Annotated in this window: 50 protein-coding genes (2 of these 50 running past the window's edge); 31 read left to right on the forward strand and 19 right to left on the reverse strand. The window is 63.5% G+C overall.

The window, feature by feature from the left end; genetic code table 11:
• On the forward strand, positions 1–752 hold the 3' portion of the coding sequence (locus CRO06_RS04290) for a GGDEF domain-containing protein (protein WP_022995750.1). It extends 352 nt beyond the left edge of the window; the window shows 752 of its 1,104 coding nt (coding positions 353–1,104); the start codon falls outside the window, past its left edge; its stop codon occupies positions 750–752.
• Between the two features lie 343 nt (positions 753–1,095).
• On the opposite strand, the gene CRO06_RS04295 is transcribed toward CRO06_RS04290, so the two are convergent.
• Genes CRO06_RS04295 through CRO06_RS04305 form a run of 3 tightly spaced genes read right to left on the reverse strand, consistent with a single transcriptional unit; the run spans position 1,096 to position 4,252 of the window.
• Complete coding sequence (locus CRO06_RS04295) at positions 1,096–2,151, reverse strand: ABC transporter ATP-binding protein (protein WP_055098879.1); 1,056 nt, start codon at positions 2,149–2,151, stop codon at positions 1,096–1,098.
• A gap of 14 nt (positions 2,152–2,165) precedes the next feature.
• Entirely contained in the window at positions 2,166–3,074 is a 909-nt protein-coding gene (gene argF, locus CRO06_RS04300; RefSeq protein ID WP_022995752.1) for an ornithine carbamoyltransferase, read from the reverse strand.
• Complete coding sequence (locus CRO06_RS04305) at positions 3,071–4,252, reverse strand: acetylornithine transaminase (RefSeq protein ID WP_022995753.1); 1,182 nt, start codon at positions 4,250–4,252, stop codon at positions 3,071–3,073. The genes argF and CRO06_RS04305 overlap by 4 nt, the downstream gene beginning before the upstream one ends.
• Positions 4,253–4,405: 153 nt before the next feature.
• Here CRO06_RS04305 and CRO06_RS04310 point away from each other — a divergent pair, with 153 nt between their 5' ends.
• From CRO06_RS04310 to CRO06_RS04325, 4 genes are all read left to right on the forward strand, one after another.
• A complete protein-coding gene (locus tag CRO06_RS04310) occupies positions 4,406–5,974 on the forward strand; it encodes a hydantoinase B/oxoprolinase family protein (protein ID WP_097057805.1) in 1,569 nt (522 codons plus the stop codon).
• A 103-nt stretch (positions 5,975–6,077) separates the two neighbouring features.
• Entirely contained in the window at positions 6,078–8,258 is a 2,181-nt protein-coding gene (locus tag CRO06_RS04315) for a TonB-dependent receptor family protein (RefSeq protein WP_097057806.1), read from the forward strand.
• A gap of 116 nt (positions 8,259–8,374) precedes the next feature.
• Positions 8,375–8,707 (forward strand): Grx4 family monothiol glutaredoxin, encoded by a 333-nt coding sequence (grxD, locus tag CRO06_RS04320; protein ID WP_097057807.1) that lies wholly within the window; start codon positions 8,375–8,377, stop codon positions 8,705–8,707.
• A gap of 83 nt (positions 8,708–8,790) precedes the next feature.
• Positions 8,791–9,393, forward strand: a complete 603-nt coding sequence (locus CRO06_RS04325) for a peroxiredoxin (RefSeq protein ID WP_022995757.1) — start codon at positions 8,791–8,793, stop codon at positions 9,391–9,393.
• 121 nt (positions 9,394–9,514) lie between these two features.
• On the opposite strand, the gene rnt is transcribed toward CRO06_RS04325, so the two are convergent.
• Entirely contained in the window at positions 9,515–10,183 is a 669-nt protein-coding gene (rnt, locus tag CRO06_RS04330; protein WP_022995760.1) for a ribonuclease T, read from the reverse strand.
• Positions 10,184–10,408: 225 nt separating this feature from the next.
• On the opposite strand from rnt, the gene CRO06_RS04335 reads away from it, so the two are divergent.
• The 7 genes from CRO06_RS04335 to CRO06_RS04365 all read left to right on the forward strand — a co-directional run bounded on the left by CRO06_RS04335 (position 10,409) and on the right by CRO06_RS04365 (position 18,491).
• Positions 10,409–11,632 carry an argininosuccinate synthase gene (locus CRO06_RS04335; protein WP_022995761.1) on the forward strand — a complete coding sequence of 408 codons (1,224 nt, stop codon included), beginning with the start codon at positions 10,409–10,411 and terminating at the stop codon, positions 11,630–11,632.
• Between the two features lie 165 nt (positions 11,633–11,797).
• Positions 11,798–12,232: an ATP-dependent zinc protease family protein gene (locus CRO06_RS04340; protein WP_022995681.1), complete on the forward strand. Its 435-nt coding sequence runs from the start codon at positions 11,798–11,800 to the stop codon at positions 12,230–12,232.
• On the forward strand, positions 12,229–13,137 hold the full coding sequence (gene rimK, locus CRO06_RS04345; RefSeq protein ID WP_022995682.1) for a 30S ribosomal protein S6--L-glutamate ligase: 909 nt from the start codon (positions 12,229–12,231) through the stop codon (positions 13,135–13,137). Before CRO06_RS04340 ends, rimK begins: the two co-directional genes overlap by 4 nt.
• Before the next feature lie 89 nt (positions 13,138–13,226).
• A complete protein-coding gene (locus CRO06_RS04350) occupies positions 13,227–14,300 on the forward strand; it encodes a succinylglutamate desuccinylase/aspartoacylase family protein (protein ID WP_022995683.1) in 1,074 nt (357 codons plus the stop codon).
• Positions 14,301–14,351: 51 nt separating this feature from the next.
• Complete coding sequence (locus tag CRO06_RS04355) at positions 14,352–15,473, forward strand: App1 family protein phosphatidate phosphatase (RefSeq protein ID WP_022995684.1); 1,122 nt, start codon at positions 14,352–14,354, stop codon at positions 15,471–15,473.
• A 343-nt stretch (positions 15,474–15,816) separates the two neighbouring features.
• Positions 15,817–17,718: an extracellular catalytic domain type 1 short-chain-length polyhydroxyalkanoate depolymerase gene (locus CRO06_RS04360; protein ID WP_244902768.1), complete on the forward strand. Its 1,902-nt coding sequence runs from the start codon at positions 15,817–15,819 to the stop codon at positions 17,716–17,718.
• Between the two features lie 116 nt (positions 17,719–17,834).
• Entirely contained in the window at positions 17,835–18,491 is a 657-nt protein-coding gene (locus tag CRO06_RS04365) for a TetR/AcrR family transcriptional regulator (RefSeq protein WP_097057809.1), read from the forward strand.
• Positions 18,492–18,513: 22 nt separating this feature from the next.
• Here the strand turns inward: CRO06_RS04365 and CRO06_RS04370 are convergent, their stop codons facing one another.
• The 7 genes from CRO06_RS04370 to recQ form a co-directional block, all read right to left on the reverse strand.
• Positions 18,514–18,909: a rhodanese-like domain-containing protein gene (locus CRO06_RS04370; protein WP_022995687.1), complete on the reverse strand. Its 396-nt coding sequence runs from the start codon at positions 18,907–18,909 to the stop codon at positions 18,514–18,516.
• A 30-nt stretch (positions 18,910–18,939) separates the two neighbouring features.
• Positions 18,940–20,847, reverse strand: coding sequence for an AMP-binding protein (locus CRO06_RS04375; protein WP_097057810.1), 1,908 nt, complete (start codon positions 20,845–20,847; stop codon positions 18,940–18,942).
• A 342-nt stretch (positions 20,848–21,189) separates the two neighbouring features.
• Complete coding sequence (locus tag CRO06_RS04380) at positions 21,190–21,930, reverse strand: SDR family oxidoreductase (protein ID WP_097057811.1); 741 nt, start codon at positions 21,928–21,930, stop codon at positions 21,190–21,192.
• Positions 21,931–22,113: 183 nt separating this feature from the next.
• A complete protein-coding gene (locus tag CRO06_RS04385; RefSeq protein ID WP_097057812.1) occupies positions 22,114–23,484 on the reverse strand; it encodes a DEAD/DEAH box helicase in 1,371 nt (456 codons plus the stop codon).
• A 141-nt stretch (positions 23,485–23,625) separates the two neighbouring features.
• The gene (locus CRO06_RS04390) at positions 23,626–24,249 is read right to left on the reverse strand and encodes a class I SAM-dependent methyltransferase (protein ID WP_022995691.1); all 624 of its coding nucleotides are present in this window, start codon (positions 24,247–24,249) and stop codon (positions 23,626–23,628) included.
• A gap of 217 nt (positions 24,250–24,466) precedes the next feature.
• The gene (locus CRO06_RS04395) at positions 24,467–26,434 is read right to left on the reverse strand and encodes a metallophosphoesterase family protein (protein WP_097057813.1); all 1,968 of its coding nucleotides are present in this window, start codon (positions 26,432–26,434) and stop codon (positions 24,467–24,469) included.
• Positions 26,435–26,851: 417 nt separating this feature from the next.
• A complete protein-coding gene (gene recQ, locus CRO06_RS04400) occupies positions 26,852–28,651 on the reverse strand; it encodes a DNA helicase RecQ (RefSeq protein ID WP_022995693.1) in 1,800 nt (599 codons plus the stop codon).
• A gap of 105 nt (positions 28,652–28,756) precedes the next feature.
• Here recQ and chrA point away from each other — a divergent pair, with 105 nt between their 5' ends.
• The 3 genes from chrA (at position 28,757) to CRO06_RS04415 (ending at position 32,457) form a co-directional block, all read left to right on the forward strand.
• Positions 28,757–29,884, forward strand: a complete 1,128-nt coding sequence (gene chrA, locus CRO06_RS04405; RefSeq protein ID WP_097057814.1) for a chromate efflux transporter — start codon at positions 28,757–28,759, stop codon at positions 29,882–29,884.
• A 222-nt stretch (positions 29,885–30,106) separates the two neighbouring features.
• Entirely contained in the window at positions 30,107–30,769 is a 663-nt protein-coding gene (locus tag CRO06_RS04410) for a TetR/AcrR family transcriptional regulator (RefSeq protein ID WP_022995695.1), read from the forward strand.
• Entirely contained in the window at positions 30,766–32,457 is a 1,692-nt protein-coding gene (locus CRO06_RS04415) for an acyl-CoA dehydrogenase family protein (RefSeq protein WP_097057815.1), read from the forward strand. Before CRO06_RS04410 ends, CRO06_RS04415 begins: the two co-directional genes overlap by 4 nt.
• 189 nt (positions 32,458–32,646) lie before the next feature.
• On the opposite strand, the gene CRO06_RS04420 is transcribed toward CRO06_RS04415, so the two are convergent.
• Positions 32,647–33,387, reverse strand: a complete 741-nt coding sequence (locus CRO06_RS04420) for a ParA family protein (RefSeq protein ID WP_097057816.1) — start codon at positions 33,385–33,387, stop codon at positions 32,647–32,649.
• Positions 33,388–33,719: 332 nt separating this feature from the next.
• On the opposite strand from CRO06_RS04420, the gene CRO06_RS04425 reads away from it, so the two are divergent.
• Positions 33,720–34,724: a DUF4062 domain-containing protein gene (locus CRO06_RS04425; protein WP_179746466.1), complete on the forward strand. Its 1,005-nt coding sequence runs from the start codon at positions 33,720–33,722 to the stop codon at positions 34,722–34,724.
• Positions 34,725–34,856: 132 nt separating this feature from the next.
• On the opposite strand, the gene CRO06_RS04430 is transcribed toward CRO06_RS04425, so the two are convergent.
• Positions 34,857–36,572: a proline--tRNA ligase gene (locus CRO06_RS04430; protein ID WP_097057818.1), complete on the reverse strand. Its 1,716-nt coding sequence runs from the start codon at positions 36,570–36,572 to the stop codon at positions 34,857–34,859.
• Positions 36,573–36,736: 164 nt separating this feature from the next.
• On the opposite strand from CRO06_RS04430, the gene CRO06_RS04435 reads away from it, so the two are divergent.
• On the forward strand, positions 36,737–37,150 hold the full coding sequence (locus CRO06_RS04435) for a PaaI family thioesterase (protein ID WP_022996157.1): 414 nt from the start codon (positions 36,737–36,739) through the stop codon (positions 37,148–37,150).
• Here the strand turns inward: CRO06_RS04435 and CRO06_RS04440 are convergent.
• The 6 genes from CRO06_RS04440 to CRO06_RS04465 all read right to left on the reverse strand — a co-directional run bounded on the left by CRO06_RS04440 (position 37,143) and on the right by CRO06_RS04465 (position 45,564).
• Complete coding sequence (locus CRO06_RS04440) at positions 37,143–40,592, reverse strand: translocation/assembly module TamB domain-containing protein (protein WP_143247714.1); 3,450 nt, start codon at positions 40,590–40,592, stop codon at positions 37,143–37,145. The genes CRO06_RS04435 and CRO06_RS04440 overlap by 8 nt on opposite strands.
• A 14-nt stretch (positions 40,593–40,606) precedes the next feature.
• A complete protein-coding gene (locus CRO06_RS04445) occupies positions 40,607–42,382 on the reverse strand; it encodes an autotransporter assembly complex protein TamA (RefSeq protein ID WP_022996155.1) in 1,776 nt (591 codons plus the stop codon).
• A 356-nt stretch (positions 42,383–42,738) separates the two neighbouring features.
• A complete protein-coding gene (locus tag CRO06_RS04450; RefSeq protein WP_022996154.1) occupies positions 42,739–43,293 on the reverse strand; it encodes a response regulator transcription factor in 555 nt (184 codons plus the stop codon).
• Entirely contained in the window at positions 43,283–44,476 is a 1,194-nt protein-coding gene (locus CRO06_RS04455) for a sensor histidine kinase (RefSeq protein ID WP_097057820.1), read from the reverse strand. Before CRO06_RS04455 ends, CRO06_RS04450 begins: the two co-directional genes overlap by 11 nt.
• Before the next feature lie 275 nt (positions 44,477–44,751).
• A complete protein-coding gene (locus CRO06_RS04460) occupies positions 44,752–45,045 on the reverse strand; it encodes a PA4642 family protein (protein ID WP_022996152.1) in 294 nt (97 codons plus the stop codon).
• Between the two features lie 141 nt (positions 45,046–45,186).
• Entirely contained in the window at positions 45,187–45,564 is a 378-nt protein-coding gene (locus CRO06_RS04465) for an HU family DNA-binding protein (RefSeq protein WP_022996151.1), read from the reverse strand.
• 399 nt (positions 45,565–45,963) lie between these two features.
• Here CRO06_RS04465 and aspS point away from each other — a divergent pair, with 399 nt between their 5' ends.
• The 14 genes from aspS to queC all read left to right on the forward strand — a co-directional run.
• Entirely contained in the window at positions 45,964–47,727 is a 1,764-nt protein-coding gene (gene aspS / locus CRO06_RS04470) for an aspartate--tRNA ligase (protein ID WP_097057821.1), read from the forward strand.
• Between the two features lie 37 nt (positions 47,728–47,764).
• Positions 47,765–48,499: a YebC/PmpR family DNA-binding transcriptional regulator gene (locus tag CRO06_RS04475; protein ID WP_022996149.1), complete on the forward strand. Its 735-nt coding sequence runs from the start codon at positions 47,765–47,767 to the stop codon at positions 48,497–48,499.
• 135 nt (positions 48,500–48,634) lie between these two features.
• Positions 48,635–49,153 (forward strand): crossover junction endodeoxyribonuclease RuvC, encoded by a 519-nt coding sequence (gene ruvC / locus CRO06_RS04480; RefSeq protein ID WP_026949694.1) that lies wholly within the window; start codon positions 48,635–48,637, stop codon positions 49,151–49,153.
• On the forward strand, positions 49,150–49,752 hold the full coding sequence (gene ruvA / locus CRO06_RS04485; RefSeq protein WP_063140254.1) for a Holliday junction branch migration protein RuvA: 603 nt from the start codon (positions 49,150–49,152) through the stop codon (positions 49,750–49,752). Before ruvC ends, ruvA begins: the two co-directional genes overlap by 4 nt.
• Positions 49,753–49,835: 83 nt before the next feature.
• Positions 49,836–50,864, forward strand: coding sequence for a Holliday junction branch migration DNA helicase RuvB (ruvB, locus tag CRO06_RS04490; protein ID WP_022996146.1), 1,029 nt, complete (start codon positions 49,836–49,838; stop codon positions 50,862–50,864).
• Positions 50,857–51,300, forward strand: coding sequence for a tol-pal system-associated acyl-CoA thioesterase (ybgC, locus tag CRO06_RS04495; RefSeq protein WP_097057822.1), 444 nt, complete (start codon positions 50,857–50,859; stop codon positions 51,298–51,300). The genes ruvB and ybgC overlap by 8 nt, the downstream gene beginning before the upstream one ends.
• Positions 51,293–51,979, forward strand: coding sequence for a protein TolQ (tolQ, locus tag CRO06_RS04500; protein WP_097057823.1), 687 nt, complete (start codon positions 51,293–51,295; stop codon positions 51,977–51,979). Before ybgC ends, tolQ begins: the two co-directional genes overlap by 8 nt.
• 30 nt (positions 51,980–52,009) lie before the next feature.
• Positions 52,010–52,435, forward strand: coding sequence for a protein TolR (tolR, locus tag CRO06_RS04505; RefSeq protein WP_022996144.1), 426 nt, complete (start codon positions 52,010–52,012; stop codon positions 52,433–52,435).
• A complete protein-coding gene (locus tag CRO06_RS04510; RefSeq protein WP_097057824.1) occupies positions 52,432–53,235 on the forward strand; it encodes a TonB family protein in 804 nt (267 codons plus the stop codon). Before tolR ends, CRO06_RS04510 begins: the two co-directional genes overlap by 4 nt.
• The gene (gene tolB / locus CRO06_RS04515; protein WP_022996142.1) at positions 53,232–54,509 is read left to right on the forward strand and encodes a Tol-Pal system beta propeller repeat protein TolB; all 1,278 of its coding nucleotides are present in this window, start codon (positions 53,232–53,234) and stop codon (positions 54,507–54,509) included. Before CRO06_RS04510 ends, tolB begins: the two co-directional genes overlap by 4 nt.
• A gap of 143 nt (positions 54,510–54,652) precedes the next feature.
• On the forward strand, positions 54,653–55,225 hold the full coding sequence (pal, locus tag CRO06_RS04520) for a peptidoglycan-associated lipoprotein Pal (RefSeq protein WP_022996141.1): 573 nt from the start codon (positions 54,653–54,655) through the stop codon (positions 55,223–55,225).
• A gap of 72 nt (positions 55,226–55,297) precedes the next feature.
• Positions 55,298–56,023: a tol-pal system protein YbgF gene (ybgF, locus tag CRO06_RS04525; RefSeq protein WP_231504739.1), complete on the forward strand. Its 726-nt coding sequence runs from the start codon at positions 55,298–55,300 to the stop codon at positions 56,021–56,023.
• 180 nt (positions 56,024–56,203) lie between these two features.
• Positions 56,204–56,845, forward strand: coding sequence for a 7-carboxy-7-deazaguanine synthase QueE (queE, locus tag CRO06_RS04530; RefSeq protein WP_097057825.1), 642 nt, complete (start codon positions 56,204–56,206; stop codon positions 56,843–56,845).
• 32 nt (positions 56,846–56,877) lie between these two features.
• On the forward strand, positions 56,878–57,130 hold the 5' portion of the coding sequence (gene queC, locus CRO06_RS04535; protein WP_022996138.1) for a 7-cyano-7-deazaguanine synthase QueC. The gene runs 434 nt beyond the window's last position; the window shows 253 of its 687 coding nt (coding positions 1–253); its start codon is at positions 56,878–56,880; its stop codon lies off the right edge, out of view.

The raw sequence follows: 57,130 nt of genomic DNA on the forward strand, positions 1-57,130 counted from the left end.
TGTTGCTGCTGTCGTTCCGGTTGGAGCCAAGAGCTCTGGGTTTGTTGTCGGTGGTGGTCAGCGCGGCTTACGGGTTGGCGTTGCTCGGCCTGTATCAGCACCGGGATGCGCAACTGGAGCTGGCGTCGGCGCTGCTGCAGTGGCTGGCTTTCGTGGCGGTGAGCGCTTGCTTCACCATTACCGGGGGCGGCGTCAACGCGTTGCGCCGGACCCTTGGCCGGCACAACCGGGAGCTAGCCAGAATGGTGCGGCAAAGCCGGGAGCTGGCGATCCGCGACGATCTGACCGGGCTGTTCAACCGCCGTCATATCGTGGAGGTGCTGGACTATCAGAAGAGTCTGGCGGACCGCCATCATTATCCGTTCGCCGTGTGTTACCTGGACATGGACCACTTCAAGGCGATCAACGACCGTTACGGCCATCAATGGGGCGACCAGGTGCTGCGCGCCTTTGCCGACCACGCCGCCGCTCTATTACGCGAAGGCGATTACCTGGCGCGGCTCGGCGGCGAGGAGTTCCTGATGGTGCTGCCGCAAAGTAACGAGGCCGGTGCCTTGCGCGTGGTGGAACGCCTGCGCCAGCAGTGGGCCAACGCCGGTTTCGACCATATGGGCGGGCCGGCCACGGTGACACTGTCCGCCGGGGTCGCCGGTTATCAGCCGGGGGAAACCGTGGAAGCCTTGCTGGCCCGCGCCGATCACGGGCTTTACCTGGCCAAGAGCCATGGCCGCAATCAGGTGCGGACGGGGTAGGCGCGGCGTGCAACATGCTTACGCCAACACGCTAATCGTGGCCATGGCCTTGCTATGAGGCCGCAGTCGAGTTGACAGTTAATAGTGGACAGTTAACAGCGAAACAAAGCAGTCGTGGTTCTTTAGCCGCTGTGGGAGCCAGCCTGCTGGCGAATACGGCCTCCGGTATTGGGCATTCGCTTGCGGGCAAGCTCCCACAGCGGCTTCGGCGCCCTCTCTGAATTCGTGTTCCCGGCACCTGCCGATAGGGCATTGCGGGAATTCACAAGCCAGAGCGTCGGACTCTCCTGCAATTATGGGACAGCCGTGGTTCACGGACCGCGATCTTCCTGGGCGTCCAGTGCTAGTCTTCGTCCTGAAGCGGGAAGGCCACCAGGGTGGTGGGCGCCATGGTCACCGACAGGGTTTCGCCGGGGCGTGCTGGTGGTTCCCGGCCGCTGGTCTGACACAACAAGGTGCCGCCGTCCGGCAGACGTAACCGGTGCAGAACCGTGGGACCGGTGAACAGGCTCTTCTCCACGGTCAGGGGCGTGCCCTGGGGATCCGGCAACAGGTCATCCGGCCGCAATAATACATCCACCTCGGTGCCGGCCGGCCAGGGCAGGGGGCCGTCACGCAGTTCCCCCAGCACGGTGCCAACCGCGCCCGCGGCGGTGACGGTGCCGCGCAGGAAGGTGCCGTAGCCGGCGAACTCCGCCACGAAACGGCTGCTCGGCGCGTGATAGATGCGATGGGGACTGTCCCACTGGGCCAGGGTCCCGGCCCGCATGACGCCGACCTGGTCGGCGAGCAGAAACGCCTCTTCCTGATCGTGAGTGACCATCAGTGCCGCCACCTGCTCCTGACGCAGAATATCACCCATCTCCTCGGCCAGGGCCCGGCGCAAATCCAGGTCGAGGCTGGCGAAGGGTTCATCCAGTAACAGTAAGCGCGGGCGCGGCGCCAGGGAGCGGGCAAGGGCCACCCGCTGTTGCTGGCCGCCGGACAATTCGTGGGGATAGCGCTGATCCAGCCCTTCCAGACGTACCCGGCGCAGGCACTGGGCGACCCGTTCGCGGCGTTGCTCCGCTGTCTCCCGGCGCAGTGCGAAAGCCACGTTCTCGGCCACGGTCAAATGGGGGAACAGGGCGTGTTCCTGAAACACCATACCGAGCCGCCGGCGTTCCGGCGCCAGTTGATAGCCGGGGCGGGCCACTTCCTCGCCGCCGATATGGATGTGGCCGGCCTGGATCGGTTCCAGCCCGGCCACCGCTCTCAGGGTGGTGGTCTTGCCGCAGCCGCTGGGCCCCAGCAGACAGGCGATCCGCCCTTCCTCCAGGGTGAAACTGACGCCGTTCACGGCGCGGTAGTCACCGTACTGGCAGGCCAGATCGGTAACGGTCAGCAGAGGCTGGGACATGGGCCGCGATATTGTCAGTGCTGGCCGTGGAGCAGGAATTCCAACAGCGCCTTCTGCGCGTGCAGGCGGTTTTCCGCTTCGTCCCAGACCACGGAGCGCGGGTCGTCGAGCATGTCGTGGCTGATTTCCTCGCCACGGTGGGCGGGCAGGCAATGCATGAACAGCGCCTGCTCGTCGGCCAGGTCCATCAGCGCCGGGGTTACCTGATAAGGGGCGAAATGCCGGGCCCGCTCCTGCTGTTCCTGCTCCTGACCCATGGAGGCCCAGACATCGGTGGTGACCAGATGAGCGCCGGCCACCGCTTCGCGCGGGTCGCGCACCACCGACACCCGCCCGGCGTTGTCCGCCATCAGGGCGGCGTCGGGTTCAAAGCCTTCCGGGCAGGCCACCACCAGTTGGAAATCGAACTGGCGGGCGGCATTGATGTAGCTGTTACACATGTTGTTGCCGTCGCCGACCCAGACCACCTTGCGGCCCTTGATCTCGCCCCGATGCTCCACGTAGGTCTGCATGTCGGCCAGCAACTGGCAGGGGTGAAAATCGTCGGTGAGGGCATTGATCACCGGTACCCGGGAATGTTGCGCGAAGGTTTCCACGGTGCGGTGATCAAAAGTACGGATCATCACCGCGTCCACCATGCGCGAGAGCACCCGGGCGGAATCCTCCACCGGCTCGCCACGGCCCAACTGGGTGTCGCGGGAAGACAGGAAAATACTGGCGCCGCCGAACTGGGTCATGGCCACTTCGAAGGACACCCGGGTACGGGTGGACGACTTTTCAAAGATCATGCCCAGGGTTTTGCCGCGCATCGGCTCATGGAACTGGCCGGTGCGCTGCATGGTTTTCAACTCCACCGCCCGTTGGATCAGGTAGCCCAGTTCTTCCGGGGTCAGGTCCAGCAAAGTCAGAAAGTGGCGGGTCATGAGGCCTCCTGCTCATCGGCATAGCGGTGGATCACAGTGCTCAGGGTGTGGACCAGTTGATCGCGCTCCGCGTCGCTGATAATCAACGGCGGCAGCAGCCGGATCACCGAGCCGGCGGTGACATTGATCAACAGCCCGGCTTCGCGGGCCCGATCCACCAGTTCGCCGCAGGGACGATCCAGTTGAATGCCCACCATCATGCCCCGGCCGCGGACCTCCTGGACCAGGGACACACCGGACAGCGCCTCGCGCAGTTGCGCGCGCAGAGCCTCGCCCTTGTCGGCGACCTGCTCCAGCACGCCGTCCTGCAGCGTATCGATGACCGCCAGCGCCACCGCGCAGCCCAGTGGGTTGCCGCCGAAAGTGCTGCCGTGATTGCCGGGTCCGAACAGATCGCTGGCCGCGCCACTGACCAGGCAGGCGCCAATCGGGAAGCCGTTGCCCAGTCCCTTGGCGGTGGTCAGCACGTCGGGGCGGACCTGCTCCGCCTGGCAGGCGAAGTAGGTGCCGGTGCGGCCGTTGCCGGTCTGAATCTCGTCCAGCATCAACAGCCAGCCGCGCTGATCGCAGAGTTCGCGCAGCTTTTGCAGATAGCCGGGGCTGGCCGCGTTGACGCCGCCTTCGCCCTGGACCGGTTCCACCAGCACCGCCACGACATTGTCATCGGCGGCTTGGTGGACCGCATCGAGGTTGTCGTAAGGCAAACGGCGGAAGCCTTCCAGCAGCGGTCCAAAGCCTTCCTGGACTTTCTGGTTGGCGGTGGCGGACAGCGTCGCCATGGTGCGGCCATGGAAACTGCCTTCCATCACCAGTACCACCGGCTTTTCCACGCCGCGGCGGCGGCCATGCAGCCGCGCCAGCTTGATCGCGGCCTCGTTGGCCTCGGCGCCGGAATTGCCGAAGAACACCTTGTCCATGCCGGACAGCTGGCACAGTCGCTCGGCCAGTCGTTCCTGAACGGGAATACGATACAGGTTGGAGGTGTGCATCAGGCGTTCGCTCTGCTCACGAAGCGCCTGGACCACCGCCGGATGGCAGTGACCGAGATTACACACGGCGACACCGGACACCGCGTCCAGATACGCCTTGCCTTGTTCATCGTACAACCATACCCCCTGGCCGCGAACGAAAGCGATGGGCTGCCGCGCGTAGGTGGGGATCAGGAACTGCTCGCTCATGATATTAGGGTCCGTGAAAATAAAAACGGCAGCCGAGGCTGCCAGTGGACCAACGATAATACTCACGCTTGAAGGGCGGCGCAACGCGCGGGCCCTGGGGCGCTCGGCCTATGGCATACTGCCTGTTCACTCTCCGCCGACCCGACAATGTCCATGAACCCCGTACAATTGAGTATCTTCGCCAACCGCCTGTCCGGCATCTGTGACGAGATGGGGGCGCTGCTGCGGGCCAGCGCGCTGTCACCGAACATCAAGGATCGCCTGGATCTGTCCTGCGCGCTGTTCGACGCCGCCGGCCAGCTCTGCGCCCAGGCCGCCCATATACCAGTGCATCTGGGTTCCATGGCCTACGCCATGGCCGATCTGGTGGGGCAGCGGGACTGGGCCGCCGGCGACCTGCTGGTGGTCAACGACCCTTACCTGGGCGGCACCCATTTGCCGGACGTCACCGTGGTGGCGCCGGTGCTGGTGGCCGGTGAACTCATCGGTTTCGCCGTTACCCGTGCTCATCACGCCAACATCGGCGCCCACTCGCCGGGATCCATGCCGGTGTCCCGGACGCTGGAAGAAGAAGGTCTGGTGATCGCGCCGCAGTGGCTGAAGCGGCGCGGTGAATGGCAGGTGCCGCTATGCCGGCGACTGGCCGGGCTGGACGGTCCGGGGCCGCTGCCAGTGGATGTGCCCCGGTTCGCCGACTTCGCCGCCCAGGCCAGCAGCTGTCTGGCCGGCGCCCATCGTTTGGCGGAACTGACCGGGGAGCGGGGCGCGGAGTGGGTGGCGGCGGCGATGGGCGCGCTGAACCGCTATGGCGAGCGGCGTATGCGTCAGCGCCTGGCGGCGCTGCGTGACGGCGCTTATCGCTTCCGCGACTGGATGGATGACGATGGCCAGGGCCATCGCGATATCGCCATTGCCGTGACGTTGACGGTGGACGGCGAGCGGGCCCATCTGGACTTCAGTGACAGCGCCGGCCAGGTCGACGGCAACATCAATTGCCCGCTGTCGGTGGCGGCGGCCGCGGCTTATTACTGTTTCCGCTGCCTGTTGCCTGACGACGCGCCGTCCTGCGCCGGGCTGTTCCGTCCGATCACCCTGGAAGCGCCCGAGGGCAGTCTGGTCAACGCCCGCCGCCCCGGCGCGGTGGCCGCCGGCAATGTGGAAACCAGCTCCCGTATCGTTGACGTGGTGCTGGGGGCGCTGGCCCAGGCGGAGCCTGAAGCAATCCCCGCAGCCAGCCAGGGCACCATGAACAACCTGGCCATGGGCGAGGGCGGCGAACGGCCCTGGGATTATTACGAGACCATGGCCGGCGGCACCGGCGGTCATGCCTTGGGGCCGGGGCTGTCGGCGGTGCACAGCCATATGACCAATACCCTGAATACGCCCATCGAAAGCCTGGAAGAGCACTATCCGCTGCGCGTCTGGCGGTACCGGCTGCGCCGCGGCAGCGGTGGCGAAGGCCATCACCCTGGCGGCGATGGCATCGAGCGGGAACTGGAATTCCTGGCACCGGCCCGTTTCACCCTGCTCACTGAACGCCGCCACCATCGGCCCTGGGGGCTGGCCGGTGGCGGCGCCGGGGCGGCAGGGGAGAACCGGCTCAACGGCGAGTTGCTGCCGACCAAGGTCAGCGCTCACGCCAAATCCGGAGACCGGCTGTTGCTGGCCTCTCCCGGCGGCGGTGGCTATGGCCCGGAGAAAGGTCACCAGGGACGGCGGTAACAAGAGAGTCACAAAAGGTAAAGTGACTTCGCTGTAAATACGAATTGTTTTCATTAATCTTCCTGCTTCTTTACAAAGCTGACAAAGTTGCGGGAACGATAATATGCAAATTCGTACTCTTTTCTGGGGCGCGGCGCTAACGCCGGCCCTGGTGCTTGCCGAAACCGAGTCCCACCGGCTGCCGGCGGTGGACATCATCGGCTCCTCCGCCGACGCTTTCAGTCTGTCGGGCTCCGCCTACGTATTGAGCAATGAGGATCTGGAAAAGAAAGAGTACACGGACGTACATCGCATGCTGCAGGATGCGCCCGGCGTTTACCTGCAGGAGGAGGACGGCTACGGCTTGCGCCCGAATATCGGTATTCGCGGGGCCGCCAGCGGCCGTTCCGAACGGGTGTCGCTGATGGAGGATGGTGTGCTGATGGCACCGGCACCCTACGCGGCCCCGGCGGCGTATTATTTTCCCAGTGCCGGCCGCTTTCACGGCATCGAGGTGCTGAAAGGGCCGGACACTCTGCGCTACGGCCCCTTTACCGTCGGCGGGGCGATCAACTTCCTGTCCACGCCGATTCCCGACTCGCCGGCCGGCATGGTGCAACTGGAAACCGGTGAAAACGGTCACCAGCGTGGCCATGCCTGGTATGGCGCCACGCATGGGCAATGGGGCTTCCTGCTGGAAACCCATCAGCAAAGCAGTGACGGGTTCAAGGATGTGGATCGCTCTGATCGCGATACCGGTTTCGACAAGCGCGACTATATCGCCAAGCTGCGCTGGACCAGCCCGGCGGAGGCGTCGCTGCGGCAGGCGCTGGAACTCAAGCTGTCCCATTCCAGTGAAGTCTCCAACGAAACCTACCTGGGCCTCAGCGATGGCGATTTTCACGACGACCCCAACCGGCGCTACGGACTCAGCGCCCTGGATCAGATGGACAACGATCATGATGGCATCGCCCTGCGCCACCATCTGGTGCTCGGCGACCGCACCCAGCTGGAGTCGGTGATTTACCGCAATGAGTTTCAGCGTGACTGGTTCAAGGTCAGTGGTGCCGGTGGCCGCGGCCTGGGCGGTCTGATCGATGACGCCAACGGCGGTGACGCCGATGCCCGGGCGATCCTGGACGGCAGCCAGGACGTCTCCGATGTGACGGTCAAACACAATAACCGGGAATACACCGCCAAGGGGGTCCAGAGCGAGCTGGCCCACGCCTTCACCACCGCCGCTCTGGAGCATGAGATGGTGGTGGGCGCGCGTTTCCATCAGGACGAGGTGGATCGTTATCAGCCGGTGGAGGTGTTCTCGCAGACCAATGGCGTGCTGGTGCCCAGCGGCTACGTGGCGCCCACCGGTGGTGATAACCGGGTGGAGGAGGCCGATGCCTGGTCGGCCTGGCTGGTGGACAAGATTTATATCGGCAAGTTGATTCTGACCGGCTCGCTGCGTTATGAGGATATCCAGTCCAAAGCCCGCCGCTACGGTGATCCGGGGCGCGATACCGTGAGCCGGCGCGACAGCAATGATGTCAGCGAGGTGCTGGCCGGATTGGGTGCCACCTATTTGCTGAGCGATCAGTGGTCCTTGCTGGCCGGCGTGCATCAGGGGTTCGCCCCGGCGGGCGCTTCCGCCACCGATGGCACCGACCCGGAAAAAAGCGTGAACTACGAGGCTGGCGCCCGCTACTGGGGCGAGCGTGTGAACGTGGACGTCATCGGTTTCTACAGCGATTACGAGAACACGCTGCAGAACTGCTCGCTGGCCTATCCTTGCGATCTGGCCGGCGGCGGCAGCCAGGACTCCGGTTCGGTGAGCTTCGGTGAGTCCCGCGTATACGGGCTGGAACTGGCGGCCGGCAGCACGCTCTGGCGGGCGGCCAATGGCCTGACCGTGCCGCTGCGGCTGGCTTACACCTACACCCGCGGCAAGGTCACCCGATCCTCCGAGTCCAGCGATGCCGCGGTGGAAAGCGGAGATCGCTTGCCTTACTTGCCGGAGCACCAGGCCAGTCTGACGGTGGGGTTGGAGCAGCCGGCCCAGTGGGGCGGCTATCTGACCACCCGGTACGTGGAAGGGATGTGCGTCACCGGCGCCTGCGACAGCGGGCTGGAGCGTACCGACGATCTATTGGTGGTGGATCTGACGGCGTCCTACTACCTGACCAGCGCTGTGGAGGTCTACGGCAAGGTGGACAACCTGTTCGATGAGCAGAAAATCGTCGCCCGCAGCCCGGATGGCGCCCGCCCGAACCTGCCGCGTACCGCCGCGCTCGGCATTCGTGCCCATTTCTGAGTGGCCTCGGGGCCGGGCTTGAAAGGGCCCGGTTCCGTCCCCACCCTCTGCCCACGGCGCCGGAAGTGCTACACTGACCGGTAACTTCAATCAGCCATCCAGCCAGGTAGTCTTTTATGGACGACGTGCTTCAGGTCATCAAAGACCAGATAGCCCAAAACCCGGTGCTGCTCTACATGAAAGGCACCCCGCGGTTTCCCCAGTGCGGCTTCTCCGCCCAGGTAGTGGAAGCGATGACCAAGGTGAACAAGCCGTTCGCCTACGTAAACATTCTGGAAGCCCCGGAAATCCGTGAGTCACTCAAGGAATACGCCAACTGGCCGACCTATCCGCAATTATGGGTTAATGGCGAGCTGGTCGGCGGCTGCGACATCATCATGGAAATGTTCCGCTCCGGGCAGCTGCAAACGCTGATCGAGAGCGCCGCGGCGGAAAGCGACGCGGAATAAACTTCCGATGCGACGAGAACGCACCGGTATACCCGCCGTTCACGGCGGGTTTTCCCTTGTGATTTAACTGGAGAGAAAACGAGATGGGCGTATTGGTAGGTAAACCCGCACCCGACTTCACCGTTCCCGCGGTATTGGGCGATGGCAGCATCGTCGACGAGTTCACCCTGTCCGAGGCGATCAAGGGCAAATATGGTCTGGTGTTCTTCTACCCGCTGGACTTCACCTTCGTCTGCCCGTCCGAGCTGATCGCTCTGGATCACCGCATGGACGCGTTCAAGGAGCGCGGCGTGGAAGTGATCGGTGTCTCCATCGACAGCCATTTCACCCACAACGCCTGGCGTAACACTCCGGTGAACGACGGCGGTATTGGCGCGGTGAAATACACCCTGGCCGCCGACATGAATCACCAGATCGCCCAGGCCTACGATGTCGAGTCCGAGGGCGGCATGGCGTTCCGCGGTGCCTTCCTGATCGACAAGAACGGCGTGGTGCGCAGCCAGATCGTCAACGATCTGCCGCTGGGCCGTAACATCGACGAGTTGGTGCGTCTGGTGGACGCCATCCAGTTCCACGAAGAGCACGGCGAAGTGTGTCCCGCCGGCTGGCAGAAAGGCGACGCGGGCATGAAGGACAGCCCGGAAGGCGTGGCCTCCTACCTGTCGGAGAACGCGGACAAGCTGTAAAGCGCGGAAGGCCGGACGCCGGACGCTTCAAACCATCGCGGCCCACGGGCCGCGGTGATTTAAACTGAGTGTTGACATCTTTCCAGGCGCCAAAACACTTTTGTCCGGCGTCTGACTCCCCTCAGTCCAACTCCCGCGCCAGGGTCGGCGGCATCTTGGCGGGCGGTGGCGGCGGCCAGCCGCCCAGATCGCGGAAGCGGTTGACCATGGAACAGAACAGCTCGGCGGTGCGGGTGGCGTCGTACAGGGCCGAATGCGCCTCGCGCTGGCTGAAGCGGATGCCGGCGGCTTCGCAGGCCTTGGCCAGCACCGTCTGGCCATAGACCAGACCGGCCAGGGCGGCGGTATCGAAGCTGGAAAACGGGTGGAACGGGTTGCGTTTGACGTCGTTACGCTCGGAAGCGGCGTTGAGGAACCCCTGGTCGAAGAAACTGTTGTGCCCCACCAGCACCGCCCGATTACAGCCGTTCTGCTTCACCGCCTTGCGTACCGGGTCGAAGATTCCGGTCAGCGCGATGTCCTCGGCCACCGCGCCGCGCAACGGATTGCTCGGGTCGATGCCGGTGAAATCCAGGGCCGCCTGCTCGATATTGGCGCCAGGAAACGGGTCCACGTGGAAGTGGATGCGGGTGGCCGGACGCAGGTAGCCACTGGCGTCCATTTCCAGCAGCACCGCCGCGATTTCCAGCAGGGCGTCGTGGCGCGCGTCGAAGCCGCCGGTCTCCACGTCCACCACGACGGGCAAAAAGCCCCGGAAGCGCAAGGCAAGGGAAGGGTGTTTCTCGCTCATGGGGTCTCCGTACAAAGCGTGCCCATGCTACGGGGCCCGCTATCCCCGCACAAGACCGCCGGCCCTGAGCCGGGCTGAGGCGCCATTCTACACAAAACCGGCGATAAAGCGCGGTCTCGCGTGGACAGGTGACGGCGGCGGATAGGGGCGGGTACAATACGCGGTCTTTCGTTCACTGCCATCGTCGGCCCGTCCGGCGGTGCGAGTCATCGTGTGGAGCTTTGCATGTCCGGCATCAAGAAAGTGGTATTGGCCTATTCCGGTGGCCTGGATACTTCGGTGATCGTCAAATGGTTGCAGGAAACCTACCAGTGCGAGGTGGTGACCTTTACCGCCGATATCGGCCAGGGTGAGGAAGTGGAGCCGGCCCGCGCCAAGGCCCAGGCCATGGGCGTGAAGGAGATCTACATCGAGGATCTGCGCGAGGAGTTCGTGCGTGACTACGTGTTCCCGATGTTCCGCGCCAACACCATCTATGAGGGCGAATATCTGCTGGGCACCTCCATCGCGCGCCCGCTGATCGCCAAACGTCTGGTGGAAATCGCCGAGGAAACCGGCGCCGACGCCATATCCCATGGTGCCACCGGCAAGGGCAATGACCAGGTTCGCTTCGAACTGGGCGCCTACGCGCTCAAGCCCGGCATCCAGGTGATCGCGCCGTGGCGGGAATGGGAACTGAATTCCCGCGAGAAACTGATGGCCTTCTGCGAGGACCACGAGATTCCGGTGGATTTCACCAGCAAGAAGAAGAAATCCCCGTACTCCATGGACGCCAACCTGCTGCACATCTCCTATGAAGGCGGCAATCTGGAAGATCCGTGGTGGGAAGCCGAGGAAGACATGTGGCGCTGGAGCGTGAGCCCGGAAAACGCCCCGGATCAGCCCACCTACGTTACCCTGACCTACGAGAAGGGCGATATCGTCGCCATTGACGGCGAGCGTCTGAGCCCCGCCGAGGTGCTCACCAAACTGAACAAGCTGGGCGGCGACAACGGCATTGGCCGTCTCGACATCGTTGAAAACCGCTATGTTGGCATGAAGTCCCGGGGCTGCTACGAAACCCCCGGCGGCACCATCATGCTGCCGGCTCATCGTGCCATCGAATCCCTGACCCTGGACCGTGAGTCCGCGCATCTGAAGGATTCGGTGATGCCCAAGTACGCCGAGCTGCTCTACAACGGCTACTGGTGGAGCCCGGAACGTCTGGCGCTGCAGAAGCTGATCGACGCCACCCAGGAACACGTCAATGGGGAAGTGCGGGTCAAACTGTATAAGGGCCACGTGGCCGTCGTGGGCCGCCGTTCCGACAACGACAGCCTGTTTGACGCCTCCATCGCCACCTTCGAGGACGATGCCGGCGCTTACAATCAGAAGGACGCCGAGGGCTTCATCAAGCTCAATGCCCTGCGTTTGCGCATCGCCGCCAAGAACGGTCGCAAACTGTCGTAACCGGGCCGTCATCAACGGCCTGTAAAAAGCGGATCGCGGCCCGTGGGCCGCTCCTACACTGGCATCGACCAGCAACTGTAGGAGCGGCCCACGGGCCGCGATCGTTTGAGAAGACGTCGCGCGCGCTTCTGTGTAGTCTGCGCAGAGAAGTGGTGAGGGTTCAGGATGAAGAAATCCATCGTTGGCTGGCGGGAGTGGGCCAGTCTGCCGCAGCTGGGTATTCAGGCGATCAAGGTCAAGGTGGACACCGGCGCGCGCACTTCGGCGCTGCACGCCTTCAGTGTCGAGCACTTTCAGCGCGATGGCGCTGATTGGGTGCGTTTTCTCATTCATCCGTTCCAGCATTCCGACGATGTTCGCGAGTGCGAAGCGCCGGTGTTGGAGTACAGGGTGGTATCGGATTCCGGCGGCCACCGTGAACGGCGCCCGGTGATCGTCACCGAGGTGGTGATGGGTGGGCAACGGTGGCCGATCGAGGTGACCCTCACGGATCGTGACACGATGAAATTTCGCATGTTGCTGGGACGCACCGCCATGAAGCGCATCATGGTGGATCCCCGGTCTTCTTTCTTACTCGGTGGTAATGAGCGTCAGCCATGAAAATCGCCATTCTTTCCCGTAACAAGCATTTGTATTCCACGCACCGTCTGTTGGAGGCGGGCAGGCAAGCCGGTCATGAGATGCACGTCATCGATACGCTGCGCTGTTATATGAGCATGGTCTCGCACAAGCCGGAGATTCATTTCAAAGGTGAAGTGCTGGAAGGCTTTGACGCCGTGATCCCCCGGATCGGTGCCTCCATCACCCAGTACGGTACCGCGGTGCTGCGCCAGTTCGAGATGATGGGCGTGTTCCCGGTGAACGAATCGGTGGCCATTTCCCGCTCCCGGGACAAGCTGCGCTCCCTGCAGTTGTTGTCACGCAAGGGCGTGGGGCTGCCGGTGACCGGGTTTGCCCACTCTCCGGATGATATTCCCGACCTGATCAGCATGGTCGGCGGCGCGCCGTTGGTGATAAAAATGCTGGAAGGCACCCAAGGGATCGGCGTGGTGCTGGCGGAGACGGTGAAGGCGGCGGAATCGGTGATCGAGGCCTTCATGGGGCTGAACGTTTCGGTGATGGTGCAGGAGTACATCAAGGAAGCCGGCGGTGCCGATATTCGCTGTTTCGTGGTTGGTGGCAAGGTGATCGCGGCGATGAAACGGCAGGCGAAGGCCGGCGAGTTCCGTTCCAATCTCCACCGTGGCGGCACCGCCAGCCTGATCCGCATTACCCCGGAAGAACGGGCCACCGCGGTTCGTGCCGCCCGCATCATGGGATTGAACGTGGCCGGCGTGGACATCCTGCGTTCCAATCATGGCCCGCTGGTGATGGAAGTGAACTCCTCGCCGGGCCTGGAAGGGATTGAATCGGCCACCGGCAAGGATGTGGCGGGCATGGTGATCCGCTTCCTGGAAAAGGATGCGCGGCCTTTCCGCACCCAGACCAAGGGGGCGAAGGGATGAAAGAGAGTTAACAGTTAATAGTGAATAGTGAACAGCGAAAGGCAAAAACCAAGGGCGAAGACCACTGGCTGATCCGGTGCGGGTAATTGATGAAAAACAGCAACCCCAAAAACCCTAAAGAACCAAAAGCGGCGCCGTTTCAGTTGAACGGTATCACCGTGGCGCCGGGGACTCGCGCCAAGGTGGAGTTGCCGCTGGCGCAGCTTTACACACAGACGCCGTTGAACGTGCCGATCCATGTCATTCACGGCCGTCACCCCGGGCCGGTGCTGATGGTGAGCGCGGCGATTCACGGTGATGAACTCAACGGCGTGGAAATCATCCGCCGTCTGCTGCGCCATTCCTCCTTGCGCCGTCTTAATGGCACCTTGCTGGCGGTGCCGGTGGTCAATGTGTTCGGGTTCATTCACAAAACCCGTTATTTGCCCGACCGCCGGGACCTCAATCGCTGTTTTCCCGGTTCGGAGACCGGCAGCCTGGGAGCCCGCATGGCCTGGCAGTTCAAGACCCAGGTGCTGGATCGCGCCACCCACGCGGTGGATCTGCATACCGGCGCCATCCATCGCGCCAATTTGCCGCAGATCCGCGCCGACCTGTCCAATCACGCCACCGCCGAGATGGCCAGCGCGTTCGGTGTGCCAGTAGTGATCAACTCGGTGCTGGGTGAGGGCACTCTGCGGGAAGTGGCGGAGGCTCAGGGCATCCCGGTGATCACCTACGAAGCCGGCGAGGCGTTGCGTTTCGAGGAAGGCTGTATCCGCGCCGGGGTGCGGGGCGTGCTCAATGTCATGCACCATCTGGGCATGACCGGCCCGCGCAAGACCCGGGCGCCGCTGGAACCTCATATCGCCCGCTCCTCCAGTTGGGTTCGCGCGGATCGGGACGGTGTGTTCCTGCCGCTGGTGGCGCTCGGCGCCTGGCTGAAGAAAGGCCAACTGATCGGCCGCATTTCCAGCCCGTTCGGCGGCGAGGATGTGTCGATCCATTCTCCCTGTGCCGGCATTCTGGTGGGCCGCAACAATCTGCCATTGGTGAACGAGGGCGAGGCGCTTTATCACATCGCCCGCTTCGATGAGGTGCAGGAAGTGGCGCAGAATCTGGAGGTGTTTACCTCCGATATCGAACACGGCCCGACCCTGGCGGGGGAGCCGCCCATCGTTTAGCGTTGCCGCTTTCGCTATTCTTTGTCCCACTGATCGTGATTGGGAGACACCATGCCTGTGCCTTCACCCCGGACTTTGTACCGGGGGCTGCGGAACCTGCTGCGTTTTCTTGCCCGCCCGGTGCGCCGCGCCGAGGGGCGGGGTGAGCGGGTAATTCAATGCTACCGGGGTTATGGGTCGCGCCAGGAGCTGTTTCTCATCGGTCGTGTATTTCGCCAGCCAGGCCTGGGGCTGGACCTGGCGGAGGGGCCGCTCAACGATCTGGTCAACGTGGGGCGGCGCACGGTGCGCTGGGGTATCCGTGGAGCCCGGGTGCGAGTGCGTGCTCTGGGCTCCCGGGAGGAAGTGAAAACCGACGGCGACGGCTACTTCACCGTGCGTCTGCCGATTCAGGACACGCTGCCCGCCGAATCGTCCTGGCAGACCGTGCGGCTGACGCTGTTGCCTGAGCGGGACAATGACGAGCCGGCCAACGCGGACGCGAAAGTGTACATTCCGCCCGCGGATGTGGATCTGGCGGTGGTCAGCGATATCGACGATACCGTGATGTTCACCGGCGTCGCCAACAAGCTGTGGATGTTGTACCGGTTGTTCGTGGAAAAGGCCCGTCATCGCACCGCCTTCCCCGGCGTCTCCGCTTTGTACCGCGCTTTGTTTCAGGGCCTCGATGGTGAGCGGCGCCGGCCCATGCTGTATGTGTCCCGGGCGCCCTGGACCATCTATGAAATGCTGTCGGAATTCTTTCACCTCAATCGCATTCCCCATGGCCCGATTCTGTTCCTGCGTGAATGGGGGCTGACGCTGCAGCGGCCCTGGCCGCGCCGCGCCAAGGATCACAAGGCGCTGCTGATCCGGCGCATGATGGCGTTGTATCAGCAACTGCCGTTCGTGCTGATCGGTGACAGCGGCCAGCGCGATCCGGAAGTGTACGCACAGATCGTCGCCGAGCATCCGGGGCGGGTGAAAGCGATCTACATTCGCCATGTCCATCAGAGTCCGTCCCGGGACCGTGAGATTCACCGGCTGGCGCGTCAGGTATCGGCCCAGGGCTGTGAAATGATTCTGGCTCGCAACAGCCTGGAGATGGCCAGCCACGCCCATCGTCTGGGGCTGATCAGCGACGCCGGCCTGCAAGAAGTCCGTGCCGACAGTCAGCGCCGGCAACAGGACTAGGCCGACGGAACCGCGACTGTCCCACAGATTGGACTACGAAGCCGCTGTGGGAGCTTGTCCGGGCGGCGGGCCGCTGCAAGCGAATACCCTAACTCCGAAGCCAATTCGCCAGCAGGCTAGCTCCCACAGCGGCCTTGTAGTCATCCCTTCAGCACTTGCCGATATAGCGCTGCCAGGACGCAGTGGCTGATCGCTCCCACCGTGGTCTTGACTCCGTCGCGCAAATATTCAACGCTTGATGAGTTTTTATTCATCGGATGATGAATAAAGCGGCCGGGCATTGTGTTGCGCGCCGGTCCGCGAACACCACCGAAAAACAACAACGACAATCAGGAGAACAACAATGACGAGTAGACCCATGCGGTCCCTGATGATCGCGTTCCTGAGCTTGACGGCCGCCGCCCCGGCGCTGGCCAGCGCCGGCGCCTGGCAGAACAATCTGCCGCTGGGCGGCTTCAACAAGGTGCATCTCTATACCCCGGACAGCGACTCGCCAGTGGGCAACGGCAAGGCGCTGTTGATCGTGCTGCACGGCTGCACCCAGTCCATCGATGCCTATAAAACCGCCAATCTGGAAGTGGCCGCGGAAGAGTACGGCATGGTGGTGGCGGTACCGGATGCCATGAACAAGGCCGGTTTCAGTTGCTGGTCCTACTGGCAGGGCAGCAAATCCCGTTCCGCCGGTGACTACAAGAACCTGATCAACCTGGCCAATACCCTGTCCGGCGATGCCGCTCGCGGCATTGATCCGAACCAGGTTTACATTGCCGGTTTGTCGTCCGGCGCCAGCTTCGCCAATACCACCGCCTGCCTGGCGCCGGATGTGTTCGCCGGAGTCGGGGTCAGCGCCGGTCCCAGTGTCGGCACCAGTTCCAGCGGCGCCATTGGTGTGTGTGAGCAGGCGGACGTGGAAAGCCGCTGCCGCAATCTCGGTGGCGGTTATCAAAGCGCCTTCGACACTCAGATCGCTTCGATCGCCCATGGTGACGCCGATACCACCGTGGACACCTGCTACAACCGGCAAAACGCGGAAGGCATGGCGGGGCTGTACGGTGTCAGCGAAATTGCTGGCAGCACCGTGGTCAGCGCCGACGGCGGCAGCGCGGAGGAATTCCTGTGGCAGGATGGCCGCGTCTCCATGCTCTGGTTTCACGGCCTGGACCACTCCTGGTCCGGCGGTCAAGGCGCCTCCGGCAGCTATGTCAGCGGCGCCAGCATCAATTACGCCCGTTATCTCGGTGGTTTCTTCGCCGGGCACAATGCGCGGATCGACCGTAACCGGGTGCCAACCCTGGCCCAACTGGAAGTCACCGTCAGCATGGACCGAATCCAGGTCAGCGGGCAGGCCAGTGACGAGGATGGCACGGTCAGTGACGTACTCATCGTCATTGAGGGGGTGAATGGCGGCGGCACCCTTTCCGCCACCACCGACAATGACGGCTATTTCCAGGCCACCAGCGATCCGCTGGCGGACGGCCTGTATACCGTGGCGGTGACCGCCGCCGATGACGACGGTGGTGAAAGCGAACCGGCTATCCGGACCGTGCGGGTAGGGCCGGAACCACCGCCCAGCGCGCCGGTGCTCAGTGACATCGCGGTGAGCGTGGACGGGCAATGCGCCACGATCAGTGGCCAGGTGGTGGACGATAATCAGGATCTGGCCAGCGTGACGGTGGCCTTCGCCAGCGGTGCCCGGGCAGCGGAGGTCGATGGCGTACGCTACAGCGCCCGGGCCTGTGACTTGCCGGGCGGCGCCCAGAACGCCACGGTGACCGCCGAGGACGAAGGCGGACTGAGCAGCAGCGATCAGATCGACTTCGTTATCGACGCCGGCCAGGTGGCGACCCTGGATCAGCACATCAGCGCCGGACGGCTGGACTACACCAATTACGCCGATTGCTATCTGGAATACGGCGCGGAGGCGTTCAAGCTGAGCGAAGCAATGGTCAGTGGCCAATGCCAGTGGCAGGATGACGATGCCAGCTGCGCGGGACCGCTACAGGCTTGTTCCGGATCCGGCGGTGGCGGTGACCCGGAGCCGCAGCCGGGCGACGAGTGCCAGTCCCAGTCCACTTACAACTACTACCACAAGGTGGCGGGGCGGGCTTACAGCACCGGCAATTACTACGCACCGGACTACTTCGCCCAGGGTAGTGATGAACCGATGGCCGGCTCCACCTGGGGCATGACCGCGTTGTACAGTGAGGATGGCGGTAATGTCTGGCGGCTGGGGGCGTGTCCCTGAAGTGAGGTCGAAGCCGGGAAACACCGGCGGTTGTTGAACCCGGGGGGCTTGCGTACTATCCGTCCATGACGACCAAGCCCCCCAAGTCCGCGAAATCCCCGGCCAGGAAGAAAGCCGTGGGCCGCCCCCGTTCCCGCGATGGCGGGGGCAATCGCGACACCTTGATTCTGGACGCCGCCGAGCGTCTGTTCGCCTACCACGGCTATGATGCCGTCACGTTACGGGCGGTGGCCCGCGAAGCCGATGTGGATCTGGCCCTGATCGGCTATTACTTTGGCGCCAAGCAGAAGCTGTTCGATACCGTCTTCCAGCGCCGGGCGCGCATTCTCAACGAGGACCGCCTGGCGGCGCTGGCATCCGCCCGCGCTGAATGCGATCCGATACCACTGGAAAAAATCATCGAGGCTTATCTGCGGCCACTGGAAATGGCCCAGGAGAGCGAGGATCGGGGCTGGCGTAACTACTGCGCGCTGCTGGCCTACGTGAACACCTCTCCGGTATGGGGGCCGGTACTGATGAGCCGCCATTTCGACGGCCCCATGGAAGCGTTCGTGGAAGCGCTGGCGACGGCCCTGCCACGGGCAGAGCGCGCCGATCTGTATTGGTGCTACCACTTCATGTCCGGTGCCATGTCACTGACGTTCGCCAACACCGGCCGTATCAATGCCATGTCCGGCGGCCTGTGCCGCTCCGACGACTTCCAGACCGCCTACGATCGGATGATCCCGTTCGTGGTGGCGGGATTCGAGCGGGTGTGCGGGCCGCTGACGTAAAGCTCGTGAACAGGGCGCTGATTCAGTCCTTCTTGTCCACCGCGCCGCCGGCTTCGCGCCAGGCTTTGAAACCGCCCTCGATGTCACACACCGGGCCAAAGCCCATCTCCACTAGCTGCTGGGTGGCCAGGGCGGAACGATGACCCAGGGCGCAGAACAGGACGAAACGCTGGCCGGTGGCGAAGGCGTCCTTGTGATAGGGGGAATCCGGGTCGACCCAGAACTCCAGCATGCCGCGCGGGCAGTGCAGGGCGCCGGGCACGGTGCCTTCGCGTTGCAGCTCGCGCACGTCGCGCAGATCGACGAAGCGGGTGCCGGGATCGTCAAGCAGGGCGACCGCGTCCTCCGCCGTCAGGGATTCGATGCGGGCCTTGGCCCGCCGTACCAGTTCGTCACTGCTCAGGGTCAGTGTTGTCATCATTCTCTCCCGATCATGGCTTGGTGCGGATCATAGAACCTGCCCGGGTCGCGCGACTTCGCCCTCGCGGATCAGCACATCGCTGATCTCATCGAGAATGGCCGGGTCGTCGATGGTGGGCGGCAGGGGGAAATCCTTGCCGTTGACCATCTTACGCAAAGCAGCGCGCAAGGTCTTGCCGGAACGGGTTTTCGGCAGCCGTGGCACGATCAGCGCACGGCGGAAGCAGGCCACGGCGCCCACCTGGTCGCGGATCAGGGCGATCAGTTCCTGTTCCACCTGTTGCGGCGATTGCGCGACGCCGTCCTTGAGCACCACCAGACCCAGCGGCACTTCCCCGCGCAATTCATCGTGGCGGCCCACCACCGCCGATTCCGCCACCGCCGAATGGGTGGCGATGTGTTCCTCCATGATGCCAGTGGAAAGCCGGTGACCGGCCACGTTGATGACGTCGTCGGTGCGGCCCATGATGTGCACGAACCCGTCTTTGTCCAGGTAACCACCATCGCCAGTGTGGTAGTAGCCGGGATAGGCGCGCAAGTAGCTTTCCAGATAGCGCGGATGATCGTTCCAAAGCGTTTGCGCGCAACCCGGCGGCAGCGGCAGGCGTAACACGATGTCTCCTTCCTGGTTGGGCGGCAGCGGCTGGCCGTCTTCGCCGAGCACTTCCACCAGATAGCCGGGTACCGCCCGATTGGTGGAGCCATTGCGCACTTCCCGTTCGCCGAGGCCGGCGCAGGGGGCGGTCACCGGCCAGCCGGTTTCGGTCTGCCACCAGTGGTCGTACACCGGCCGCCCGGTGAGATCACTGAGCCATTGGTAAGTGGGGGTATCCAGCTTCTCACCGGCGACGAACAGATGTTTGAGCGTGTCGATCCGATAGCGCTGGAACAATCGGCCTTCGGGATCTTCCTTGCGCATGGCGCGGAACGCGGTGGGCGCGGCGAACAGACCATGGATGCCGTACTCTTCCACCAGACGCCAGTAGGCACCGGCGTCCGGTGTTTTCACCGGTTTTCCTTCGAACATTACCGTGGTGCAGCCGCCCAGCAGCGGCGCGTAGACGATGAACGAGTGGCCCACCACCCAGCCCACGTCGGAGCAGCCCCACCAGATTTCCCCGGCTTCCATGCCGTAGATGCTGCGCAAGGCGTACAGCAGAGCGACAGCATGGCCACCGTGGTCGCGGACGATACCCTTGGGCTTACCGGTGGTGCCGGAGGTGTACATGATATAGAGCGGGTGGTTGGCGTTGAGCGGCGTGGGCGGCACCGGATCGCTGCCATCGACGGTGGCCTGCCAGTCGAGAAACCCGTATTGCCGCAGTTCCGCCCTTGCCGTTTCGCGTTGCAGCACCAGGACCTGATCGACGCGATGCTGGCACTGCCGCAGAGCGCCATGAACCAGCGGTGTGTAGGGAATCACACGATCGATCTCGATGCCGCAGGAGGCGGTCAGGATCACCTTGGGCCTGGCGTCGTCGATACGCACCGCCAGCTCGTTGGCGGCGAAACCGCCGAACACCACCGAATGCACCGCGCCAATGCGGGCGCAGGCGAGCATGGCCATGGCCGCTTCCGGCACCATTGGCATATAGATCACCACGCCATCGCCGGCGCCGACTCCGAGACGGGTGAGCGCACCGGCCAGCTCCGCCACCCGCGCCAACAGCTGGTTGTAGGTGAAACGCTGGCGCACGCCGGTGACCGGGGAATCAAAGATCAGCGCATCCTGCTCGCCCCGGCCCTGTTCCACCTGGTGGTCCAGAGCCAGGTAACAGGTGTTCAGGCGGCCATCGCCAAACCAGCGGTGAGTGCCGTCGTCCAGGGTTTCCAGGATGCGCGTGGGCGGCTGGTACCAGGCCACGTTGCGGGCCTGTTCGGCCCAGAAGGCTTCCGGTTGTTGGCGGGCCTGCTGAAAGGCATTCCGATAGCTCATTTCCGATTCCTTGCCGTTTGTTGTTTTGTGGCGCGCGGAGGCGACGTCGGCACGCCGTGCTGTTATCCAAGCACCGGCGCTGTCGGGATGCCAGTAGACGATGGTCGGTTTCGGGCCAGCCCTGGAAAGATGAAATCAGAATGGTGGCGGAGCAGGGGGCTCTTGCCGGGGAGAATCGGCGGTCAGAATTCCAGGACACGCTACAAGCACGTCCATGTGGGCTCGGGTTTGGCCTTCCCTGGCCAAACACGGTCCTGGAATTCTGACCACCGATTCTCTACACGCTCTGAAACCGCCCGCTTCGAATCAACCGTCGGACCATTATGGCCTGGTGTGTCGGATCTAGATCACGCCACCATTGGCGCGTAGAACCTGGCCGTTGACCCAGCCGCCATCGGCGCCCACCAGGAACGCCACGGTGCCGGCGATGTCCTCCGGTGTGCCGAGCCGTTCCATGGGGCTCAGTTTCGCCAGTCGTTCCACCAGTTCCTCCGATTTGCCTTCCAGGAACAGATCGGTGGCGGTGGGGCCCGGGGCCACCGCATTGACGGTGATGTCACGGCCGCGCAGTTCCTTGGCGAGAATGCCGGTCAGGGTTTCCACCGCCGCTTTGGTGGCGGCGTAAACGCCGTAGTTTTCCAGCTTCAGGCCCACCACGCTGGTGGAGAAATTGACGATGCGGCCACCCTCGCGCAGGCGCCGCGCCGCCTGGCGCAACGTATTCAGAGTGCCCTTGAGATTGATGGCGATCTGGCTGTCCACCAGCTCGTCATCACACTCGGCCAGTGACGCCAGCTTGAGGATGCCGGCGTTGTTGATCAGCACGTCGACACCACCGAACGCCGTTTCGGTGGCATCAAACAGGCGCGCCACCGCCTCCGGGTCGCTGACATCGGCCTTGACCGGCAGCGCGGTGCCGCCGGACTGCTCGATTTTCGCCGCCAGGGCTTCCGCCGCCGCGGCACTGGCGGCGTAGTTGATCACCACGGCATGGCCATCGGCGGCCAGACGTTCGGCAATGGCGGCACCGATGCCGCGGGAGGCGCCGGTGACGATGGCGACGTTCTGGTGAGAAGCGGGCATGCAGGTTCTCCTTGATCGGTTTATGCGGGAAACCGGCACACCATACACCCCTGTACAGGGCGAATAATCAGGAGAAATCCGATATCTCTGTTCATGATTTTCGAACAGAAAGGGGATTGAGGCGGGATAGGGGATAGTGAGAAACGCTCGCGGCGGGGCAAGGGGCCGCGAGCGTGGGTTTGATCAGCCGCGGCTGGCGCGATTGCCGCCGTTGCCGCTGCGCTGGCCACCGCCGCCCCCACCGCTACCGCGGCGGCGCCGGCGTGGCGCCGGCTTGCCGTCGGCACCGCGGGGCGCGGAGCGGCGCTGGCCGCTCTTGTTGGGGGAGGCACCGTCGGAACGGGGACCAGAGCGAGAGCCGGAGCGGGAGCCATTGGGACGGGAACGCGGTTCCCTCTCATCAGGGATATCGGCCACCGCCGGCGGCTCGAAGTTGGTCACCTGGCGACGTTCGATGGGCTGTTTGATCAGCCGCTCGATGCCCTTGAGCAGTTTCTGGTCCTCGCCGCTGACCAGGGACACCGCTTCGCCGTCGGCGCCGGCGCGGCCGGTGCGGCCGATCCGGTGTACATAGTCCTCGGCCACGTTGGGCAGGTCGAAGTTCACCACCTGCGGCAACTGGTCGATGTCCAGACCTCGGGCGGCGATATCGGTGGCCACCAGGGCGCGCACTTCACCGCTTTTGAAGCCGGCCAGGGCGCGGGTGCGGGCGTTCTGGCTCTTGTTGCCATGGATCGCGACGGCCTCGATGCCGGCGCTTTCCAATTGCTTGGCCAGGCGGTTGGCACCGTGTTTGGTGCGGGTGAACACCAGCACCTGGAACCATTGCTGCTCGCCGATAAGATGGGTGAGCAGCGCCGCCTTGTGCCGTTTGTCCACGGTCACCACCCATTGACGGACCCGTTCGGCGGTGCTGTTGCGCGGGCTGATGTCGATTTCCTTGGGGCTGCGCACCAGGGTTTTCGCCAGCGTCCGGATCTCATTGGAGAAGGTGGCGGAGAACATCAGCGTTTGCCGCTGCTTCGGCAACAGCCGCAGCACCTTGCGGATGTCGTGGATGAAGCCCATGTCGAGCATCCGGTCCGCTTCATCCAGTACCAGAATCTCCAGTTGATCGAAGGACATCGCCTTTTGCTGATACAGGTCCAGTAGCCGTCCTGGGGTGGCCACCAGCACATCCACACCACCGCGCAGACGGTTGATCTGCGGGTTGATGTTGACGCCGCCGAACACCACGGCGGAGCGCAGAGCCGGCAGATATTGGCCATATTCGGCCACGCTTTCGCCGACCTGGGCGGCCAACTCGCGGGTGGGGGTCAGCACCAGCGCGCGCACCTGGCGGCTGGCGGCCGGCTTGCCCGGCTCCAGCCGTTGCAACAACGGCAGGGTGAAACCGGCGGTCTTGCCGGTGCCCGTCTGGGCGGCGGCCATTACATCACTGCCACCCAGCACCGCGGGAATGGCTTGCGCCTGAATCGGCGAGGGACGGTCGTAACCCTGTTCGGCCACGGCACGCAAAAGGGGATCGATCAATCCGAGGGACTGGAAATCCATAGGGGGTATCTTCGGAGTTAAGGAAGGGAAGCAATAAAGGCGCGAAGGTTACCTGATTGGCGCCCGGGGCACGAGGACTTTATCTGCCGTGATGGCCGCAAACGGCCCGTGAGGAGGGGGTTAGGGGGCAAATGGGGCCATTCAGCCGGGGTATGGCGTGGCGGTGCCTTCCAATACCTGACTGGCGAAGGCGGGGAGACGGGCATGGCGGTAACGGCGGGTATTGGCGAGATCGAAACCGGCATGGTGGAGGATGTCCGGGGTGGGACGGTTGAGATGGCAGCCGCAGGCCAGCTGTTTCCACAACGGCGTCAGCCGGTTCTGCCAGCGTTGCGTGCGGGGGTTGGGACTGGCGATGTGTTCCAGAATCAGTAATTGCCCGTTGTCGGCCAGCACTCGCCGCATTTCCCGGGCGGCCCGTTCCGGTTCGGGAATGGTGCACAGCACCAGACACGCCACCACGGTGTCGAAGTAGCGGTCCGGGTAGGGTAATCGCCGTGCATCACCGGCCAACAGGCGGATGCGTTGAGGGTGGGGGCTGTTGGTGGCTTGCCGGCGGGCCCGGTTGAGTAACGGGATACTGGGTTCCAGGCCGTGAATTTCCGTGGCTTGCTCGCCGTAAAGCGGCAGGTTGGCGCCATTGCCGACGCCGATTTCCAGGACCCGCCCGCGAGCGGCGGCGATCAAACGCTGGCGGTTGCGATAGAACGGACGGGTGGCCAGATCCAACAGCGGAGGAAAGAGGTAATCGCTGTATAACCCCATGAGATGGGCCTGCTTGTTGCTATCGGCCCATCCTTGGCTTGGCGGGACGGGAAGTCAAGCCGGATTCGCGAGCAAGCTCGCTTCCCACGGAGAGGCTACGGAACCGCTGTGGGAGGCTGGCTTGCCAGCGAATCAGTGTGCCACGGTTGCGTGTAAGCGGGATGTCCCACCACTGTAGGACACCAGTGGCTCACGAGCCGCGATTTGTCTCAAAGCATCAGCGGCTGATCAGCGCCAGTTCCGCATCCTGTTGCAGCACGGTCCACCAGCGCCGGCCGTGGTCGGCATCGAAGCCCACCAGGGGCTGGTCGGCGCAGGCGTCCGGACGGTTTGGCGGCGTGCTCAGGAAAGCGCTGTCGAACGGCTGCTCCACCACGCAATCGGTGCCGGCGATGGCTTGCCAGCCGTCGGCGGTGCGCCAGGCCAGAGTGTGGCTGTCGGTATCCACCCCTTCGTCGGCGTCGAAGGTCACGGCATAGGCATCGGACACCGCGGTGGCCAGATCCCAGTTCTTACTGGCGCTGGCCGGCAGGGCATGGGCCTGCTTGGCGGTGCCATCGGGCTGACTGCCGGGCAGACCGGTATCCGTCTCCAGGTCCTTGGCGCCGCCGTAGGCGTTGGAGTAGGTGCCGGTCTGATTCTGGGTGCCGCTGATGATGAGAATGTCGGAGGCGGTGTCGCCGTTGGCGGCCTGCCAGCTCATGGTCACGTCTTCCTTCAGATCGATGGTGGTCTCGGGAATGTCGAGCACGGCCGCGTCGTCGGCGTTTGGTACCACCCGATTCTCCGCGTTCAGATTCGGCGTCCAGGGCTGGTTCATCTGGAACAGGAACTGGTAGGCCAGACGGGCCAGCTCGGTGACGGTGCTGGCGCGGCTGAACCCAGGAGTGACTTCCATGTCGCGGGTGCGGCTTTCCACCCGGTTGAAGGTGTCGTTGGTGCCGCCCACCATGCGTGCCACGCTGCCGTCGGGAGCATAACAGTCGTTGCTGATGTAGCTGCTGTCCAGGTACATCACCGGGCGGGTGCCTTCGGGAATGGAGTTGGGATAAACAATGCGCTCGCAGCGGTTCTTGGTGCGCGAGAAGCGGTCCAGCAGTTTCCATTGCGGAGCGGCCAGTTCTTTCTCGCCGTCTTCATTGGCGCCGATGGTGTGTTCGGTGAACCAGGACTGATAGTCCACGCGGTCGCCCTGGAACGTCAGCACCGAGGCGTTGACGTCGTAGGCGGTGGAGCCGTTCTTCATCGTGTTCATTTTCTGTTGCACGATTCGTTGCACCAGTTCCCGTTCTCCGTAGCGGAATTCGTAGCCTTTATAGGAGGCGTTGCCGGACATGATTTGAGTGTACTGGGGCAGCCGGTAGTTGCCGTCGTCTTCGGTCCAGGAGGTCGGGTCCACCCAGATCGGCGCCTTGATTACCGAGCGCTGATACATGTGCTCGTGGCCTTGCACCCAGATTACATCGTGTTTGGAAAAGAAGGCACGGATGTCATCCCACTTGTTCATCAGGTGGTCGTCGCCGGCGGTGCCTTCCACGATCATTTCCCGGGTTTCGCCGTATTTGGCGCCGATCAGGCCGTCGTGGCTGGCGATCACCAGATGGTCGAATTCACCCTCGTGGGCGGCCACTTCCTGTTTGATCCAGTCAAAAGCGATCGGCAGGTTGTAATACTTGAGCAGGAAGATCATCACGTTGTCGCGGATGACGTAGTAATTGAGATACTGGGCGCCGCTCATGTGCACCGCATCGTCGGGGATGTAGTGCTTCATGTTCTCGATCCATTCCACTGAATAGGCGTAGCTGTCTTCGTGGTTGCCCATCAACGGCAGGAACTCGATGCCGGCGTCGCGGTAGCTTTCCGCCACCGAGGTCCATTGCTCGAACTCTCGGGTGGTGCCGTGGTCGGTGAGATCGCCCACCGGGATCACGATATCCACGCCCAGTTCCTGTTCCTTGTCGAGCACCGCCTTCATTGGATGCATGGAAACGTTATCGCCGCCGCCCTGAGTATCCGGCAGCAGACCGATGCGCAGTGTGGAAACCGGAGTCGGCGTGGGCGTTTCGCCGCCGCTGCCGGGATCGGTGGGTGGCGTGCCGGAATCGGATGAAGACGAAGAACCGCCGCAGGCGGACAACAGGCCGCCGAGCAGCACCGCGTACAACGGTAGTGCCGTGAATCGCATGATGTGAACCCCCAGATTGGTATTGGTATACCCGGGTGCACCCCATCACGCGCCTTCCTTTGCGCTTCTCCGCGACGGCGGAGGCTGGGTATGGAACCCGGGTCGGGAGCGGGCGGGCTCCCTGAGCGCTGCCTATGCTGGATAAAGGATGTGATGATTCGGCGTCATTGAAATGACGGTTTGATGATCTGTGTTGTCTCACGGTTGTGGAACGGCGCTGGATATCGGACGCCAACATAAGGTTCATCGCGGTTTGGAGGGAAACGGTATTACCTTCCATCATGGACAGCCAAGCCGCGTTACGCCTTTGCTTCGAGGTAACCGGCAAGCGCAGGTGTTCTTCTGGCCTTGCAGACATCAATTCGGAGGTTGCTACAACGTCGCTGTGGGAGCTTCACCAGCAGACGAAGCGGATCGTCACGAGGCGTAACGGTGGAACACTTCCAGGAAAGCGTCGCCGTAGGCTTCCAGTTTGCGGTCGCCGACACCGCTGACGCTGGCCATGTCACGCAGTGAGGTTGGATGAATCGCCATCATGTCGAGCAGGGTGGCGTCGTGGAAGATCACGTAGGGTGGCACGCCGGCTTCCTCGGCCAGTTGCTTGCGGCAGGCGCGCAGGGCTTCCCAAAGCGGGCGCTCGGCGTCCGTCACCGGAACCCGCTCGGCGCGGCGGGAGCGGGTCTGGGCACGGGCCACGTCCTTGCGCAGTTGTAGCGACCGCTCACCGCGTAAATAGGGACGGCAGGCCTCGGTGAGTTGCAGGGCGCCATAGCCGGCGGCATCCACGGCGAGCAGGCCCAGCGCCACCAGTTGCCGATAAATGGCCCGCCACTGATTGGCGGAAAGCTCGCCGCCGATGTTCCAGGTGGAGACATGGTCGTGGCCGGCGGAAGCCACCTTGTCGCTGCGATTGCCCGTGAGCACATCAACCAAATGGTTGACGCCGAATCGCTGGCCGGTGCGGTAAACACAGCTGAGCGCCTTGCGCGCCACCTCGGTGGCGTCGAATGTCTGTGGCGGGTTCAGGCAGGTATCGCAGTTGCCGCAGGGTTTTTCCAGGGTTTCGCCAAAATAGTTCAGCAGCGCCTGGCGCCGGCACTGGGTCACTTCACAGAGGCCAAGCATGGCCTCCAGACGCTGATGCTCGTGGCGTTTGAACTGTTCGTTGCCCTCCGATTGCGCCAGCATTTGTTTGTGGCGGATGGCGTCTTCCAGCCCATAGGCCATCCAGGCGGTGGCGGGGGCGCCATCGCGGCCGGCCCGGCCGGTTTCCTGGTAGTAGGCTTCGATACTTTTGGGCAGATCCAGATGGGCGACAAAGCGCACATCCGGTTTATCGATGCCCATGCCGAACGCCACCGTGGCCACCATCACCAGACCATCCTCGCGCAGGAATCGCTGCTGGTGACGGGCGCGCACCTCGCCGCCGAGACCGGCGTGGTAGGGCAGGGCGGGAATGCCTTGCTGGTTGAGCCAGTCGGCGGTCTGGTCCACCTTGTTACGGGACAGGCAATAAACAATGCCGGCGTCGCCGGCGTGTTCGTTGCGGATCAGCCTTAGCAGTTGCTGGCGGGCGCTGTCCTTGCGTTCGATCCGGTACTGGATGTTGGGCCGGTCGAAGCTGGAGATAAAGTGCCGGGCGCCACCCAGATCCAGCCGTTCGGCGATCTCCTGACGAGTACGCGGATCGGCGGTGGCGGTGAGCGCGATGCGTGGCACCTGGGGGAACTCCCGGTGCAGCAGGGACAGTTGCAGATAGTCGCTGCGGAAATCATGGCCCCACTGCGATACGCAATGCGCCTCGTCGATGGCGAATAACGCCAGCGGAGACTGGTGCAACAATTCCAGAGTGCGTGCCTGGGTCAGCCGTTCCGGCGCCACATAGAGCAGGTCGAGAGTACCGTCGCGGACCTGTTGTTCCAATTCCCTGGCGCGGCCGGCGTCCAGAGTGGAGTTGAGGAAACCGGCGCTGACGCCGAGGGCGTTGAGCGCGTCCACCTGATCCTGCATCAGCGCGATCAACGGGCTGACCACCACACCGACGCCTTCCCGCGCCAGGGCCGGGATCTGGTAACAGAGGGATTTGCCGCCGCCGGTGGGCATCAACACCAGGGCATCGCCACCGCTGACCAGGGTGTCGATAATGGCGGCCTGCTGGTTACGGAACTCGTGGTAGCCGAATACGTGCTGGAGAATCGAAAGGGGATCGCGTTGCATGGCGGGAGTATACCTGCCCGTGGGCGCGGTGACATCCGCGTGACATGTGCGCCACGCAGAATCCGGCGCGACTGTGACGAAACCGTGACGGGGAACAAAACGACAATGCAGGCATGGCGGGTTTTTCGTGAATTTTTTCTGTTGGGCTGGATCAGCTTCGGTGGTCCGGCGGCGCATGTGGGGTATTTCCACCGCCGTTTCGTCACCTCCCTGGGCTGGCTGGACGAGGACGAGTTCGCCCGTCTGTTGGCGTTGACCCAGTTTCTGCCCGGCCCGGCGTCGAGTCAGTTGGGGTTCGCCATCGGCCGCCATCGCGCCGGGCTGGCCGGGGCGGTGGCGGCGTTTCTCGGTTTTACCCTGCCGTCGTTCGGGATCATGGTACTGGTGGCCCTGTTCGCTGCCCGGTGGGCCGGAGACGGGTTGGATGGCGTGGTACGGGGACTGAAATGGCTGGCGGTGGTGGTGGTGGCCGACGCGGTCTGGAACATGGGCCGCCGTTTTTGTCCCGATACCCTGACCCGGGGGCTGGCGCTGGCCACGGCGGTGCTGTTGTGGTGGTGGCCGGGCGTCGTCACGCAACTGCTGGCCTTGCTGCTGGCGGCGGCGATTGGCTGCGGATGGCTCAAGCGTACCGTGGAGACCATGCCGGAGGGCGGTGCGATCAGAGGGCGACCGCTGGTGCTGTTCGCCGGACTCTGGCTGTTGTTCGCCCTGGTTGGTGGCTTCTGGCTACTGCGGGACTTTTATAGCGCCGGTGCTTTGGTGTTCGGTGGCGGCCATGTGGTATTGCCGTTGCTGCAGGGCTTCGTTGGTGACCGCATCGGCACCGACGCCTTTCTGACCGGCTACGCCGCCGCCCAGGCGGTACCCGGCCCGATGTTTTCCCTGGCCGCTTATCTGGGCGCGCTGCTGATGCCGGCGGCGCCCTGGTCCGGCGCGGCCCTGGCCACGGTGGCGATCTTCCTGCCCGGCTTCCTGTTGGTATGGGCATTGGCGGACGCCTGGCGCGGCCTGGCCAGCCGCCCGGCCATGGCCGGCGCGATCGCCGGCGTCAACGCCGCCGTGGTGGGATTGCTGCTGGCCGCCCTCTACGATCCGGTTTTTCGCTCGGCGGTGGCTGGTGGAGGGGACTTGGCGATGGTGGTGATGGGCGTCGTGCTGTTGCGCTCCGGCAAGGTGCCGCTGCTGGCGCTGGTGCTGCTGATGGTGGGGGCGGGAGTAGTGATCAGTTAACAGGGAACAGTGAATAGCGCGCGAACCAGGATAGGGGGCTTGTGGTCCGTGCCGGCGTATTTGCGTAAATGCAGAAGATGAATGCTGATTTGCAAACGAAACCTTACTTCCTGGGAAAGCCCGGTCTTTGCCTTTCACTATTCCCTGTAACTGTTTTTCCCGCTTGCTTGAAGCTCGGAACCGTGATTCAATCCTTTGAAAGCAGGAATCAGGATTCCGATCATGGCATACCGGGAAACCGCTCAGGTGCGGGCGCGTAAGGCGGCGCAGCGGGAGAATTTGCTGGGGACCGCTGAGATGTTGGTGCGGGAAGGGGGCTTCGCCGCCATGACCATGCAGGCGGTGGCGGAGCGCGCCGGCGTCGGTGTCGGCACGCTGTATCGCTATTTTGACAACAAGGCGACGCTGGCGGCGGAGGTGTTCCGTGTCGCCACCGAGCGGGAAGTGGAGGCCGTGGCGCGGGCGCTGTCCGGGCCGGGCGGCGCTGGTGCCCGCCTGGAGCAAGCGTTGCGGGTGTTCGCCGGTCGAGCCATGGCGGCGCCCAAGCTGGCCTGGGCGCTGATCGCCGAACCGGTGGAGCCGGAGGTGGATGCCGAACGGCTGCATTACCGGGCCATGTACGCGGCACTCTACCGGGATGTGCTGGATCACGGCGTGGCCAGTGGCGAACTGCCGCCCCAGGCCACCGCCCCCAGCGCCGCGGCGCTGGTAGGGGCGGTGGCCGAAGCTTTGGTGGGGCCACTGGCGGCGCCGCTGGCGGACGCCGCCCTGCCGGATCAGATGGTGGCCTTCTGCCTGCGGGCGGTGGGCGCCACGCCATCGCAATCGAGACAACCACAACAAAACACCACCACAGGCGCCGTTGGCGCTGGAGGTCAATCATGAATGCTCAACACGATGCTTTGAATGTGGAAGCCCTGGCCGACACCCATGAGGTGCTCAACCAGTCCGGCGATCTGCAGGATTACAACGCCTATGACTCCGACAATGCCCTGCGTGAAGCGGTGCGCCGCCACGGTGCGGGCTGGGCGGAACCGGCATTGTCCGCGCACGGTGCCAGGACCGGCAGTGCCGAGGTGATCGAGTGGGGTTTCCTGGCCAACGAAAACAAACCGCAATTCTTCTCTCACGACCGTCACGGTTACCGGGTGGATGAGGTGAAATATCACCCGGCCTATCACAACCTGATGGCGCTGGGGCTGGAGAGCGGCATCCATTCCGCGCCCTGGACCGACCCCAAGCCCGGCGCCCATGTGGCCCGGGCCGCGCGCAGCTACCTGCAGGCCCAGGCGGAAGCGGGCCATGGCTGCCCGCTGACCATGACCTTCGCGGCGGTGCCCTCGATCCGGCTGACCCCATCCCTGGCCGAGGAATGGCTGCCGAAAATCCTCAACAACGGCTATGACCCGCGCAATGTGCCGCACTATGAAAAGCAATCCCTGACCATCGGCATGGGCATGACCGAGAAGCAAGGCGGCTCCGATGTGCGGGCCAATACCACGCGCGCTTATGCGATCGGCGCTGGCGGCCCTGGCGAGGCCTACGAACTGATTGGCCACAAGTGGTTCACCTCCGCGCCCATGTGCGATGCCTTCCTGGTATTGGCGCGGACCGAAAAGGGGCTGAGCTGTTTTCTGGTGCCGCGCTGGCGGCCCGACGGCAGCAAGAATCCGATTCAAGTGCAGCGCCTGAAAAACAAGGTGGGTAACGTCTCCAACGCCTCCTCCGAGATCGAGCTGCGCGGAGCCCTGGGGTGGATGGTCGGCGAGGAAGGGCGTGGTGTGCCGGCGATCATCGAAATGGTGGCGATGACCCGCTTCGATTGCATGATCGGCTCTTCGGCGGGGCAGCGTCAGGCGGTGGCACAGGCGGTCAATCACGCCAGTGGCCGGGCCGCGTTCGGCAAGACACTGATTGACCAGCCGCTGATGCGGAATGTGCTCGCCGACCTGCAATTGGAGGTGGAAGGCTCCCTGGCCATCGCCATGCGCATGGGCGAGGCGTTGGACAACACCGCGTTGGACAGCGGCAACGAATATGAACAACTGCTGTTGCGGTTGGGGCTGCCGGCGGGTAAGTACTGGATCTGCAAGCGCACCCCGTTCCATGCCTACGAGGCCATGGAATGTCTGGGCGGCAACGGCGCCATCGAGGAGTTCATGATGGCGCGTTTGTACCGGGAAGCGCCGATCAACGCGATCTGGGAAGGGTCCGGTAATGTACAGGCGCTGGATATGCTGCGCGCTTTGGCGAAGACGCCGAAAGTGCTGGACGTGTGGTTCACGGAACTGGGTAAGGCAGCCGGCGCCGACAGCCGTCTGGACCAGGCCGTGACCGCGTTGAAAGGTGAGTTCTCCGATATGGCGGATGCGGAATACCGTGCCCGCGACATCGTCGACCGCCTGTCACTGACCATGCAGGCCAGTCAGTTGGTGGCCGCCGGCAACAGCGCTGTGGCGGAGGCTTTCATCGCCTCCCGTCTGGGTGAGCACGGTGATCGCAACTACGGCACCCTGCCGCGCGGTCTGGATCTGGATACGATCCTGCAACGGGCCGACCCCTGGAGCGAATAGGCCGGTTCCACGAACTCCGCAACCCTGTGCTACGAAGCCGCTGTGGGAGACTGCCTAGGCAGCGAATGGTTTTCTCTGCCGTTGGCAATATTCGCTTGCAAGCAAGCTTCCCACAGCGGCTCCGTGACTCTTCTCTGTGGGAAGCTGCGGAACGTGGTGGTGGCCCGCAATGCATTCCGTGTTTCGTGCTCAGAGCTTGATGCGATCCAGCAATTCGAACCACAGCGCCCGGTAGGCGTGGGCCGCCGGCGTGTGTGGGGCGAATTCCGCCACCGGTGCGCGGTGATCGCCCATCTGTTCCACATGGGTGGAGTAGGGGATCCAGGTCTGCAGGCTGTTACGCATGATTGGCGGCCGTTTTACCAGCAAATCCAGATGCAGGGCCCGGCGCCGGTCCACCATGTTGTAGAACGGGATCAGCTCCAGATTCTTGAGCTTCTTGCTGTCCAGCCAATCCCGCACCTGTTCCAGCGCGCGCAGGGAAAGGTGCGTCGGGATCACCGGCACCACCAGGTAATCAGCGGCGGAGAAAATGCTCTCGGCCACCGGGCTCAGGGTGGGCGGGCAATCCAGCAGCATTAACTCGTAGCTTTCGCCGAACGGTGCCACCAGCTGTCGCAGCTGGCCGCGACCGGTCTCCGCCAGTTTCAGGTCGGCATTGCGCAGGCTGATGTCGGAGGGAATGGCTTCCAGCAGCGGCCAGCGGGTTTCCCGCTTCAGGTTGCCCATGGGCTGCTTGCCTTTGAGAACCGCGCCCGCCTTGTAGCCGGTGCCATCGTCGACACCGAGATAGAAACTGGCGGCGCCCTGCGGGTCCAGGTCCCAGAGCAGGGTACGGTGCTTCCAGCGGGCCGCGTGCCAGGCCACATTGATGGCCGTGGTGGTCTTGCCCACCCCTCCTTTCAGATTATAAAAGGCGATGGTTCGCATGATCGGCACTGATAGTGATGGACGGTGTCCGGCAGGCTAGCACGAACCGGCCGGTGTGTCCCGCCATGACGGATGTGGGCCTGCTGTTGTGGAGAGGTTCCTTGTCGGGTATTCGCGCAGGGGCTTTAATCGGTGCTGGGGTCGCCGGTACCAGGAGGTACGGTGGGGGTAAGAGTCGGTGGTCAACGTTCCAGGACACGGAGAAGCACGGTCCTGGAACGTTGACCACCGACTCTCCAAGAACTCCGAAACCGTTGTGGGGTAGTAGAGGTTGAGGGGCGATATTGTCAGGGGGCACAGGGAAAGCGATGGGGTCGCAAGGAAACACGCTGATGGAAAAACGCCATCCGGTTTTTCTCAGCACCGGGTATCCGGATCCACTGGGGGTGCGCCAGAAGGTGCTGGCGCCGCTGTTGAATCAGGCGCTGATGCCTTTGGGGATGGCGGCGTTGGATGACGGCGCCGATCACATGCCGCTGGCGCAGCGTCTGATCGACGACAGCGACTATGTGGTGTTGGTTCTCGGCGGGCTTTACGGCGCTCTGTCGCCGTTAGGGCTGAGCCAGATGCACCGCGAGTTCGTCTATGCCGCCACCAAGCGCAAACCGGTGCTGGCGTTCATTCACGAAGCGCCGTCGCTGCTGCCGGAAGCGGCCCGGGAGGGATCCCGTGAGGGGGCGGTGCGGCGCGACGATTTTGCCCGTCTGCTGCAGGGCAAGACCCGTTGCCATACCTGGCGCGAGCCGGCGGATCTGGTGGAACGGCTGGCGCGGGTGTTGCCGGATTGGTTGCGAGCCCATCCGGCCGCCGGCTGGGTCCGGCCCGGCACCGCCGGCGGCACCGAGGACGCGGTTTTGCGCCGGCGGCTGGCGGCCCTGGAAGCGGAGCGCGAACGCTGGCTGACGGATCAACGGCCCGCGGCGGCGGCGCTGGCCCGTGGTGGCGATCCGGTGGAACTGGAATACAGTTGCGCGGTGTATCAGGGCGGTGCCTGCAAGCTGGCGCGGGGGCGCAGCCGTTGGCAATGGGAGGCGGTGTTCGGTTCGCTGGCACCGAAGATGCTGGAGGGCGCTAGCGAGGCGGTGTTGCGCAAGACGCTGGAGCAGGCGCTGGCGCGGCGCGCATTGGAGGAATTGAAACCCCGTTTTCCGGAGGCTCACGCGGTGCGCAATGTGACGCTGGCGGAGCCGGTGCTGCAGCAGATCAAGGTGCAGTTACGGGCGCTGGGTTTGATCCGTCACGATGAGAGAGGGGCAGGGCCGGGTTGCTGGCGGCTCACCGCCACCGGTGATGCCGCCATGACCCAACTGCTGGCGCGGCGCCGCGAAGGGGGGTAGCGCGGAAGGTACGAAAGGTTAAGCCCAAATCTCGCGGATCCGGATTCAGAGGTGGCTGCGAAGCCGCGGTAGGCTCCCGTAAAGGATTCGCTTGCAGGGCAAGCTCCTACCGCGGCTTTGTCGTCCGGGCGCTTACCGCCCGGCCAGCTTCTCCTTGAGCACTTCCACCACCCGATCCAGCGGCAGCTCCTCATTGTCTTCCGCGCCCCGGCGCTTGTATTCCAGTACTCCGCGGTCCAGTCCTTTTTCCGCCACCAGAATACGGTGGGGAATGCCGAGCAGTTCGGAGTCGCTGAACTTCACGCCCACCCGCTCTTTCTCACGGTCGTCGTAGAGCACCTCGATGCCGGCCTCGGTGAGGGTCTGGTAGAGCTGTTCGGCGGTGTCCTTTTCGCGCGGGCTCTTTTTCGGGTTGAGCGGCATCAATACCACCTGGAACGGGGCAATGGCTTCGGGCCAGATGATGCCGCGCTCGTCGTGATTCTGCTCGATGGCGGCGGCCACGATGCGGCTGACGCCGATGCCGTAGCAGCCCATCGGCATGGTCACCGCCTTGCCGTTTTCGTCCAGCACGGTGGCGTTGAGGGCTTCGGAGTATTTGGTGCCGAGCTGGAAGATGTGGCCCACTTCGATGCCGCGTTTGATCACCAGGGTTCCCTGGCCATCCGGGCTTGGATCGCCGTTCACCACATTACGCAGGTCGGCCACTTCCGGCAGCGCCACATCGCGCTCCCAGTTGATATTGAAATGGTGCTTGCCGTCCTGGTTGGCGCCGGCGGCGAAGTCGCTCATCTTCGCCACGGTGCGGTCGACGATGCAGGGGATGGGCAGGTTCACCGGACCCAGGGAGCCGGGGCCGGCGCCGATGGCGGCGCGGATCTCCGCTTCCTCGGCGAAGGCCAGCGGCGCCGCCACCGCCTCCAGTTTTTCCGCTTTGACATCGTTCAGTTCATGGTCGCCACGGACCAGCAGGGCCACCAGACCACCTTCCGCTCCTTTCACCACCAGGGTCTTCACGGTCTTTTCGATGGGCAGGTCGAACTGCGCCACCAGTTGCTCGATGGTTTTGGCGTCGGGGGTGTCCACCAGCGTCATTTCGGCGCCGGGAGCCGGCCGCTCGCCGGCGGGGGCCAGCGCTTCGGCCAGCTCCACGTTGGCGGCGTAGTCGGAGGTGTCGGAGAACGCGATGTCGTCCTCGCCGGAGGCCGCCAGCACATGGAACTCATGGCTGGCGGCGCCGCCGATGGAGCCGGTGTCCGCTTCCACCGGGCGATAGTCCAGCCCCAGGCGGTCGAAGATCGCGCAGTAGGCGCGATGCATGTCCTGGTAGGTCTCGGCCAGCGATTCCGCGTTCAGGTGGAAGGAATAGGCGTCCTTCATGGTGAACTCCCGCGAGCGCATGACGCCGAAGCGCGGGCGGATCTCGTCGCGGAATTTGGTCTGGATCTGATAGAAGTTGAGCGGCAGTTGCTTGTAGCTGTGGATCTCGTTGCGCGCCAGATCGGTGATCACTTCCTCATGGGTGGGACCCAGACAGAAGCCGTTGTCGTGGCGGTCGGTGATGCGCAGCAATTCGGGGCCGTAGGCGCTGTCACGGCCGGATTCCTGCCACAGCTCGATCGGCTGCACCACCGGCATCAGTACTTCCTGGGCGCCGGCCCGTTCCATTTCCTCGCGCACGATCCGCTCCACCTTGCGCAGCACGCGCAGGCCGCTGGGCAGCCAGGTATAGAGGCCGGATGCCAGCTTGCGGATCATGCCCGCGCGCAGCATCAACTGGTGACTGATGACCACCGCGTCGGCGGGGGTTTCCTTGACGGTGGCAAGCAAATAGCGGGAAGTACGCATAGTTTGTACGAATCCGGATCCAATGAAAGGCGATTGACGGTGCCGAAGCGTTAAGTGGGCTATTCTACATAGTCGGCCCGGCGCTGACACCGGTACGCTTCCCGTCAAAGCGGGCCTCTGGCACCATTTGCCAATCGCCGACTGAAGAAAGAAGGAAAACAACAGTGCTGAGCGCGCAGGAAGTACAGACCATTATGTACAACGGCTTGCCTTCGGCGGCCGATACCGCTTTGCAGGTGGAGTGGGTGGAAGGGAACCGGGCCCGGGTGCGTTATCCGTTTAAGCCGTCCATGATCCGCCCCGGCGGCACCATTTCCGGCCCGACCATGATGGGGTTGGCGGATTCCGCCATGTACGCGGTGATTCTGGGCCGGCTCGGGGCGCTGGAAATGGCGGTGACGCAAAACCTGAATATCAACTTTCTCAGCAAGCCGGCGCCGGTGGACATGATCGCCGACGCCGAGATCATCCGGCTGGGACGGCGCTCGGCGGTACTGGAAGTGCGTCTCTACAGCGTCGACAGCGATGACATGGTGGCCCATGTCACCGGCATCTACGCACTGCCGGCGACTACCTGAACTCCTTTTCCCAGATCAGATCGAGGGCCTGGCTCTTGCTGCTGGACTGGGCTTCCAGGTGCAGTTGCCGGGTCAGGGTGTAACGCAGCATCACCGTGGAGATGGCGTCGAAGATTCCCACGGCGTAGGTCAGGTACAGGCGCTCGGAGATTTGTTTGCCGAGCATCAGCGCGGCGTCCTCGGCGCCACCCCAGTCGCTGCCGATGGTGACTTCATCCAGCCCCAGGGTTTCACTGAGTTTTCTTGTCACGCCGCTACCCTGCAGGCCGTAAATCGCCAGTGCCTGGGCCACCATGGCGGCATCGCTTTGATTGGCGTTGCTGAGCCCGCGGCCGGTGAGCAGGTAGGACATCGCCTCGCTCTCCTCCAGGGTTGGATCGGAGAAGATCAGCGCCTTCGGCTGCTGCAGGGTGCCGCTGATACGCACCCCCACCACCAGGCTTTCACTGGGAATCTTGCGGATGGCGAGGATATCCAGGCCCGGGTTCTCCGGCGGCCCCTGGAACATCAGGCGGCCGTTGTCGATGGCCAGGTTCTGGCCGTAGGCGCGGTAACGGCCTTCCTTGATGGTCAGGTTGCCGTTGAGCTGGGCCGGTTGATCCACCTTCTGACTCACTCGCAGATCGCCGCCCAGGGTGGCGGTGAGACCGAAGCCCTCGAAGCTGACCTTGTCGCCCAGTACCACGTCCACCGACATGGCGAAGGGCAGCGGCGCACGGTCCTCGGTCTCGGCGTCGATAATCACCTGGTCCGCACTCACCGACACAGCGCTTTCCGGTAGTTCGCGGGGCTCAAGGTGAGCCTCGGGCACGGTCAGGGTGCCGTCCAGGGTGAGATCCTGACCGTTGCCCTGAAGCCGCAGGGCCGGGCTGACCCAGACCTTGGCGTCCGGGCGGTTGGCCACCTGCAGGCGCTCGCCATCGATGTTGAGCGTGACCGCCAGCGGCGACACCTCCGGTCGCCACTCGCCGTCCAGGGTCAGGGTGCCTTCGCCGAACCGGGCGCGCCCGTCCAGGCGCAACCCGGCGGCATCGCCGGCGGCGGTAAAGGTGATCTCCTCCATGGCGATCCCCAGTTCCGGCACACTGGCGCGGCCGCCGGTGAGATCGATCTGGCCGCTTAATCGTGGCGCGTCCTGTGTGCCACTGAGGTTCAATTCGCCACGGACGGCGCCGTTCAGCTCGCCGATTTGCGGGATCAGGGCGGCGAAGTCATCGAGTTTGGGAATATCCAGACGCAGCCGGCCGTCAACCGGAGCCGCCGCGCTCAGGCGAGTGTTCAGCTCCGCGTCCAGGGAGCCGTGTCCGGCCACCACCAGGGCCAGTTGGCTGGCCAGACTGCCTTGTTGGAGGGTGCCGTCGAGACGGGCGGTATCCAGGTCGAAGACATGGTCCTGTCCGACATCGCGCACGGTCAGCCGGGTGTGGTCGGCGCTCAGGGTCCATTCTCCGTTGGCGGCGGCCAGGGTGCCGGAGAAGCGGCTGTCCAGGTTGATCTCGCCGGCCAGACTGAGCTGGTCGCCGAGCCAGGGATTCAACAGCGTCAGCGGCAAGCGCGCGAGCCGGGCTTCGGCGTTGAAGCGGCCGCCGTCGCCATGTTCACCGCCGAGGCAGAGACGGCCCTCGCCACTTTGGCGCTGCAGGCACAGTGTTTCCAACTGCTGCCGGGCGGCGCTGACGCTGAACGGCGCCGGCGTATCCAGCGCCCAGTTGCCGGCACGCGGTTCACCGAGCCGCCACTGCTCGACCCGGCCGTGCCAGCGCCAGTCCTGGCTCAGCGCCGCCTGCAGGGCAAGTTCCAGCTCGGCGGCATCCTGGTGGGCGGCGATCGTCACCCTGTGATTCGAGCGGGTGCCCTGAACCGCCAGCGTCACTTGCTCCAGGCGTTGCTCGGCGCCCTGACTCACCGGGCCCAGGGTCACGTTCAGGCTTTGCTGGCCGTTGCCGGGCGTCAGGTTGTTGAAACGGGCATCAAGGCGGGGCAGCTGCCAATCTTCCCAGGCCAGTTGCTGGCCACTCAGTTCACCGCTGAGCAGCGGGTTTTCCAAGGTGCCGGCCAGCCGCCAGCGCAAATCAAGGGCGCCGCGGGCCGGACCTTGCCACGCTGACAAATCCGCCACCGTGGCGGTTCCCGCCAGCGCCAGCCGTTCCCCCACCTTGCCTTCGGCGGTGATCCGGTCCTGGCCCCAGCGGCCATTCAGCGTCAGGCTCAGATCGCCGCCGGCGGGCTGGCTGGCCTTGCCGGTCAGAGAAACCGGTTTCTTTTGCAGGGTGCCGGTGAGGGACAAAGGGTCCACGCTGACGCGCCAATCGTCATCACGCCAGTGTCCTTTGCTTTGGGCGCGCAGGGTCAGATTGCCGGGCCAGTCCGGTGCCACCAGCGCCGGGTCGAGGGCGTCGCCATTGACGTTGAGGTCCCAGGCCAGACCCTTCTCATAGGACAGACTGCCGGTGGCATTGAGACGTTGGCCGGCGCCTTCCAGATGCAATTGCTTCAAGGCCATGGACCGGGTGCTGGCGGTGGCGTCCAGATTCAGCTTGAGCGGGTGGCCGTCCGCTTCCAGGTCGGCTTGGCCCTGGATTTGGAGGGCATCGAGGGGGCCCACGGTGGTCAGTTTGCCGGCGCCCAGCTGCACCGGCACGGGAGTGTCCACCGGCAGTGCCTGGGCCGGCCATTCATGGATCAGATCCAGATTCAGGGTGTGATCCCGCCAGGCGAGGCTGCCGTTAGTGCTCAGCGTCAGCGGCGCGCTGAGGTCGTGGCTGAGGTTCAGTTTGTCCAGGTCGCCACGGAAAATCAGCCGGCCACCCAGCCGAGGCGCGCCATCGTCTCCCGCGGCGGGGCGGCGCCAGAGCAGATCGCCCTGGGCCGGAAAGGGCGCGTGCAGGTTACCGGAGAGGCTGGCGTCCAGGCGGGTGTCGGCCACGGTGAGCGCGATCCGTGGCAGGTTCAGACGTTGCCAGGCGGCCCATTGCTGCCCTTCCAGATCCCGCAGTTGCAAGTTGGTGGCGCCTTCCAGAATCAGCTCGTTCAACGAGAAGGTATCGATGCGCACGCCCAGGGGCAGGGCGATGCTCTCGGGCAGGGTGAACGGTGTGTCATCCGGTGGTTGATCCGCAGGGGAGGGCGGTATATGCACCCTTACCCGGTCGGCGTGCAGTTCGCCCAGATACAGCCAGCCACGCAAGGCTTCCAGCGGCGCCAGCGAGAGACGCAGCTGGTGAAGGTCCACCACCAGCTCATCCTGGCGGTATTGCAAATGCGCCACTTGCGCGCCACTGAGCAAATTGCCTTGCCAGTCCTCAATGGTGAGTTCGCCGGGCAATACCGGTTTGACCCGCTCCAGTACCCAAAGATTGCCGGCCCGGGAGGCGAGCAGTCCGTAGACGCCGGCTATCAACAGCAGCGGCAGCAGGATTACAACCAGAAGAGCGATTTTCAAGCCGCGCCAGCGCTTCACAGGTCCGGCCCCATACTCAGGTGCAGCCGCCAGGTGTCGCCGCCGCTGAGGCCGCGGGCCAGATCCAGACGGATTGGTCCCAGCGGCGAGCGCCAGCGCACGCCGAAGCCGGCGCTGCGTTCCACGTCATAGTCGTTGAAGTCATTGAAGGCGTTGCCGGCGTCGGAGAACACCGCCAGGCTCCACTGCCGGCTGATCGGGCGATCGTATTCGACACTGGTCACCAGCAGGTGGCGACCGCCGATGACCTCGTCATCATCATTGGTGGGCCCCAGGGATTCGTAGGCGAAGCCGCGCACGCTGGAGTCACCGCCGGCGAAAAAACGCAACGAGGCAGGCAGGTTGCGGACGTTATCGATTTCGGTGTAACCGACCTCGGCGCGGGTCAGCAGACGGCCCTTGCCCAGCGGCACGACCAGCTTGGCCCAGCTGTCCGCCTGCACGAAGCTGGATGACGACGCCAGCGACTCATGGGCGCCGCGCACCTTGACTCCCAGCCGCCAACCCCAGCGCGGGTAGATCGGATCATCGGAGTGAACGCGGCTGATCTGGATACCGGGCATGATCAGTTCGATGTGATCGGCCTGGTCGGCCACGTCGAAGTTCTCTTGCAGATATTCCAGCGAAGTGGTGACCACCCACTTCGACGGCAACTCGCGAATGTAGTCGACCCCGGTACTGATCGTCTCACTTTCGCGGGTGTCGGTGATTTCGTTCAGGTAGCGGGTGTGCAGATCCAGCCGTTCGGTATTGGGATCGCGCAGGGGAATCTGGTAGTTGGCGCCGACCCCCTGACGCAAGTCGGACAGCTCGGTTTCCGCCCGGGCACGATGACCGGCGCTGTTGATGCGCCGATTCTCGATCCCCAGCCGCAGCCGCGGCCCGGTATCGGTGCTGACCCCGACCCCGGTGAGCAGCGCCCAGCGGTTGCGCATGGTCAGATTGATACCGACATCGATGGTTTTGCTGTCGGCGTTGACCTTGCTGCGTTCCAACCGCGCGGCGCTGAAATAGCTGGTGCCCATATAAGCCTGTTGGGTCGCCAGCAAGCGTTCGTTATTGAACGGCTCGCCACTGGCGAAACGCAGATAGGCGTTGACCAGGCGCGGGTCCAGAGGAACCTCGTTGATGATGATCTCGCCCACGCTGTAGCGCGGGCCGCTGTCCACCACCATTACCACCCTGGCCCGATGCCGGGCGCGGTCCACTTCCAGGCGATGGGTGGACAGACTGCCCTCGGCGTAGCCGCGATCGATCAGTAACTGTTGCAGCCGTCGTTTCAATGCTTCGTAGCGGTCGTGGCGCAACGGATCGCCGGGGGACAGGCTGGCCTTGTCGATGGCGTTCTGGAAGGCGGGATCCTGTTGCGCCTCGCCATTGAAAGTGATCGACAGGGTTTCCACCTTGGTGCGGGGCCCGGGGGTGATGGTGAGCGTAACGCCGAAACAGGCGTCGCCGGTGGCGTCCCGCCATTGCGGCACGATGTCCGGCTGGTAATACCCCAGTGCCTGCATCGCCTCCTCTGACCGGTTGCGAACCTGGCGCAGAATCAGCGCCTTCTGGCCGGGACCCGGCTGACAGGCGGCATCGTCCAGACCCACCAGTACGCGCACGTTGTCGCGCACCTCATCACGCAGGTCGCCCTTGATGGTCAGCACTGGCTCTTTGTCCGCCGCCCGGGCCGGGGCGTTGACGGTAAAAGCCAGCACCAGGGGCAGTCCGGAGAGCAGGGCGCGGAGCGCAAGGGGCCGGCGGCGGCGTTCGGTCCTCATAGCACAATGACAACTCGGCGGTCAGACAACGGGCAACCGGTTTGGTCGTGGTTGGGGCAAGGCGTGCGCGTGATGGCATCCCGGCGGCGGCAAACTCTATCCCTGATCATGATGATGCTACTTCGGTTTCGCCCCTTGCTTGGCCTGGACGGTAGCGCCAGACCCTGACTCTGGAAAGACTACTGGAGGAGTTTAGCGGAAAGCCAGTGGAAGCAGGATTGTTTCACATTTGGGCAGGACGCTGGACGCCGGACGCTATAGAAAACCGGGCCGTAGTGCATTGCGGATATAGATAAGCGTTTTAAATGCTTGTGAGAGGCGGTGGGCCCGGTTCTTCATCTTTTGGTGTCCAGCCGTCACGGCCGTTCCCGTTCGTATTGCACCGGGCTGGGACGTTTCTTCAGACGCCGCTGCAAGGTACGCCGATGAATGCCGAGCGCGGCGGCGGCGTGGGAGATGTTGCCGCCGTGGGCGTCCAGTACCCGCTGGATATGCTCCCATTCCAGCCGCTGCAATGATGGCGGCGAGTCCGGCAGGGACTCCATTTGCGCCGGGTCGCGTCGCAGCGCGTCGAGAATATCGCCGGCACCGGCGGGCTTGGTCAGATAATTATGGGCGCCGCGGCGGGTGGCGGCCACGGCGGCGGCAATGCTGCCGTAGCCGGTCAGCACCAGAATCCGGCATTGGGGGAAATGCGTCAGTAACGGGGCAATCAGATCGAGCCCGTTGTCGACGCCCAGATTCTGATCCAGCACCGCCGCGTCCAGGGTGGGCAGAGAGGCCATGCACTGACGCGCCTGCTCGGCATCGGCGGCCAGGGTCACGCTCAGGCCGTGGCGTTCCAGCGCCCGGCGGGTCTGTGTCGCCAGTAACTCGTCATCTTCCACCAGCAGCAGGGTTTCAAGCGCCATAACCACTCCAGCGAATGCGGGCCTGGGTCCATTGTCGGCTGAATTCCATCTCCAGCCGCGCGTCCAGGTTTTCCAGGGTACTCTCCACCAGTGCCAGGCCGATGCCCATCCCCTCGCGGCCGGGCCGCTCCGGATGATCCGGTCCGTCGTCGCTGATCTGCAGGAGCCACCCCTCCGGCGCTGTGTCCAACTGAATCGCCAGCGTACCGGCTCCGGCGTCGATGGCGTTGTAGCCGAGATTGGCAAGCACCCGGAACCAGTCGCTGGCTTGTCTGAGCACGGCGTGGTCGGGGCCCTGATGCCGGATCTCCAGGGTGGGTTGCAGATGTCTCAGGTGCAGGTGCAAGCGGTCGACCAGGGCGGGGAACGCGATGTCCTCGGGAACGTCATGGTGGTCGGCCCGGCGCAGCTTGCCGGCTACCTGCCGGGCCAATGCGTGGATTTGCTCCAGGTCGGCGCGGGTGGTGTCGGACAACCCGGGCTCCTGCAAGGCGTTATCGCTGATCATCACCAGGCTGCTCAACGGCGTGTTGAGTTCGTGGGCCTGGTGGGCCAGTGTCGCCGCCACCTGGTACATGCGCTCGCGGCGTCCGGCCAGTTCCATGGCCTTGTCCTGCTGACGCTGCTGTTGCCGGGTCAATGCCTGGATCACCTGACCAAGGATGGAAAGCGTCACCGCCAGCGCGGCGAAGGCCACCGCCATGCCGATATTGTGCAGGGCGCTCAGTTCCCGGGTGAGAGCGTGCAGCGCGGTATGGGGGGCGGGCATGTGGTGCCACTGGCTCACCGTCATATAACCGGTCAGGGCGAGAATCAGCACCAGACCGTTGGCCATGGGGGGCAGAGTCATGCCAGCCATCAAGACCGGTACCAGCAGGTAAAAGGTCATCGGGTTGCTGGCACCGCCGAACAGTTGCACCACGGCGAGAAACAGCATCACGTCCATGGCCAGCTCCACCGCCAGCAGACGTTGCTGAGGGCGGGGATCCAGGTTCAATGTCAACAGGGTCAGCAGATTGGGCAGCAGCAACGCGCCCAGCCACAGCAGTGGCGTGAGTGACAACGGCACCAGCGCTGAAAACTGGCGCAATACCAGCAGCGCCAGGGCAAGGGCGATTACCAGCACCGCCCGCAGCCAGAGCATGCGGCGGCGCCAGACTACGTAGGGAGGCAATCCGGTCATGGTCGCGATTGTACCTGGGCCGGCGTCGAGGAGGTGCGGCTTTTTGCCACTGCCCTCCCTGGCGGTGGCCCTCCGGGCCGTCGTTGGCACGACGTCGTGAATCGTTCCGGACGATTCTTTTTGCCACCGCGATCTCTGGCGGTGGCCTTCCGGGCCGGCTTGATCAAGCCCGGCTACGAAGCCGCTGTGGGAGCTTGCCCTGCAAGCGAATGTCCCGCGCCGGGAGGCCAATGCGCCGGCAGGGCAAGCTCCTGCGGCGGCCTTGTGGCGACCTCTCAGCCGCCGGCCTGTTCCAGCACGGCGATGTAGTCGTCGTTCTTGCCGTGGCCGCGCATCACCTCGATCAGGGTGCGGCCCTTGTCATCCCGGGCGCGCAGGTCTCGGCCCTGTTCGATAAAGAAGGCCAGGAAACGCTCGAAGTCCTCCACGCGCAGGGCGCGATAGGCGCGAATCAGCACATGAAAATCGGCGTTTTCGCCTTCCTCGGGAGGCAGGTCCAGAAACAGTCTGATTTGTTCATCGGTCATCGGTTCGCCGATGACTTTGCGTTTGTCCTTGCGTTCAGCCATGTCGTGTCACCTTGGGAATGCTTAGCTCCGGGGGCGGGGGATTATAGGGGGTTGTGCGGCGACTCGCATCTGCTGTGCGGAACGGGCGGGAAGGGGAGGGAGAAAGCCTGGCCGCGAGGTGTTCCCGGCCAGGCCAGCGGATCAGCCCGCCATATCCTTGAGCTTTTTCAACGGACGGATTTTTACCACGGTGCGGGCCGGTTTGGCCGCGAAGGTGGTTTCCTGACCGGTGAAAGGGTTGATGCCCTTGCGGGCCTTGGTCGCCGGTTTCTTCTGGGTGACGACTTTGATCAGACCCGGCAGAGTGAACTGGCCAGCGCCGCGCTTCTTCAGATGACCTTCCATGACCACGGCCAGCTCATCAAAGACGGCATTGACGTCTTTTTTGGTGAGACCGGTGGTTTCACTGATCTGAGTAACGATTTGGGTTTTGGTCATCGGCTCGGCGATGGCTTTCACGGCTCGGGCCTTGGGAGTGGAGCTGGCGGTTTTCTTCACCGCTTTTTTCTTTGCAGCCATAGGATCGTTTACCCCTGTGTTTGATGACTTCCTGGAGAAGGTTGTTTAGTTGCTTCCCTGTCAGGGTACCCCTGGACTGCCTGACTCAGAGGCACGACTGAGCTGGTGCGCAGTCAGTTATATGCCAACGTTTCCCGACGTACAAGGCGTCCGGTACCTATTTTTTGCGGTGTTTGGCGTGCTTTGGCGGCTTTTTACAGATTCACGGCAACACCGGCACCGAAATTGGGCGACGGTGAAGCGGGTACCCGGCTTTCCGGCAAACCCGCCGGATGGTCCCTCGCGCGCCGGATGGCATGGCCCGGCCGCCGCTGAATCGCTATACTAGGCCGCCTTTTTCGGGCCCTGCCGGTGATGGGCCGGGGCCGGCCAAAACGAACTCAAGACTGGACTGTGGACATGCGAAGCCATTATTGCGGTGATTTGCGGGCCTCCCATGATGGGGAGACGGTGGAACTGTGCGGCTGGGTACATCGCCGTCGCGATCACGGCGGGGTTATTTTCCTGGACGTGCGTGACCGCACTGGTCTGGTGCAGGTGGTGTTCGATCCCGACACGGTGGACGCTTTTGCCCTGGCTGACAAAGTTCGTGGCGAATACGTGCTGAAAATCACCGGCCGGGTGCGGCTGCGTGACGAAGCGGTGCGTAATCCGCGCATGGCCACCGGCGATATCGAAGTGCTGGGCAAGGCGCTGACCATTCTCAACGAAGCGCAGACGCCGCCGTTCGAACTGGACGAGTATTCCGCCGCTGGTGAGGAAGTGCGGTTGAAATACCGCTATCTGGATCTGCGCCGACCGGAAGCCCTGCAGCGTTTCCAGTTCCGTTCCCGGCTGACGCACGCGGTGCGCGCTTTCCTGGAAAAGGAAGGTTTCATGGACGTGGAAACCCCGGTGCTGACCCGGGCCACGCCGGAGGGGGCGCGGGATTATCTGGTGCCCAGCCGTACCCATGCCGGCAGCTTCTTCGCGCTGCCGCAGTCCCCGCAGCTGTTCAAGCAGTTGCTGATGGTGGCCGGTTTCGATCGCTACTATCAGATCGCCAAGTGCTTCCGTGACGAGGACCTGCGCGCTGATCGTCAGCCGGAATTCACCCAGATCGATCTGGAAGCGTCCTTCGTCGAGGAAGAGGACATCATGGGCGTGGCCGAGCGCATGGCCCGTACTCTGTTCCGTGAGTTGCTGGATGTGGAGTTGCCCGAGTTTCCGCGCATGACGTTCGCCGAGGCGATGAGCCGCTATGGTTCCGACAAGCCGGATCTGCGCGTGCCGATGGAATTGGTGGATATCGCCGATCTGATGGGTGGCGTGGAGTTCAAGGTGTTCGCCGGCCCGGCCAAGGATCCCAAAGGCCGGGTAGTGGCGCTGAAAGTGCCTGGTGGCGCCGACCTGTCCCGCAAGGAAATCGACGAATACACCAAGTTCGTCGGTATCTACGGCGCCAAGGGGCTGGCCTATGTGAAGGTCAACGACCTGGCCGCCGGCGCCGAAGGGCTGCAATCCCCGATTCTCAAATTCCTCACCGAGGACGCCATCAAGGGCATCCTGGAACGGACCGGGGCGGCCACTGGCGACCTGATCTTCTTCGGTGCCGACAAGGCCAAAGTCGTCAATGAAGCGATGGGGGCGTTGCGGGTCAAGGTCGGTCATGAGCGTGGTCTGGCCGAGGGCGACTGGAAACCGCTGTGGGTGGTGGACTTCCCCATGTTCGAGGAAGAAGACGGCCGCTATTATGCGCTGCACCATCCGTTCACCATGCCCAAGTGTGACCCCGGAGAACTGAAGAGCAACCCGGAAGGCGCGCTGTCGCGGGCCTACGATATGGTGCTCAATGGCACCGAACTGGGCGGCGGTTCCATCCGTATTCATCGCCCGGATATGCAGCAGACCGTGTTCGAGGCGCTGGGTATCGACGAACAGGAAGCACGGGAGAAATTCGGTTTCCTGCTCGACGCGCTGAAATACGGTGCACCGCCTCACGGCGGTCTGGCCTTCGGCCTGGACCGCATGGTGATGCTGATGACCGGCAGCGACTCGATTCGTGAAGTGATTGCGTTCCCGAAAACCCAGACCGCGGCCTGCCTGATGACCAACGCGCCTTCTCCGGTGGACAATCAGCAGCTGCGTGAAGTGGGCATCAGCGTTCGCAAGGCGGACAGCTGAAAGAACAACACAGGAATATCAAGGAAAGGGGGCCTCAATGGCAGGTCATAGTAAATGGGCCAATATCAAACACCGCAAGGCGGCTCAGGACGCCAAGCGCGGTAAGATCTTCACCAAGCTGATTCGAGAGATCACCGTGGCCGCCCGCATGGGCGGCGGCGAGATCAACGATAACCCGCGTCTGCGGGCGGCGGTGGACAAGGCGCTGACCAACAATATGACCCGGGATACCATCGACCGGGCGATCAAACGTGGCGCCGGCGGTGACGACAGCGCCAACATGGAAGAGATCACCTACGAAGGTTACGGCAAGGGTGGCGTGGCGGTGCTGGTGGAAACCATGACCGACAACGTCAATCGCACCGTGGCCGAAGTGCGTCATGCCTTCTCCAAGTTTGGTGGCAATCTTGGTACCAGCGGTTCGGTGGCGTTTCTGTTCACCAAGCGCGGCGAAATCTTCTTCGAGCCCGGCGTGGACGAAGAAAAGCTGATGGAACTGGCTCTGGAAGCCGGCGCCGAGGACGTGGAAGAAAACGACGACGGCAGTTTCCTGGTGGTGACCGCTCCGGATCGCAGCTTCGGTGACGTGGTCGACGCGCTTAAGGCGGGCGGCCTGGAGCCGGTGGATGCCGAGGTCACCATGCATCCATCCACCAGTGCGGAGATGGACGCCGACACCGCCGAGACCGTGGGCAAGATGGTCGACCACCTGGAAGATCTGGACGACGTACAGAACGTCTATACCAACGCTGAGTGGCCGCAACAGGAATAAACGATATCGCGGTCCTATCCATGGGAAGGGCCATGCGGGAAAGGATCGCGATACTGGACATAAGAACAGCGGAAAGGTTATATGAGGCAGGTAAACGGCTACCTGCCTTTTTATTATGAGAATCGGCTGGACTCTATGACCATTTTGCTCGGTATCGACCCAGGCTCCCGGCACACTGGCTACGGTGTCATCGAGCAACAGGGTAATCGCAGCCGCGCTTTGACCTTCGGTACCATCAGTACCAGCGGTGAGGATATCGCGCCGCGCCTGGGACAGATTTTCACCGGGCTGACCGAACTGCTGACACGCTTTCAGCCGGCGGAAATCAGCATTGAGAAGGTGTTCATGGCACGCAACGCGGATTCCGCGCTGAAGCTGGGTCAGGCCCGGGGCGCCGCGCTGGCGGCTCTGGTGCAAAGTGGCGCGCCAATATTCGAGTACTCCGCCCGCCAGGTGAAACAGGCGGTGGTGGGGCGTGGCGGCGCCGAGAAGGTTCAGGTGGCGGAAATGGTCCGGCATTTGCTGGGTTTGGACAAACGCCCGCAGGCGGATGCCGCCGATGCTCTGGCCATCGCCCTGTGTCATGCGCACATGCGCGTATCGCTGGCACGCATCGCCGGTGCCAGCGCGGTACGACGAAGACGGATACGATGATCGGACAACTCAAAGGACAACTGCTGGACAAACGCCCGCCCTGGCTGCTGCTGGATGTGGGCGGTGTCGGCTACGAAGTGGAAGCGCCGATGACGGTGTTCTATGACTTGCCGGAAGTCGGGGCCTCGTTGACGCTGCATACGCATTTCGTGGTGCGTGAGGACGCCCAGCTGCTGTACGGCTTCAACAGCCGTTATGAGCGCGAACTGTTCCGCAGCCTGATCAAGGTAAATGGTGTCGGTCCGAAAATGGCGCTGGCGATTCTTTCCGGCATTGAAGCGGATCGGCTGGCCGCTTGTATCCGTGATCAGGACACCAGCTCCCTGGTGAAGGTGCCGGGTATCGGCAAGAAAACCGCCGAGCGTTTGGTTATCGAGATGTCCGATCGCCTGGACAAGCTGGAAGGCGCGCCGGCGATGCCGCCGGGACGGGTGTCCCAGAGCGGCGCCAATGGCGTTCGTGACGACGCGGTGGCGGCGCTGGAAGCCCTGGGCTATCGCAACAAGGACGCGGTGGCGGCGGTGGCCCGCGCGGCGGAGGCCGGGGAGGAGACCAGCGAAGGTCTTATTCGCCGGGCTCTGCGGGGGCTGGCAAAGTGATGTCCTGTAAAGAGTGATGCCCCCGCACCATCAAGGCCGATGCTCTGGCTCTATTGCTCTATTAAAGAAGGTGTAATGTCACCATGGACAACGATCGCCTGATTTCCTCCAGCGCTTCGGACCCCCGGGAAGAGCAGCACGACCGGGCGATCCGGCCCGCCAATCTGGCCGATTACAACGGGCAGCCCAAGGTGAGGGAGCGGCTGGAAATTTTCATCGACGCCGCCCGCGGGCGCGGCGAGACGCTTGATCACACCTTGATTTTCGGACCGCCCGGGCTGGGGAAGACCACGCTGGCCCATATCATCGCCCGGGAAATGGGCTCGGAATTGAAATCCACCTCCGGCCCGGTGCTGGAAAAAGCCGGGGATCTGGCCGCCATCCTCACCAATCTGGAAGAGGGCGATGTGCTGTTCGTGGATGAGATCCACCGCCTGTCGCCGGTGGTGGAAGAGATTCTCTATCCCGCCATGGAAGACTTCCAGCTGGACATCATGATCGGCGAAGGACCGGCCGCCCGTTCCATCAAACTGGACCTGCCGCCATTCACCCTGGTTGGCGCCACCACTCGCGCCGGCCTGCTTACCGCGCCGTTACGTGACCGCTTCGGTATCGTGCAGCGGCTGGAATTCTATAACGTCGACGACCTGTCCCGTATTGTCGCCCGCTCCTGCGACATCCTTGCCATTCCCGTGGATGAAAGTGGTGCCCGGGAAGTGGCGCGCCGCGCCCGGGGCACGCCGCGGATCGCCAACCGGCTGCTGCGCCGGGTGCGGGACTATGCCGAGGTGAAAGGTGATGGCCGCATCGTCGGACCGGTGGCGGAAGCGGCGCTGGATATGCTGGAGGTGGACAGCCACGGTCTGGATGGCACCGATCGGCGGTTGCTGAACATGATGATGCATAAGTTCGACGGCGGTCCGGTGGGGTTGGACTCGTTGGCGGCGGCCCTCAACGAGGACGCCGGAACCCTTGAGGAAGTGGTGGAACCCTATCTGATTCAACAGGGTTTCATACAACGCACGTCGCGGGGCCGGCAGGTGACCAATCACGCCTGGCGCCACTTCGGGCTGCGTCGCCCGGGGAGTGATGGAGATTTGTTTAATGACTGAAAAATCTTCGAAGGATCAGGATTTTGTCCTACCGGTGCGGGTCTATATCGAAGACACTGACGCCGGCGGTATCGTCTATTACGTGAACTATCTGAAGTTCATGGAACGGGCCCGTACCGAATATTTGCGCTCCCTGGGCTACCAGCATTACGGGTTGTCCGAGGAGAATTATCAGTTCGTGGTGCATTCCTGCCAGGTGCGCTACCACAGTCCGGCGCGGATTGATGACGCCCTCGGTGTCAGCGCCGGACTGCGCCACCTGGGGAAAGCGACGTTGCTGTTCGCCCAACAGGTGCGCCGCGGAGATCAGCTTCTGTGTGAAGCGGAAATCAAAATAGCCTGTGTCAGTGCCGACGGTATTCGCCCGAAAGCGTTGCCGGCGCCGCTGTACCAAAGATTCAAGGCCGAATATCGAGGAGAACGGGCCAATGATTGAAGCCTCCGACATGTCCATTGCCTCCCTGGTGCTGCATGCCGGGCCGGTGGTGAAGGCGGTAATGCTGGTGCTGCTGTTCGCCTCCCTGTTCTCCTGGTATGTGATCATTACCCGCTATCGGGTATTGAGCCGGGCGCGCAAAGCGGGGCAGGCGTTCGAGGAAAAATTCTGGTCCGGCGGTGATCTGGCCAGCCTGTATAACCAGGTGCGCAAGAAATCCAACCCGGACTCCGGCACCGAGGCGATTTTCCGCGCCGGGTTCCAGGAATTCGTGCGGTTGTCGAAGACGTCCCGGGACAGTGACGCGGTGATGGACGGTGCCCAGAGGGCCATGCGCGTGGCGCTGCAGCGGGAAGAGGCGAGGCTGTCCCGTTATCTGCCATTCCTGGCGTCAGTGGGTTCCACCAGTCCTTACATCGGCCTGTTCGGCACGGTGTGGGGCATCATGCATTCTTTCCGCGCCCTGGCCAATGTGACCCAGGCCACGCTCAGCGTGGTGGCGCCGGGTATCGCCGAGGCGCTGGTGGCTACCGCCATTGGCCTGTTCGCGGCGATTCCGGCGGTGATGGCCTACAACCGTTACGCTTCTCTGTCTGACTCCCTGGTGGGCAACTGCGAAATGTTCGCCGAGGAGTTTTCCGCCGTTCTCCACCGTCAGGCCCATAGCCGGGAGGAGTAGATAGTGGCCCGATACCGACCTTCTTCAGGTATGCGCAGGCATACTCCGCGGAAGCTGGCCGCGGAGATGAACGTGGTGCCCTACATCGACGTGATGCTGGTGCTGCTGGTGATCTTCATGGCCACCGCGCCGATGATGACCCAGGGGGTCTCCGTGGACCTGCCTCAGGCCAACAGCGCGCCGCTGCCGACGGAAAATGACGAGCCGGTGATGATCGCGGTGGCCGCCGATGGCGGTTACTACATTAATGTCGGCGACGACAGTGAAGCCGCCACTGACCTGGAAGCCTTGACCCAGCGGGTCACCGCCATTCACAACGAGAAGCCGGAAACCTTGTTCCTGGTGCGCGGTGATCAGAACGTGCCCTATGGCAAGGTAGTGGTACTGATGTCGGAGCTGCAAAGCGCCGGTGTCACCAAGCTGGGCCTGGTGACCGACCCAGCGGAGTTGCCATGAGTGACCGTGGGGTAGGCGCGGGGCTGTCCCTGTTCCTGCACCTGTTGGTGCTGGGAATGGTGCTGTTTACCTGGACCTCCGAGCCGGAACTGCGCCGTCCCCCGAAGATTCCTCCCCATGTGATGGCGGTGGTCACCGATCAGACCGAGCGGGCGGCGGCGCCCACTCGTCCCGAGCCCAAGCAAGAGAAGCCGGCGCCCAAGCCGCAGCCCAAACCAGAGCCGCAGCCTGAACCGAAACCGAAACCGAAACCGGAACCGAAGCCTGAGCCGAAGCCGGAACCCAAACCGAAACCCGAGCCGAAACCGAAGCCCGAACCCAAGCCGGAGCCAAAGAAGCCGGAACCGAAACCCAAAGCGGATGCGAAGCCGAAATCGGAGCCGCTGCCCAAATTCGAGCAGCCGGACATGGAGGAACTGCTGGCTCAGGAACGGTTGGAGATGGCTCGTCAGGGTAAGAAGCAGGACCAGGAGAACCCCGGCAGCGGTGACCCGGACAGCAAAGTGGAACAGGAAACCGCCAGCTATATTGACGCCATCTCCTCGGCGGTGGCCCAACGCTGGCGCATTCCCGGCAACTACCGTAACCGGAACGACATCCGTACCCGGGTGCGTATCCGTATGGTTCCCGGTGGGGATGTGGTCAATGTGGATGTGGTGAAGTCCAGCGGTTACCCGGACTTCGATGATTCCGTGGTCAAGGGCGTGCAATTGGCCAGCCCCCTGCCGGTGCCGAAAGGTGACGGTTTTGAAGCGTTCCGAACGCTTGTGCTCGAATTCGAACCTGGAGATGCCAAATGAAGCGACTGATATTGGCCCTGGTCCTGGCGACACTGACGGTGGCCGCGCGGGCCGAGCTGTTGATCAAGGTGACCGAAGGACGGGTGGATGCGGTGCCGATCGCCATCGTGCCTTTTGACGGCGACAACGAGGCACCGGAGCAGGTGTCCGCCATTGTCGAGGCGGACCTGCACCGCAGTGGTCAGTTCAAGCCGCTGCCGGCAAAGAACATGCTCAGCCGGCCGCACACCAAGGACGCGATCATCTACCGGGATTTCCGCGTGCTCGGCCAGGAGTACCTGGTGATCGGCCATACCAAGCCGCGGGACGACGGCCGCTACGAAGTGACCTATGGCCTGTACGACGTGGGCCGCCAGCGTGAACTGTTCAGTGAAAGCTACAGTCCCACCAAAGCGCAATTGCGTGACGTGGCCCACGCCATCTCCGATCGCATCTATGAAGAGCTCACCGGCATTCCTGGTGCCTTCTCCACCAAGATCCTTTATGTCACCCATAACCGTGGCGCCAAGCTGCCTTATCAACTGCAGTACGCCGATGCCGACGGTCATCGGGTGAAGACCATTCTGTCCAGTGCCGAGCCGATCATGAGCCCGTCCTGGTCACCGGATGGCAGCAAGATCGCCTATGTCTCCTTCGAGAACAACGGCAAGCCGAACATTTACGTTCACGATCTGGCCAGCGGGCAGCGTTCCGTGGTCAGCCGGGAGCGGGGCATCAACGGCGCTCCGTCCTGGTCACCGGACGGTCAGCGGCTGGTGATCACTCTGTCCAAGGATGGTAATCCGGAACTGTATATGGTGAATGTGAATGGCGGCGGGTTGACCCGGCTGACGGACAACTACGGTATCGATACCGAGGCGCGCTGGATGCCCGACGGCGAGCACGTGGTGTTCACTTCCAGCCGTTCCGGCGGTCCGCAGATCTACATGCTCAATATCAACGACCGGTCCGCCCGGCGGGTCTCCTTCGAAGGCAATTACAACGCCCGTCCGGATGTCACCCCGGATGGCCGGTATCTGGTTTATGTGCACCGTCGCAATGGCAGTTTCAACGTCGGCGTGCAGGACCTGCAACGGGGTACGTTCGATATTGTGACTCAGACCAATATGGATGAGTCGCCCAGTGTTGCGCCTAATGGAAGTATGGTAATTTACGGTACGCAACGTCGCGGCACGGGGGTCCTGGAGGCCGTATCCATCGATGGCAGAGTCAAGGTAGAGCTGCCGTCGAAGGAAGGGGAAGTCAGGGAACCGGCCTGGTCGCCGTTTCTGTAGATGCTGACTCGCATCTCAGGTGTCCGGCCCAGGGTGAGCCACGCGTCAGCGTTGTCACTGACGGGCCGGGGACGGATGCGGAGGTTTCTCCATAAACGGGTCTCAGTGTTCGAAATTACAGGAAATTAATCAGGAGTTTTGTCATGCGTTCATTCGTCAATCCTTTGTTTGCCGTCATTCTGGCCGGCGTTCTTGCCGCCTGTTCCAGCACGCCCACCGAGCAGGACACGTCCGCCACGGACACCTCCGGCATGGATTCCCAGACCGGTACCACTCAGCCGGTTCAGCGTCCCGAGTCCACCCGCCCTGACACCAGCAGCGTTCCGTTGACCGCGGATAACTTCCATAACCATCCGTCCAACTACGACGGCACCACCGATACTCGTGTGATCTACTTCGCATTCGACAGCAATACCGTTCCGGCGGCTGCTTTCGAAACCCTGCGCGCTCACGCGACTTACCTGAAGAACAACGCCAACGCCAAGCTGCGTCTGGAAGGCCATGCCGACGAGCGCGGTACCCGTGAGTACAACGTGGCTCTGTCCGAGCGTCGTGCCCAGGCGGTACAGAAGTTCCTGCGCGTTCAGGGCGTATCCTCTTCCCAGCTGGAAGTGGTGTCCTACGGTGAAGAGAAGCCCGCCGCTTTCGGTCACAGCGAAATGGACTGGGCGAAAAACCGTCGCGTTGAACTGAACTACGTGGCAGGCCGTCCGTAAGCCATGATGTTGAAGCAGGCCATCCATAGACTCGGAACACATGGGTTCATCGGTGCCCTGCTTGCGGGGGCCGTGATTACTGCGCAGGCGCAGACCGGCCCTCTGTCCGTGGAGGACCGCGGTGGTTCACGGGGCGGTGCCCGCACCGTCGCCGCGGAATCCACTGGCGGTAACGACGGCGTGATCATCCTGATGCAGCAAATGCAGCAGTATGAGGAACAGCTTCAGGATTTACAGGGTCAGATAGAGCGTCTGCGTCACGAACTGGATCGGCTCAAAGCCGCCGAGCGCGAACGCTATCTGGACCTGGATACCCGAATCAATGCCCTGGCGGAGAGTACCGCGCCGGCTTCGGCCGATGACGAGAACGCCACTGGGGATGGAGAGGAAGGCGGTGAGCCGGCGGTGGACCCACAAGCCGATCGCCAGGCCTACAATGACGCCCAGCGCAAATTGCTGGACCGTGACTTCGAAGGGGCTGTACCAGCCCTGGAAGCCTATCTGAAAGAATATCCGAATGGCCGCTATCGTCCGCAGGCCCATTTCTGGCTGGGTGAAGCCTATTCCAATCTGAAATCGCCAAGACTGACCCAGGCACGGGAACAGTTCTCCAAGGTGGTGGACGATTATCCGGATCACAGCCGGGCGCCCACCAGCCTGTACAAACTGGCCAGCCTGCAGGCGCGGGGTGGCAGTACCGTCCAGGCTCGCGACACTCTGAATCGCCTGGTCAAACAGTATCCGGATTCCTCCGAGGCCGAGCTGGCCAAAGCCATGCTCAAGCAACTGGGCAACTGAACCGCCCGCCCGGCGCCGGGGAGCCCCCGGCGCCTTCCCTGTGTTAGAATGCGCGCCGTTCCGGGGCCTGATCCCGACCCCGAATGATTCCGCCCTGTTCCGGGCGGCCATCCGTATCCGCCAACAATGAATATGAAGAGCCGCGGCGCAACCCGTATTCGCCGCCGCTCAGGAGCCACAGTGGAACTGCGTATCACCGAGATTTTTCACTCTCTGCAGGGAGAAGCCCGCAGTGTGGGACGGCCCACCGTCTTCGTGCGGCTGACCGGCTGTCCCCAGCGTTGCGTCTGGTGTGATACGGAATACGCCTTTCAGGGCGGGCAAAAGTGGTCGCTGGACGATATTCTCGAGACCGTGGATGGCTACGGCACCGGCTACGTCACCGTGACCGGCGGCGAACCGCTGGCGCAACCCAACTGTCTGCCGCTGCTGACGCTTTTGTGCGACCGGGGCTATGAGGTGAGCCTGGAAACCGGCGGCGCCATGGATATCGCCGGAGTGGACGAGCGGGTCTCGGTGGTGATGGATCTGAAGGCGCCGGGCTCCGGTGAGCAGCACAATAATCGGCTGGAAAACATTCCGCTGCTGCGGCCGAACCATCAGGTGAAGTTCGTGCTGGCGGACCGTCGCGACTACGACTGGGCCCGCTTCATGCTTGATCAGCATCAATTGGCGCGGCGGGTGTCCGATGTGCTGTTCTCGCCGGTACAGGGGCAGCTGTCACCGACCGACCTGGCGGACTGGATCGTGCGGGACCGCTTACCGGTACGCTTCCAGATTCAACTGCATAAATTACTGTGGAATGATGCTCAGGGGCGCTGAGCCCCAGGAGCCGCGATGATGGAGAACACAACATGAGCACCGCCGTGGTACTGCTGTCCGGGGGCCTGGATTCCGCCACCTGTCTGGCCATGGCGCGGGCCGACGGGCACCGCTGTCACACCATCGCCTTCGACTATGGCCAGCGCACCCGCTCGGAGTTGGACGCCGCCGAACGGGTTTCCCGCGCTCTGGGCGCGGAGTCTCACCGGGTGATCGAACTGGGGCTGGGAAACATCGGCGGTTCCGCGCTCACCGACCATGACATCGCGGTGCCGGAAGACGTAC

Source organism: Alloalcanivorax xenomutans, from assembly GCF_900217905.1.
GTDB classification, from domain to species: domain Bacteria; phylum Pseudomonadota; class Gammaproteobacteria; order Pseudomonadales; family Alcanivoracaceae; genus Alloalcanivorax; species Alloalcanivorax xenomutans.

Bases quoted from the DNA above. Each gene is read 5' to 3' on its own strand.
- ybgC (WP_097057822.1), top strand. From the start codon at position 50,857: ATGACTGAAAAATCTTCGAAGGATCAGGATTTTGTCCTACCGGTGCGG.
- CRO06_RS04335 (WP_022995761.1), top strand. From the start codon at position 10,409: ATGTCCGGCATCAAGAAAGTGGTATTGGCCTATTCCGGTGGCCTGGAT.
- argF (WP_022995752.1), bottom strand. From the start codon at position 3,074: ATGACCCGCCACTTTCTGACTTTGCTGGACCTGACCCCGGAAGAACTG.
- grxD (WP_097057807.1), top strand. From the start codon at position 8,375: ATGGACGACGTGCTTCAGGTCATCAAAGACCAGATAGCCCAAAACCCG.
- CRO06_RS04455 (WP_097057820.1), bottom strand. From the start codon at position 44,476: ATGACCGGATTGCCTCCCTACGTAGTCTGGCGCCGCCGCATGCTCTGG.
- CRO06_RS04430 (WP_097057818.1), bottom strand. From the start codon at position 36,572: ATGCGTACTTCCCGCTATTTGCTTGCCACCGTCAAGGAAACCCCCGCC.
- tolB (WP_022996142.1), top strand. From the start codon at position 53,232: ATGAAGCGACTGATATTGGCCCTGGTCCTGGCGACACTGACGGTGGCC.
- CRO06_RS04360 (WP_244902768.1), top strand. From the start codon at position 15,817: ATGACGAGTAGACCCATGCGGTCCCTGATGATCGCGTTCCTGAGCTTG.
- CRO06_RS04305 (WP_022995753.1), bottom strand. From the start codon at position 4,252: ATGAGCGAGCAGTTCCTGATCCCCACCTACGCGCGGCAGCCCATCGCT.
- tolQ (WP_097057823.1), top strand. From the start codon at position 51,293: ATGATTGAAGCCTCCGACATGTCCATTGCCTCCCTGGTGCTGCATGCC.
- CRO06_RS04460 (WP_022996152.1), bottom strand. From the start codon at position 45,045: ATGGCTGAACGCAAGGACAAACGCAAAGTCATCGGCGAACCGATGACC.
- chrA (WP_097057814.1), top strand. From the start codon at position 28,757: ATGCAGGCATGGCGGGTTTTTCGTGAATTTTTTCTGTTGGGCTGGATC.
- pal (WP_022996141.1), top strand. From the start codon at position 54,653: ATGCGTTCATTCGTCAATCCTTTGTTTGCCGTCATTCTGGCCGGCGTT.
- CRO06_RS04340 (WP_022995681.1), top strand. From the start codon at position 11,798: ATGAAGAAATCCATCGTTGGCTGGCGGGAGTGGGCCAGTCTGCCGCAG.
- CRO06_RS04375 (WP_097057810.1), bottom strand. From the start codon at position 20,847: ATGAGCTATCGGAATGCCTTTCAGCAGGCCCGCCAACAACCGGAAGCC.
- CRO06_RS04420 (WP_097057816.1), bottom strand. From the start codon at position 33,387: ATGCGAACCATCGCCTTTTATAATCTGAAAGGAGGGGTGGGCAAGACC.
- CRO06_RS04475 (WP_022996149.1), top strand. From the start codon at position 47,765: ATGGCAGGTCATAGTAAATGGGCCAATATCAAACACCGCAAGGCGGCT.
- CRO06_RS04385 (WP_097057812.1), bottom strand. From the start codon at position 23,484: ATGGATTTCCAGTCCCTCGGATTGATCGATCCCCTTTTGCGTGCCGTG.
- CRO06_RS04425 (WP_179746466.1), top strand. From the start codon at position 33,720: ATGGAAAAACGCCATCCGGTTTTTCTCAGCACCGGGTATCCGGATCCA.
- CRO06_RS04415 (WP_097057815.1), top strand. From the start codon at position 30,766: ATGAATGCTCAACACGATGCTTTGAATGTGGAAGCCCTGGCCGACACC.
- rnt (WP_022995760.1), bottom strand. From the start codon at position 10,183: ATGAGCGAGAAACACCCTTCCCTTGCCTTGCGCTTCCGGGGCTTTTTG.
- aspS (WP_097057821.1), top strand. From the start codon at position 45,964: ATGCGAAGCCATTATTGCGGTGATTTGCGGGCCTCCCATGATGGGGAG.
- CRO06_RS04390 (WP_022995691.1), bottom strand. From the start codon at position 24,249: ATGGGGTTATACAGCGATTACCTCTTTCCTCCGCTGTTGGATCTGGCC.
- CRO06_RS04315 (WP_097057806.1), top strand. From the start codon at position 6,078: ATGCAAATTCGTACTCTTTTCTGGGGCGCGGCGCTAACGCCGGCCCTG.
- CRO06_RS04510 (WP_097057824.1), top strand. From the start codon at position 52,432: ATGAGTGACCGTGGGGTAGGCGCGGGGCTGTCCCTGTTCCTGCACCTG.
- CRO06_RS04355 (WP_022995684.1), top strand. From the start codon at position 14,352: ATGCCTGTGCCTTCACCCCGGACTTTGTACCGGGGGCTGCGGAACCTG.
- CRO06_RS04450 (WP_022996154.1), bottom strand. From the start codon at position 43,293: ATGGCGCTTGAAACCCTGCTGCTGGTGGAAGATGACGAGTTACTGGCG.
- ruvC (WP_026949694.1), top strand. From the start codon at position 48,635: ATGACCATTTTGCTCGGTATCGACCCAGGCTCCCGGCACACTGGCTAC.
- CRO06_RS04380 (WP_097057811.1), bottom strand. From the start codon at position 21,930: ATGCCCGCTTCTCACCAGAACGTCGCCATCGTCACCGGCGCCTCCCGC.
- CRO06_RS04370 (WP_022995687.1), bottom strand. From the start codon at position 18,909: ATGACAACACTGACCCTGAGCAGTGACGAACTGGTACGGCGGGCCAAG.
- CRO06_RS04310 (WP_097057805.1), top strand. From the start codon at position 4,406: ATGAACCCCGTACAATTGAGTATCTTCGCCAACCGCCTGTCCGGCATC.
- tolR (WP_022996144.1), top strand. From the start codon at position 52,010: ATGCGCAGGCATACTCCGCGGAAGCTGGCCGCGGAGATGAACGTGGTG.
- CRO06_RS04395 (WP_097057813.1), bottom strand. From the start codon at position 26,434: ATGCGATTCACGGCACTACCGTTGTACGCGGTGCTGCTCGGCGGCCTG.
- CRO06_RS04350 (WP_022995683.1), top strand. From the start codon at position 13,227: ATGAAAAACAGCAACCCCAAAAACCCTAAAGAACCAAAAGCGGCGCCG.
- CRO06_RS04325 (WP_022995757.1), top strand. From the start codon at position 8,791: ATGGGCGTATTGGTAGGTAAACCCGCACCCGACTTCACCGTTCCCGCG.
- recQ (WP_022995693.1), bottom strand. From the start codon at position 28,651: ATGCAACGCGATCCCCTTTCGATTCTCCAGCACGTATTCGGCTACCAC.
- rimK (WP_022995682.1), top strand. From the start codon at position 12,229: ATGAAAATCGCCATTCTTTCCCGTAACAAGCATTTGTATTCCACGCAC.
- CRO06_RS04410 (WP_022995695.1), top strand. From the start codon at position 30,107: ATGGCATACCGGGAAACCGCTCAGGTGCGGGCGCGTAAGGCGGCGCAG.
- ruvA (WP_063140254.1), top strand. From the start codon at position 49,150: ATGATCGGACAACTCAAAGGACAACTGCTGGACAAACGCCCGCCCTGG.
- CRO06_RS04445 (WP_022996155.1), bottom strand. From the start codon at position 42,382: ATGAGGACCGAACGCCGCCGCCGGCCCCTTGCGCTCCGCGCCCTGCTC.
- ruvB (WP_022996146.1), top strand. From the start codon at position 49,836: ATGGACAACGATCGCCTGATTTCCTCCAGCGCTTCGGACCCCCGGGAA.
- CRO06_RS04295 (WP_055098879.1), bottom strand. From the start codon at position 2,151: ATGTCCCAGCCTCTGCTGACCGTTACCGATCTGGCCTGCCAGTACGGT.
- CRO06_RS04465 (WP_022996151.1), bottom strand. From the start codon at position 45,564: ATGGCTGCAAAGAAAAAAGCGGTGAAGAAAACCGCCAGCTCCACTCCC.